The organism is Microbispora sp. ZYX-F-249 (assembly GCF_039649665.1).
In the GTDB taxonomy this organism is placed as follows: domain Bacteria; phylum Actinomycetota; class Actinomycetes; order Streptosporangiales; family Streptosporangiaceae; genus Microbispora; species Microbispora maris.
In genome coordinates, this window is record NZ_JBDJAW010000025.1 from 1 (window position 1) to 55,933 (window position 55,933).

Sequence of the window (55,933 nt, forward strand, 5' to 3'; positions counted from 1 at the left end):
AGGCCTTCGATAGTGCGTTCAAGTTGACCGATGTCGGGATCCCAGATGCGTATCGTTTGATCAGTACTGGCGGTTGCAAGCATGGTATGACCGTCAGAGGTAAATGCGCATACCGCCTCCACGCTATTGGTGTGCCCTTCCAAGACCAATCGCTCAACTCGTGGAGGGACTTGCGCCCATTCAGCGCGGTATGGCATCTCCAGGCTCATGCTGCGGAAATCGTCGCCTAGATTCTCCAACGCTTCGGTAATTGTCAGCATGGCGGCTCGGGTGGCAGGAGGGAGTGCCACGAGCTGTGGAGTTAGCCGGAGCAGACGTGCCTTGGCCAGTGCCTCCGGAGATACGGCCATGTCGACAAAGGGAAGCAGGCGCTTCAAGTCGGCGTGGAGGAGGAACTCGTTCTCGTTCAGTACGCTGTCGATGTTCCCGCTGCGGGCGGCGTGCACGGGCAAAGAACGCAGCAGATATGCTGACGCGTTTTGCCATCCGACCCTTCTCCCTACCTCCAAAAAGGCCTGCGTCAGTCGGCCCTCGTCCTGGGAACGCGCCACGGTCTTCTCGCGATCCTCGAGCAAGGTGTCATTCAACGCCTGGTGGAACAATCGGAAGAGTGCAGTCGGCTCCTGCGAATTTGCATCGATCAGGAAACGGGCGGCCTCGGAGCGCGCGAATTGCACCAGGGCAGCCGCAGGGACTTTCCTTCCGCCGAGGGCGGCAATGGCTGTGCTCCATAAGTCAGCGCTCAGGCCGGGCGCCTCTGCAAATGCCAATGCTGTAAGCACCGTTGCAGCAGGGACGCCAGCCACGGGTACTAGCCGCGCCACGTAGGCACGAAGCACGCTGCCGATCGTGGTTGAGAATGACAATGTCTCGGGAGTGGCGGCAACTGGGTCATGCAGACTATGATCACGGGCCACCAAGCCCGCGATCAGGAAATTATCACCGGCCGCCCGGGCGATTTGTTCGGCTACTGGGCGAGCCACCTTTGCATCGAGGTAAGGACTATCCGGTCGCTGTTGCAACACCTCAGTCGCATATGACGTGAGATCGTCCAGAGTCGAGACGTCGTTGAGGTCGACGATCTCACACTGGCCTGCGAATTCTGTGAGAAGCTCCCCGCCTTCGTCGCGCCGTCGAGTTCCGACCACTACTCGTGCACCGATATCTGCGCAGGTTTCCATCAGTGGCAATGCGACGCCGGACACTATTGCTCGCGCCTCTATGGGAGTTGTTGCTTCATCCAGCGCGTCGATAATGACGTTGAAGTTTGGTGCGTCTCGCTCCTCTAACACATGACGTATAGCTGGGGCGAGGTCAGTGATTTCCTGTGGAAGAGGTGCGGATGCGGTACGGGCAATCTCGCTGGCCACTTCCAAGGCCGTCTTACCTCTGGCGTGTACGGCGCAGGCTACCGACCCCAAAGGTGCAAATATACCCTTGTACTCCTGCGGTAGCTGGGCGCGAGCGCTGGGGTCGGCCGTCGTCACGATTTGGCCAAGCAATGCCGACTTGCCTACGCCGGGGTCGCCGGTGACTACGAGCACCCGGCGCTCAGCCGTGTTCTTACGCAGCCATTCAACAATTATTCTGAGTTCCCTTTCGCGGCCACGAAAATGATGGCCTGGTTCGCCGTTCTGCGTGACTCCGCGGGCTCGGGGACGCCAGTGACGGTCTGCTTCCGGATCTTTGCTGAGTTCCCATCCCCAAGCAGCTAGTGCTACATTGTCTGATTGCTCGACTGTCCAATTTGTGAGAGCGGTGATTTCTTCGTCGGGAAGCCAACGATCTATCTGATAGAGCGTAATGCCTCGGCCGTCGCCTCGATAGTCTGCTTGGCTCACCATGCCGATCACAGCTTGATAATCGGGAGACCACACTCCTGCGCCACTGAACCCGTCCTCAACGTGATGGCGCGACTCCGAGTCCAGACGAATATACCCATAAGCGGAAAGATCGCCGATGTTGCCCTGTGTAGAGTTGCCATGAGGATCGGATCCTGCGAATCCGTAGGCCCACCAGGGTATTCCGGGGCAATCCACTCCTCGCGGACGGCGAAGGGGCGCGGGAACGACTCCGGCGGGTATTTCCTCCTCAAGGTACAAAACCGCCACATCGGCGATCTCAAGCTGCATAGCTTCGGGGACCTTGATCGATGTCACCCTGCGTCGTTCGAGGAAGTCACCATCGGACAGGGGAAAAGAAACCCACAAGGCGTCGGCTGGCAACGCTACATGTGCGCAGGTGAGAATGCGGTGCCGGTCAAGGACCACCCCGGATCCTATGGGTGTGTAGTCGTCAGCGGTACGATGTAACGCGGCTATCCAAGCCCTGTTCGGCGGGCCTGTACTGATTCCCGTCATAACCGGGCACTAGCGCTCGCCTCTCCAGGGTGACTGGCCTTGGTGCCAGGCTCCCAAGTGAGAGTCACCTCAAAGTTACCTTCAGTAGCGGCCTTGGCCACGAGCCAGTTTGCAGTGCCAGAGACCTTGATCCCGAACTTGACCTCGATCGCCTTTGGTCCCATGTGTCGGACCTTGTCTAACACCGTCTGGGCCGCCCGGACGGCAGGTTCTACGGCAGCGCTTACCTGCCCTGCAGTTTGATCTGAGCCCGCAGGATGATAACCGGGAGGAGGCTCCGTCTCGAACTGGACGGTTGTCCCGTCATCTAGCTGGTATTTCACAATGCGCGGCAATGTCGGCCTCCCTCTGACTACCATGAGTGTATGGTGCGCAGAGTTGCCAAGCGCGCCTTTCGGGCGAAGCTACTGAAACCGCTAGGCCAGGTGGCCAGTCTCGTGGGCTCCAATCCCATGCTCTCCGCTCAACCAGCCCAAACGGCGTCTGACCGGCGGATTCGCTCCGTTCAGACGCCGTTGATCGTTCCGGTCATGTGCAGCCCTCGGTCGCTGTCCGCGGGATATATGCCACAACAGACAGGGAACTCCTGTGTACAACGGGCGTGGTTTTGTCGTCTAGGAAAATGACGGCCGCGATCGAGCCGGTGTCGACTACGATCACGCCTCGTGCCCGGAGCCCTCGGCGAGAATCTCTGTCCCGGACATCAAGCGGATGGAGACGCGAGGCCGGCTGACCCGAGAGACGCAGGCCGGCACGGCGGCCTGCGTCGTTCGTTACCTGCTCCACCTGTCCACCTAGGGCAGGCAGGAACTGCCGCACAACCTTGGCCAGTCTGGAGAACCGCGGGCCTTAGCGATCACCAACTGCGGGCCTCTCTACAGGCTCGTGCTGCCTGCGGGAACCACGAGCAACTGGTATCGGCGGGGCTAATTGAGCGAGTGGCGCACCCAGACGTTGGTTCGACGTACACCGTGTGGCCGTGGTGGGCGTTGCAGTGGACGGGCACCAGCACCCCCGGAAGCTCTACGACGTGTCTCCTGTTGGGACGCACGGGGGCGAGTAGTTCGCTGAAGCCGAGCCGGGCGGCTTGGGTGCGCAGGGCGTCGAGCGTGACGGCGGAAAGGCCCTTACCCTGCAGGTCGGGCCTGATCGTGATCTCCAGTGCCGAGACCATGTCGGGAGAGCTGCGGCATCGCCGTGCTGCGGCGGCGCGCCAGAGCACGCCTTCCCATAAAGGTCCGGCGGACCCGGATCGAGCCGTGCTTGCCCCGCCGTACCAGGCGCTGCAGGCTCTGCCCCTCGTGGTCGGTTAATCGCCGCGCTCGTACGGGCTCGGCCATGCGCTCCTCCTGCTGTCGGTACCGATCGCTGCAGAGCGGCTCATCCGGGGTCGGCGCGCGACCAGGGCGTTCCTGCCCGACCTTGTCCCGGACGCAACGCTTCGGGCCATCTTCGACCTGGCCGGTGCCGCGCCGTCGAACTCCAACGCCCAGCCTGGCGCGTCGAGGTGGTCAGCGGGGTCGCACGGGACAAGCTCGCCGAGGCGCTCGTGTCCGCCAACCGAGCCGGTCGGCGGACAGTCGACTTCCCTTGCAGCGAGGACATCTACACATCGGTGCACCAACGACGACGTGCGGCGTTCGGTGCCGCCATCTACGCCGCGCTCGGTATCGGCCGCGACGCCTACGATCTGCGTGCCGCCTACGACGCCAAGAGTCTCCGCTTCTACGACGCACCCCACGTCGCGCTCCTGTACGCGCCCGAATCCGGGGACCCGCGACTGACCGCCGATGTCGGCATGTACGCGCAGACCCGGCTGCTTGCCATGGCCGCTCACGGGGCGGCCAGCTGTCCGCAGGCGCTGCTGAGCTTCTATGCCGACACAGGGCGCGAGACGCTCGGCGTCACCGGCGGGAAGCTGTTGTTCGGCATCTCGTTCGGCTATGCGGACCCAGCGGCCGCGATCAATGCGGTCACCGTCGGCCGCGCGCCTCTACAGGAAACGACGCGCTACCATCGCTGACCGAATGCCCTCCGGCACCTGCTTGCGATCTTTCGCAGCGGTTCGCCAATCTGCCCTTGTCCTCCGCGCGAGCGGCAGAATGAACTCGGCCCCGGCGATTCGAGCTGCTCGCGGGGTATGCGCGAAGGTCGTGGTCGCATTGCCGCAGGTAGTGCGTGTTAGCTGGGAGCGGCGAAAAAGCGCGTTACGGCCTGTGGAGAAGGCGCGGATACCCGGGAGGGAAGTCCGGGACCTCCGTGGGCGCAGCCCGAGTCCGGCGTCCGCCGCCGATGAAAACCGGGTGACATTTCGCGTCGCTCGCCGCGATCCTAGGTGCGGGCGATGAGTTTTGTCGGTGGCGGCTGCCAGGCTTGCCATGACCACGAACTCCTGTGGGGCCCGGGCTGGGACACCAGCCATGACCAGGTCATTTCCTGACAACCCTGATCGAGGTGCCGTGTCCATCGCACAGCTTGATTCGCCTGCCGATTCCGCGACCCCCGTGTCAGGTCGCACACCGCCCGTGATCCGGTTGCTGGTGCTCGCCACGTTCGTGGTCATCCTCAACGAGACGATCATGATCAATGCGATCCCGCGGCTGATGAACGCGCTGCACATCACCGAGCAGACCGCGCAGTGGCTCTCGACCGCGTTCATGCTGACCATGGCCGCTGTCATCCCGATCACCGGATGGTTCCTGCAGCGGGTGTCCACCCGTAGCGCGTACGCCACCGCCATGGGGTTGTTCCTGTTCGGCACGGCGTTGGCCGCCGTCGCGCCGTCGTTCGAGGTGCTGCTGGGCGCGCGCGTCGTCCAGGCGTCCGGAACGGCCGTGATGATGCCCCTGCTGATGACGACGTTGATGCAGGTGGTGCCGGAGGCAGAGCGTGGCCGTGTGATGGGCAACGTCTCCCTGGCCATCTCGGTCGCGCCCGCGATGGGCCCGACGGTCTCGGGTGTGATCCTCCAGTTCGGGTCCTGGCGGCTGCTGTTCGCCGTGGTGCTTCCCATCGCCGCGCTGATCACCTGGCGAGGGCTGAAGCAGCTCAAGAACGTCGGAGAGACCCAGGCCGGTGCGATCGACTGGCTGAGCGTGGTGACGGCCGCCGCCGGGTTCGGCGGCCTCGTCTACGGGCTCAGCCGGTTCGAGGGCGGGGACAGCCGCGTGGCCGTCGCGATCGTGGGTGTGGGCCTGGTCGCCATCGCCGTCTTCGTCGTCCGCCAGCTGTCGCTGCAGAAGCGCGGCGCGCCGCTGATGGACCTGCGTACCCTGCGCCACCGCACCTACACGATCGCGCTGGTCCTGATGTCGGTGGCCTTCATGGCGATGCTCGGTTCGATGATCCTGCTGCCGCTGTATCTGCAGAACATCCGCGAGCTCAGCCCTCTGGAGACCGGGCTCCTCGTGATGCCGGGCGGCCTCGCGATGGGGCTGCTCGGGCCGACCGTCGGCCGACTGTTCGACCGCTTCGGTGGCCGGGTTCTGGTCGTTCCCGGCGCGATCGGAATCGCGCTCGCACTCGCCGGCCTCACCCAGGTCACCATGACCATGCCGTACTGGCAGCTCCTGGGGTTGCACGCGCTGCTGATGGTGAGTCTGGCCGCGACCTTCACCCCGGTGTTCACCCTCGGGCTCGGCGCGGTTCCCCCGCAGCTCTACTCCCACGGCAGCTCGATCTTGAGCACTCTGCAACAGGTCGCCGCGGCCTTCGGTACCGCGCTCGTGATCACCGTGATGAGCGCGCGGGCCGACGCCCTGAAAGCCGCGGGAGCATCAGAGGTGCTGGCCAACCTCGACGGCATGCGGCTGGCCTTCGTCATCGGCGCGGTGCTGTCCGTTGCCGTGGTCGTCAGCGCCTTGCTCCTGCCGGCCCGGGCGGACCGCGTCGTCGAGCTCGAGGCATCCGCCCATTGATGCGTGCCGGTGGAGCGGCAGGCTCTGTCGGCGCCGCCTCACGCTGTGGCTCCGCTTGACCTTGACACAGTGACAAGGTCTTCACTGTGGCCAAGGAGGTGGTCCCGATGGCCATGCCGAAAGAGGACACGAACACGACGCGGGCGCTCCGGGGGCTGGAGAACGGCAGCGCCTCGGTGCGGCTGCAGGCGGTGCTGGCGGCCGGGACGGCCCCGGACCCGCGGTTCGTCGACAAGCTCGTCGAACGGTGCGCGGTGGAGCCCGATTTCTACGTGCGCGACATGCTCACGTGGGCGCTCACCCGCCACGCGCCATCGCTGACGGTGCCCAAACTCATCGGCGAGCTCCGTTCGGAGCGTGCGCAGGCACGGAGCCAGGCGTTGCACACGCTGTCCAAGATCGGCGATCGGCGGGCGTGGCCGGCGATCACGCGGGCGCTGCTGACCGACGCCGACGACGAGGTGGCGCGGACCGCCTGGCGGGCAGCGGTCGTACTCGTGCCCGAGGGCGAGGAGTCCGAGTTGGCCGCAGCGCTGGCGACGCAGCTCGGGCGCGGCGAGCGTGAGACGCAGCTGAGCCTCAGCCGGGCGCTGATCGCGCTCGGCGCGGTGGTCACGCCGATCCTGCGCGCCGCGATGGCGGATCCCGACCCTGGCGTGCGCCGGCACGCGATCGCCACGGAACGGCTGTCGCGCAACCCGGACGCCGGATTCGAGTTCGCGATCGAGGAGGCGAAGCGCATCGTGGCCCTCGGTACGACCGGCCGGGAGGAGTGACAGGCGGTGTTGATCGGGGATGTGGCACGGCGGTCCGGGGTCAGCGCCCGCATGCTCAGGCACTATGAATCGCTCGGCCTGGTGCGGCCGACGGGTCGTAGCGGGGCCGGCTATCGGGAGTACTCCAGCGAGGACATCCGGCGGATCTTCCACATCGAGATCCTGCGGTCATTGGGACTGTCGCTGCGTGAGGTCGGGCGCGCGCTGGACGACCCCGGCTTCGCACCCGCGGGGCTCGTCGAGGACCTCATCCGCCAGACACGAGAACGCATCGCGCGTGAGACGGAGCTCCTCACACGGCTGGGCCGGATCGGCGCCGCCGAACCGGCCGACTGGGAGGACGTCCTCCGGATCGTCGCGCTCCTTCATGCCCTGGGGTCGGAGAACGCCGGGAAGCGCCAGCGCGCGGCCCTGTCCCCGGCCGCGGAGGTGCCGGTGGACGCTCTGGTAGAGGCGGCGTTGAGCGAGACGGATCCGCACGTCGCGGGAGCCCTTCGATGGGCTCTGGCGCGATCGGGCGACGACGCGTTGGCGCTGCTGGCGGAGGGCCTCGGCTCACCGGTGGCCGAGGTGCGCGAGCGGGCAGTCCAGTCCATCGCCGAGATTCCGGACGACGCGGCGACCGCACTGCTGCGGGAGGCCCTCACGAACTCCGACCTCGCGGTCCGCAGGCGTGCGGCTCTGGCGCTCGGGGCGCGTGGCGTGACCGACGCGGTCCCGACGCTCATCGACATGATCGTCGAAGGGGCGAACGACACCGATGCGGCCGATGCGCTGAGCGTGCTGGCGAGAGACGAGGCGCCGGCGGATCGGATCGCCGCCGGGCTCGTCGACCGCCTCGCCAACAACGCCGTGGGATCGTCCGCGCGGCTACGGCTGACGCAGGCGCTGGCGGACATCCCGGGGCTCACGGCGTCGCGCGCGCTCGCGGAGTTGTCACAGGACGACGACCGTGCCGTCGCGTTCACCGCGAGGTACATCCGCAAGCTCCGCGACGACGCGCGCTGACGGAAGACGACGCGCGCTGACGAGCCTCCCCCTGCGGACGTGCGATGACGAGCCTTTCCCCGCGATGACGAGCCTTCCCGTGCGGCGGAACACGGCGCACGGGGCCGCCCTGTGGGGTGGGGTGCGGCCCCGTGCGTGTCGGTCCGGGGCCGCCCTGCGACCCCGTGTCCGTGTCGGGAACGGAGCCGTCCTGGGACTCCGTTCCCGGGTCGGGCACGGGGCCGTCTTGCGGCCCCGTGCGTGCCGGGTACGGGTCAGGGGCGGCCCGGGCCGCCGTCGGTGCGACGCGGAGCGCCCGCGGCCAGGGCGAGGTCCTGCTGGATCACGTAGTACTGCGACTTGGGCTTCAGGTCCGCGTCATACAGCAGGGCGGCGCCCTCCTGCGGGTCGTCGAACCAGCCGGGGATCCAGGAGTAGGTGTCGCCGAAGCCCCACGGGGTGAACGAGATGCACTCGCGCACCGCGAGGCAGGCCTTCAGCGCCCGGGACCAGTAGCTCTCCTGGGCGTACACGGCCAGCGGGTTGGTCGGGGTGTTCACGTTCGGCGCGGCCTCGGTGAACGTGCGGACGTCCACCTCGGTCTCGGCCACCTTCAGGCCGAGGTCCGCGAAGCGCTGCAGGTTGGCCTGCAGGTCCGGGAAGCCGTACTGCGTGTCCAGGTGGCCCTGGAAGCCGACGCCGTCGATGGGCACACGCTGGGCCTTGAGGGTCTTGACGAAGTCGTACACCGCGTTGCTCTTCGGCCCGGTGAACTCGAGGTTGTAGTCGTTGTAGAACAGCAGGGCCTTGGGGTCGGCCTGGCGCGCCCAGCGGAAGGCGTCGGCGATGTAGCCCAGGCCGCCCCACGCCTTGTACCAGATGGTCTCGCGGGGCTTGCCGTCGTCGTCGAACGCCTCGTTGACGACGTCCCACTGCCAGATGTCGCCCTTGAAGTGCTTCACCTGGTCCTGAATGTGCTTCTTGAGCAGGGCCTTCAGCTCGTCGTTGGACAGCGTGGTGGTGTAGCCGTCGGAGGAGAGCCAGGTGGGCAGCTGGCTGTGCCACACCAGCGTGTGGCCGCGGACCAGCTGCTTGTTCTTCTTCGCGAAGTCGACCAGCCGGTCGGCCGCCGCCCAGTCGTACGTGCCGCGCTCGGGCTCCACGAGCTGCCACTTCATCACGTTCTCGGCGGTGACGCTGGAGAACTGCTCGGCCGTGATCCGGGTGTACTCGGCGTTGCTGCCGAGCTCGTCCATGTTCACGGCGGTGCCCACGCGCAGGCCGACCCGGTCGCCGAGGGCGCGCAGCGAGTCCGCCGGGTAGCGGGTGGGCTGGGCGTGGGCAGGGGCGGCGCCGGGTTCGGCCGAGGCCGAACCGGTGAGAGCCGCCCCGCCCAGCAGGACCGTGGCGCTCACGAGGCCGATGGACAGTGCGGAACGAAGCACACGAACTCCTCGGTGGAAATGGGGGGTTGATGGGTACTGCGGTCAGGTCAGCCCCGCCGGGCGGGCAGTGACAGGTGCCATCCCTCCGAACGGAGCGCGGGGATGACGGCGGCGACCGCGTCGACGGTCTGACTCCGGTCCCCGCCGCCGTCGTGCAGGAGGACCACCGCGCCCGGCGTGATGCCCTCTCGCAGGCGGCGGATCAGTTCTGCGGTGCCCGGCGGATCCCAGTCCCCGACGGCGAGACGCCAGCCCAGCGCCTGCATGCCGAGATCGGCCGCGACGGTCGGCGTCTGCCCCCAACTGCCGTACGGGGCCCGGAAGTACGGGATGTGCGCTCCCGGCACGGCCGCGCGGATGGCGGCGCTCGTCTCGAGCAGGTCGGCGCGGATCTTCTGCGCCGGCCAGGCCGCCATGTCGTCGTGGTGCATGCCGTGGTTGCAGAGCGTGTGCCCGTCGGCGACGATCCGCCGGACGACCTCCGGGTGCTGCCGGACGTGATCACCCCAGAGGCAGAAGACCGCCTTCACGTGGTGCTCACGCAGCACGCCGAGCAGGCGCAGCGTGTCGGGAGGGTTCGGGCCGTCGTCGAAGGTGAGGCCGACCGACATCCCGCCGCCGCGGGTGGAGTCGACGACCGTGGAAGTCGGGTTGTCCGCCAGGGCCGGATGCGTCATGCCCAGCACCAGACCTATCGCGGCCAGCGGGATCGCGAGAAGACGTGCCCGGCGTGGGCGCCGGCTCCGGTTGACCACGGTGACTCCATCTTCGAACGACGGGGACGCCCGAAAGTTTCGGTGGTGTTACGAAAGTAATGCAGACCATAGGAAGATGGGTGATGTACGTCAAGAGCCACAACCACCAGTCCATTCGCGGGAGCCGTGGTCTGCAGGGCGCCGGACGGGAGAGTCACGCCCCCTTCTGCCTCGACGTGCCCGGCAGATTCGCCGAAAAGTTTTCGGCTCCCGGGGTGCGGGGCTCGATGAACGTTTCGTCCGGCTGGAGCCGTCACCACCCCGCACGCGAACCCGGCACTGTGGTTTTCCGCACCCGTGAACGGCCACGCGCCTCATGGTGATCGTAAGCTGGCCGTTTCTAGGCTTCCGGACATGACGGAATGGCTGATCGACCTCATGGAGACCCTCGGCGCGCCGGGCGCCGCGATCGCGATCGCGCTGGAGAACCTCTTCCCGCCCCTCCCCAGCGAGGTGATCCTGCCGCTGGCCGGTTTCACCGCCTCCCGAGGAGAGATGAACCTGGTCGCCGTCCTGCTGTGGACCACGGCCGGGTCGGTGGCGGGGGCGCTGGCGCTGTACTGGGTGGGCGCGCTGCTCGGCCGTGAGCGCACGCTGGCCCTGGCCGCGCGGATCCCGCTGCTCAAGGTCTCCGACGTCACCAAGACCGAGGCCTGGTTTCTCAGGCACGGGCGCAGGACGGTGTTCTTCGGCCGGATGATCCCGATCTTCCGCAGCCTGATCTCCGTTCCCGCCGGGGTGGAGCGCATGCCGCTGGGCGTCTTCACGCTCCTGACCACGGCAGGCAGCCTGCTCTGGAACACGGTCTTCGTGCTGGCCGGCTGGACACTGGGGGAGAACTGGTCGCTGGTGGAGACCTACGTCGGCATGGGCACCAACGTGGTCGTCGCCGTGGTGGTGCTCGCCGTGCTGGTCTTCGTGGGCGTACGGCTGAGCGAGCGGCGCAAGGGGCGGCATGCGCTGGACGGTTAGGGGGCTCCGGCTCGTCGGGGCGGTGACCGCCGGTGCGGTCACCGCCCTGCTGGGGGTGGTCTTCGTCCTGGCGGCGGCGCCGTTCGCCGACCGGCCCGCCGTACGCGCCGCGGCCGCGCGGATGACCGGGCTGGAACTGCGGCGGCTGCGCCTGGACCTGCCGGGCCGCGACGCCGACGGCGAGCTTCGCTACCTGGCCGCCCGGGTGCCCGTCGGCCTCCTGGGCGGCCTGGTGGTGCTGCTCCTGGTGATCGGCGCTTCCGTCGCGGTCAGGCTGCTGTGGTCGTGGAGCCGGGGGGAGGCGCTGGACGGCATGCTGCCCACCCCGCCGCTGCTGGCCTACGCCTTCCTCTCCGGCGTCGTCCTGCTCTTCCTGAACCTGTCCGGCCTGGTGGGGGTGGACGTGCTGGAGCGGCGGCTGGCCGTACGGCTGCTCGTTCCCGACCCGACCGAGGCGCTCCGGCGGCGGATCGCCGAACTGACCGAGAGCCGCGCCGGGGTCGTGGCGGTGGTGGACGCCGAACGGCGGCGCATCGAGCGTGACCTCCACGACGGGGTGCAGCAGCGGCTGGTGGCGCTGTCCATGCTGGCGGGACGCGCCCGCCGCGGCCGCCCCGAGCTGCTGGAACAGCTGCACGAGCAGGCCCGGCAGGCGCTGGTGGAGCTGCGTGAGGTGGCCTGGCGGGTCTACCCGTCGGGACTGGACGCGCACGGGCTGGCGGAGGCGCTGGCCGGGGTGGCCGAGCGGGCCGCGGTCACGGTCAGGGTGACCTGCGAGCTGCCGGTGCGGCCACCGGTGCCGGTGGAGACGGCCGCCTACTTCGTGGCCAGCGAGGCCGTGACGAACGCCGCCAAGCACTCCCGGGCCACCCTGGTCGCCATCGAGGTACGCCAGGAGGGCACCATGGTCGTCGTGCGAGTGCGGGACGACGGCATCGGCGGAGCCGACGCCACCGGCGGCGGGCTGACCGGGCTGGCTCGGCGGGTGGCGGCGCTCGACGGACGGTTCACCGTGACCAGTCCGCCCGGCGGGCCGACCGTTGTCGAAGCGGAGCTGCCGTGCGCGTGATGCTGGCCGAGGATTCCGCCCTGCTGCGCGAGGGCCTGGTGCGGCTGCTGCAGGAGGAAGGTCACGACGTCCTGGCCGCGGTGGGCGACGCCGGCGCGCTTCTGGAGGCGGTGGCAGGCGAGCGTCCCGAAGCCGTCGTGGTCGACGTACGGATGCCGCCCACCCACACCGACGAGGGCCTGCGCGCCGCCCTGGAGATCCGGCGGCGCTGGCCGGAGGTCAAGGTGCTGGTGCTGTCGCAGTACGTCGAGAAGAAGTACGCCACCGAGCTGATGGGCGGCAGCATCGACGGCGTCGGCTACCTGCTCAAGGACCGGGTGGCCGAGGTCGGCGACTTCCTGGACGCGCTGGACCGGGTGGGCGCGGGCGGGACGGCCTTCGACCCGGAGGTGGTGCGTCAGCTGCTCGCGCGGACCAGCCACGCCGACCCGCTGGCGCGGCTCACCGCCCGCGAGCGCGAGGTGCTGGAGCTCATGGCCCAGGGCCTGACCAACGCCTCGATCGCCCAAGCCCTGCACGTGTCGCAGAGTGCGGTGGAAAAGCACGTCAACGCCCTGTTCGACAAGCTCGCGCTGTCGCACATCACCGGATACAGCCGCCGGGTCCTGGCGGTGCTGCGCTACCTCGGCTCCTGACCCGCTGTGGTTTTCCACAGGTGAAGCAGGCGGCGCACCGCATTCTGCCGCCGAACCGATCTCCATAGCGTTGATCACATGATGCAGACGATGACGAACGTGCTGGTGGCGGCGGTTGTCGCGGCGGGCGCACCGGCCGTGGACGTACGCCCCGACCTGGAGAAGATCGTGACCGGCGGCGGGGCGACGGCCGCCCTGGCGCGGATCTCCGGCGGCGGCCGCACCTGGTCGGGCGCCGTGGGGGTACGCGACGTCGAGCGCGGGGGACGGCCGTCGCCGAACGGCCACTTCCGGATCGGCAGCGTCACCAAGACCTTCGTCGCGACCGTGGTGCTCCAGCTCGTGGACGAGGGCGAGCTGCGGCTCGACGACCCCATCGACAGGCACCTGCCCGGCCTGGTGCCGGGCGGTGAGCGGATCACGGTGCGCGCGCTCCTCAACCACACCAGCCACCTGTACGACTACATGAGCGAGCCCGGATACTCGACCAACCGCTGGCGCGGCGACGCCCGGTTCCGCTCCTACCGGCCGCGCGAGCTGCTCAAGGTGGCCTTCGCCGAAAAACTCCCCGACGACGGGAAGTGGCACTACTCCAACACCAACTACGTGGTGCTCGGGCTGCTGGTGGAGAAGCTGACCGGCAAGCCGTACGGCGAGGAGGTGCGGCGCCGAATCCTGCGCCCGCTGGGGCTGCGCCACACCGTGGTGCCGGGCGACCGGGCGGGGCTGCCGTCGCCGCACGCCAAGGGGTACGAGCCGCTGCCCGGGCTGGTGGACGCGACGCGGATGAATCCCTCGCTCGACTGGGCCGCGGGGGAGATGATCTCGACCACGGCCGACCTGGAGCGGTTCATGTCGGCGCTGCTGGGCGGCAAGCTGATCAGCGAGGCGTCCCTGCGGGCGATGCGGACCACGGTGGAGACGGGGGCCGGGTTCGGCTACGGGCTCGGGTTGCAGGCCTACGCGCTGCCGTGCGGCACCGTGTGGGGACACAGCGGGGAGCTGATCGGGTACCTGACGTTCGCGTTCCGCTCCGACTCGGGCAGGTCGTTGACGTTGTCGATCAACCCCTCGACCCGCAACCCGTCCACCGCGGAGGTCATGGGGATCGCCGTCAAGGTCTTCTGCGCGCCGGCCGGCTAGGACTCCGGTGACTCGTTGAGATCACGTGACCTGAGGGCGGGCGTCGCACCCCACGCGTGCCGCTCCGCCGCCGGCCGGGCTCGGCGGCCGGTCTCCGGGGACTCGGCGGTACACCGCGGGCCCTGTGCGGTGACGACCCCACGCCGCCGATGACGACCGGGTCGATGCGATCAGACTCCGGGATCACCGTCGGCACGACGATGCGACTGCGGTCGCACGGAAGCGGGGACTCCAGGAGGACGCGCGAGCGGCCTGCGTGATCAACGATGGTCGCGTGATCGAGACCATCGCGGGGATCGGCATGTCACCCGTGGAGATCCTGCTTCTGCTGGGCGTCGCCGGCCTGCTGTCGTCGCGGTGGTGCCCGCCCCGGGCCCGCCGGCCGGTCGCGGTCGCCGCGGCGGCGGTCGTCGCCCTGTCCGGGAGCGTTCTGGCCGTGCGCGGGCTGCGCTGGCAGATGGCGCCCGCGCTCGGCGGCGTCCTGGTCGCGCTCGCGTTCGCCGTGCCAGCGCTCGCGGGACGCCCGACGCGGAGGGTGCCACGGTGGCTCGCCCTGCCGGGAGTCGTGGTCTGCCTCGGCCTGGTCTGTGCGAGCGCGGCCGCCGCCTGGGCGGTGCCCGTGCCGGTGTTCCCCGAGCCGTCCGGTCCGTACGCGGTGGGCACCGCGGTGACGCAGTGGACCGACACCTCGCGCCCGGAGCCCGCGACCGCCGAGCCCGGCGACCACCGCACCGTCGTGGTCCAGGTGTGGTACCCCGCACCCAGGGGCACGACCGGCCCCCGCGCTCGCTATCTCGGCCGTACGGAGCGGGAGGCGCGTACGGTCGCCCGCGGTCTGACCGGCTACATCGGCGTGCCCGCCTTCCTGCTCGACGACGCGGCACGTGCCCGCACCGCCGCCGTCTACGACGCGCCCGTGGCGGCCGGACGGTTCCCGATCGTGCTGTTCTCCCCCGGGCTGGGCGGCGTGCGCACCCAGAACACGGCCTGGGCGGAGGAACTGGCCGCCCGGGGTTACGTCGTCGCGGCCCTCGACCATCCGTACGACTCCGCCGCCGTCGTGCTCGACGATGGACGGACGATCCACACACGGGTAGTGGCCACCGGCGACGACGAGGAGGACAGAAGGCTCGCGATCGGCTGGACGGCGGTCAGGGCCGCCGATCTCAGTTTCGTCCTCACCCAGCTCGGCCGCGTGGACCGGGGCGAGATCCGCGGCCCGCTGACCGGGCGGCTCGACACCGCGCGGGCCGCGGCGGCCGGGCACTCGATCGGAGGAGGCGCGGCCTTGCAGGCCGCTCACCAGGACTCCCGTTTCGCGGCGGTGATCAACCTGGACGGATATCCGCACGACCCCGCGCCCCGGCCCTACCACCAGCCGGTGCTCGCGCTCACCCATCCCGTCGATCCGGCCGACAACCCGTCGTACATCCCCCGTCTCACGCGTGTCCTCTCGCTCAGCACCTCGGAGAGCTACCAGATCACCGTCCCCGGCACGGCACATCTCACGTTCGCCGACGCGCCGCTCTACCTGCCGCCGGTGCCGTTCGTCGTCGGTTCCCTGGGCCGCACCGGGGGGCTTTCCGTCACCACGGCGGCCACCGCCGCCTTCCTCGACGCCACCCTGCGTGACGAACCGGGCGACCTGGCCACGATCCTGCGCCCGTACGGCGAGCTCACCGTCCACCGGCCCGCGCCCGCCAGGGTGCCGAGGACGCGGTGACCGGTCGTACGGTCTCTCGTCGAGCAGGCGCGTCACCGTGCGGCGGTGGGCGGAGGAGTGCGGCGGCGCCGTGACCAGTGGCTCGGCGCTCCTCGCGCGGGCGTGACTAGACTCGGTGGGGTGACGATCGATCTGCACGGCCGGACGCGGCGGCTGGAGCTGACCGACCAGGACCTGCGGTCCTTCGAGGCGGTCGTGCTGGAGGCCACGCCGGACGGAATCGTCCTGGACCGCTCGGCCTTCTACCCGGGTGGCGGCGGACAGCCGCCGGACCAGGGCGTGCTGCTGTGGCAGGGCGTCGAGACCCGCATCGAAGGCGTGCGCAAGGGCGACGACCTCTACCTCGTCCCGGCGCCGGACGACCCGATCCCGCCCGCCGGCACGGTCGTACGGGCGGCGGTCGCCGACGAGCGGCGCACGGCTCTGATGCGCACGCACTCCGGGCTGCACGTGCTGTGCGGTGTCGTGTTCCGCGACTACGGGGCCCTGGTCACGGGCGGGAACATGGAGCCGATGACGGCGCGGATGGACTTCAACCTCCCCGAGGTGCCGCCCGGCTTCAAGGAGGCGGTCGAGGAGGCCTGCAACGCCGAGATCGCCGCCGACCGCCGGATCGACGTACGGGTGCTGCCCCGGGCGGAGGCCTTCGCGATCCCGGACATCATCCGCACCGCGACGAACCTCGTGCCGGAGCACATCCCCGAGGTGCGGATCGTGGACATCGCCGGGCTGGACACCCAGGCCGACGGAGGCACGCACGTCGCCTCGACCAGGCAGATCGGCAGGATCAAGGTCGCCAAGATCGAGAGCAAGGGGCGCGGCTTCCGCCGCCTCCGCATCGCGATCTCCGACTGACCGCCCGGACCGATCCGCCGCTCAGAAGTCGATCCGCACGACGGCTCGCCTGAGCGTCGGCCTGCTGACCTCGGTGAACCCCGCGTCCAGGAAGACGTCACGGCTGCCGACGTGCAGCTCGCCCCAGGTGATCTCGGCGCCCGGCCGGGTGATCATCGGGTACGCCTCCAGAGCCCGGGCGCCCCGGTCCCGGGCGAAGTCGATCGTGGCGCGGGCGAGCGCGTACGTCACCCCGCGCCGGCGGAAGCCCTTACGGGTGACGAAGCAGGTCACGGCCCAGACGCTGTCGTCGGTCTCGTCCTCCTGCCGTCCGGTCCACGGCACGCGGGTGCGGGTCAGCTGGGGATAGGCCGTCCGGGGCTCGACCGCGCACCCCCCCACCGGCTCGTCGCCGAGGTAGGCCACGAGACCGCTGGTCGAGCGGGCCGCGGGCGTTCCGCACCCGGTCTGCTCGCGCAGGCGCGCGGCGCGTTCCGCGGCGGAGACCGAGCCCCACTGGTAGGTGAAGATCTTGTAGCGCTGGCAGTGGCAGTCGATCGTGCCGAGGATCGCCCGCAGGTCGTCCCACGACGCCCGGTTGGCGGGGACGACGACGAGCCGGTCGACGGGGATCGGTTCCGTGCTGTCCTGCCTCATTCCGCCGGCTGGTCCTCTCCGACCAGGCCGTCGACGGACTCGCGGATGAGGTCGGCGTGCCCGAGGTGGCGGGCGTACTCCTCGATCGTGTCGATCAGCAGGCGGCGGAGGCTGGGCGACTCACCGCGTGAGCCGGTGTACGCCGCGAGCCGTCCGAGGCCGCCCTCGGCCAGTGCCTGCCGCACGCCGGCCCGGGAGCGGGCCACCGCGTCCTGCCACAACGCCGTCAACTGCTCGGGCGTGTCGCCGGCGGCCGTACGCCACTCCCAGTCGGGGTCGGCGCCGAAGTCCACCGTGTCCCACGGCGGCGACGGCGGCCGCCCGAACAGCTTCCGGGAGAACATGTCGTCCTCCACGAGCGCCAGGTGCTTGAGCAGCCCTCCCAGGGGCATGGACGACGCGGCGGCGGTCGCCCGCAGGCCCGCCGCGTCGAGCCCGCCGCACTTCCACGCGAACAGCCGGCGCTGGCGTTCCAGCGACCCGATGAGCGTGTCGATCTCGTCGCCCGCGACCGGCGGCTCACGGAGGATGTCTTCGGTCATGGCGGACAGGCTACGGTCGGTTCCGGACGATCCCCTTCCGGAATCCGACGGGTTGCCGAATGAAACGAGACGAGAGCCCCACCGCCCGGGCCCTCCTGCTCCTCGAACTGATCCAGAACAGTCCCGGCATCACCGCGGAACGGCTGGCCGGCCGGCTCGGTGTCTCCGAGCGGGCGGCCCGGCGTTATGTCGGCATCCTGCGCGAGGCCGGCATCCCGATCGAGTCCGAGCGAGGCCCGTACGGGGGATACCGCGTCGGCCGGGGGGTCCGGCTGCCTCCTCTGATGTTCACGCAGGCCGAGGCGCTCGGGCTGGTGATGGCCGTGCTGGACGGCCACCACGACGCGGCGGATCCGGCCGACCCCGTGGGCGTCGCGCTCGGCAAGATCCTGCGGGTGCTTCCCGAGGCGGTCGGGGAGCCGGCCGCGGCGGTGCGGAGCCTGAGCGCGAGACATTTCGAACCCGGGGTCAGGACGCCCGGCCCCGAGACGACCGCCGCCCTCGTCCGGGCCTGCGCCGCGCGGCACCGGCTGAGGCTCGGATATCGCATCCGCCCCGGAGAGGAGCGGCTCATGGAGGTCGACCCGTGGGCCGTCGTCGTACGGCGCGGCCGGTGGTATCTCCTGTGCTGGTCGCACACGAAGAACGCCCGCCGGGTGCTGCGGGTGGACAAGGTGGCGGACGTCGAGGTGCTCGACGTCCCGGCCGTCCCGCCGCCCGATCTCGATCCGGCGGAGATGCTGGAAGACCACCTGTCGGCGGGCTGGCGGCACGAGGTGGAGGTCGTCGTCGACGCACCCGCCGAGGCCGTGGCCGAGTGGATCCCGCGCAGCCTGGGCCGCCGCGAACCGATCGACGCGACCACCACGCGCCTGGTCGGCAGCACGGACGAGCCGGACTGGTACGTCCGGCAGCTCACCGCGATCCGGGCGCCTTTCCGCATCGTCGGGTCACGCGAACTGCGGGAGGCCGCCGAAGCTCTGGGACGGCGCCTCCTCCAGGCCGGCGCCTGAAACGCCGGGTCCTGAAACGCCGGGTCCTGAAACGCCGGGTCCTGGAAAGCGGGCCCTGGTGGCTACGCGGAGCATGTGGCCCAGAGCTCGGCCCAGCCCTCGTGCGTGAAGTCGTCGTTCTGGTACCAGACCGCCTGCGAGTGTTCGTCGGACTGGACCGACGTGATGCTGACGTTGGCGGGGCGCCGCCCGTCGGCACCGCTGAGGTGCGGGTGGCTCGGCGGGCAGGCCACCATGAGCAGAGCGTCGCCGCCCGGCGGGATCCTCGTGGTCTGCATGAACTCGAAGCCGGTCATGGGCTCGTGCTGCACGTTGGAGCAGAGCACTTCGATCTTCACCAGGATGGCGGACGCGTACTTGTCCGTCTTCGACTGGGAGTTGCCGAACGTCACCTTCACCTCGCGCCCGTTCACGGTGATGCCCTTGTAAACCAGCTCGCCCCCGTTCCAGGTGTCCTGGGCGACGGACGAGGTCCGGGTCGTCACCGGATACGGCTTCGTCGAGGGACAGGTCCTCGACACGTAGACCGTCATGCCCGGCTGGACGGAGGTCGAGTTCGTCATGACCACGGTCTCCTCGGCGAACGCCGGGGCGACGGGGACCGTGAGTGCGGCGGCGGCGGCGATCGCCGCGACCGCGCCCGTTCGGGTGAGCCTGCGCATGTGGTGTCTCTCCTCGTTCGTCAGGCGTGTCCTTGCGCCGACGACGCTAGAGAGACCGTCTTGATGTGGTCTCCACCGTGTCGTGTGGAGTGCTTGACGGGCACTTGCGACCGGTGTTTCAGCCCGGCATGACGATGGTGGACAGGAGGCGCCGGGTGCGGCCCGGTGCGGGCTGGTTGGCGAGTCTCGCCAGGAGCACTTGTCGCAGGTCCCGCAGGAACTCCTGGAACTCCTCGTCGCTGAGGTACATGGCCGCCTGCCGGAATCCCACGCCGTCGCGGCCGAGGTCGATCTCGTCCCGGTCGAGGTAACGGTCGAAGTCGGCCAGCAGGAGCGCGACGAACGTCAGGAACGCCTGGCGGTGCTCCTCCGCGCCCAGCCCGGCCGCCTCCTCGGCCCCGACGCTCGCGTTGGCCGCGCGCAGCCGGTAGGTCCGTTCGAAGGTGCCCCGGACCTTGCGCTCGGCCGCGACCTCCAGGACCTCGCCTTCGACCAGTGCCGCGACCTGCCGGTAGAGGGTCGCCGGCGGCACGTCGGGGAGCTCCGCGCGAAGGTCCGCCGTCGTCAGCGTCCGCTCGCCCAGGAGCGCCTGGACGATGCGCAGCCGGATGGGGTGCAGCAGCAACTCGGCCGTCGTCATGATCCTACGTTCTCACATTTGACATCATTCTCACAATCGAGAACAATCATACTCACCACAGCACGACCTGCGAGGAACGCCATGAGCACCGTGACCATCACCCCCGACGCCATCGAAGTCCGCCTCACCGCGGTCGAGAAGGCCGCCGCCCTGCGTACCGACCTGCGTGTCCCGCGGTCGGCGGTGCGGTCCGCCGAAATCGTGGACGACGCACTCGGCGCGGCCCGGGGCGTGCGCACCGGCCTCGGCGTGCCCGGGCACCGCAAGCTCGGCACCTGGCACAGCCGCGCGGGCAGGGAGTTCGTCGACGTGCGCAACGGTCAGCCGGCGGTGCGGATCCACCTCGACGGGCACGGCTACGCCTCGCTGCTGCTGGGCGTGGACGACCCCCGTGCCATGGTCGCCGCACTCACCGGCGCCTGAGACGGACCGGCACGATGCGCGACATCGACCTCACCTTCACCTCGGCCGGCGAGCGGCTCGCCGGCACGCTGACCCTGCCCGGCGGCGACGGGCCCTTCCCGGCGGCGCTGCTGATCCCCGGATCGGGGCCGGTGAACCGTGACTCCGACCATCGGCGGCTCCCTCTCGGGGTGACCCGTCAGCTGGCGGAGGCGCTGGCCGCCGCGGGGATCGCGTCACTCCGCTACGACAAACGCGGAGTGGGGGCCAGCACCGGTGACTTCCTGGCGTCCGGGTTCCGCGACAACATGGACGACGCCGCGGCCGCGCTGGCCGCGCTGCGCGGGCGCGCGGAGATCGATCCCGGCCGCGTGGCGGTGGCGGGGCACAGCGAGGGCGCGCTGATCGCCACCGACCTCGCCGCCCACGACCCCGCGGTGGCGGCGGTCGTGCTGCTGTCCGGCGCCGCCAAGATCGGCGCCGAGACGCTGCGCTGGCAGGCCGCGCGTCTCGCGCCGGTCTTGCCGGCGCTCGTCCGCGCGGTGCTGCGCCTCACCCGCACCGACCTGGTCACCAAGGTGACCAAGAACCACGAGCGCATCCGCCGTACGACGACCGACGTCGCCCGGATCGGCGGAGTCCGGGTGAACGCCCGCTGGACCCGCGAGTTCCTCGACTACGACCCGGCGGCCGACCTCGCCATGATCAAGGCGCCGGTGCTGGCCGTCACGGGAGACAAGGACCTCCAGGTCGACCCCGGGGACCTCACCCGCATGGCGGAGCTGGTGCCGGGGCCGATCGAGACCCACCTGATCCCCGACCTCAGCCACATCCTGCGCAGGCAGCCGGGCACGCCGTCGCTGCGCGCGTACAAGCGTGAGGCGCGCGAGCCGATCGACGCGCAGGTGCGAGAGCTCGTCGCCGGCTGGCTCGCGCGCACGCTCGCGGCGCCGGCGCGGGACGGAGCCTGACCGTTCGGCGCGTCCGTTTTGCGGGGAGGACGACATCAGGGCACTGGTGGGCGACTCGCGAGGAGACCGCCGTGGACACGTATCACAATGTGATCGACGGGGAGCGCCGTGACCCGGCCTCCGGTGAGTGGATGGACCTCGTCGACCCCTGCACCGAGCAGGTGTACGCCAGGGCGGCCCGGTCGGGCGGCCGGGACGCGGCGAGCGCGGTGGAGGCGGCCACCCGGGCCGCGCGGGCCTGGCGGCGGACCACCCCGGCCGAGCGTCAGCGGCTGCTCGTCGAGCTGGCCGATCTGATGGCGGACAACCGGGAGGCGCTGGGCGAGGCCGAGGTGCGGGCGACCGGCAAGCCGCGCGGCACCGCCCTGCGGGTCGACGTGGACGGCTCGATCGACGTCATCCGCTACTTCGCCGGGGCCGCGCGAGTGCTGGAGGGACTCGGCGCGGCCGAGTACGCCGAGGGGCACACCTCATTCGTACGGCGCGAGCCGATCGGCGTCGTCGCCCAGGTGACGCCGTGGAACTACCCGCTGATGATGGCGGCCTGGAAGATCGGCCCGGCTCTGGCGGCGGGCAACACCGTGGTGCTGAAGCCGTCCGACACCACGCCGGGCTCGGCCGTGCTGCTCGGCGAGCTGTGCGCGAGGGTGCTGCCGCCGGGCGTGGTCAACGTCGTGTGCGGCGACCGGGACACCGGCCGCGCGCTGGTGGCGCATCCCGGTGCGGAGATGGTGGCGATCACCGGCTCGACGCGGGCCGGGGCCGAGGTGATGGCGGCGGCCGCCGCCGACCTCAAGGACGTCCATCTGGAGCTGGGCGGCAAGGCTCCCGCGGTGGTGTTCGCCGACGCGGACCTGAAGGCGACCGCCCGCGGCGTCGCCGAGGCGGCGTTCTTCAACGCCGGGCAGGACTGCACGGCCGTCACCCGGGTGCTCGTCGAGGAACGGGCGCACGACGACTTCGTCGCGGCGCTCGCCGAGGCGGCGCGGACGCTGACCGTCGGCGACCCGGACGAGGAGGGCGTGTTCCTCGGCCCGTCCAACAACGCGGCCCAGGCCGAGCGGGTCGCGGGCTTCCTCGACCGGCTGCCCGCGCACGCCCACGTGGTCACCGGCGGCGCCCGCCTCGACCGCCCCGGCTACTTCTTCCCGCCGACCGTCGTCGCCGGCGTCCGGAAGGACGACGAGATCGTGCAGCAGGAGGTCTTCGGCCCGGTCGTCACCGTGCAGCCGTTCGCGGACGAGGGCGAGGCCGTGGCCCTGGCCAACGGGGTCGAGTACGCGCTCGCCTCGAGCGTGTGGACGAGGGACGTCGGCCGGGCGATGCGGCTGTCGGCCGAGCTCGACTTCGGCGCGGTGTGGGTCAACTGCCACCAGGTGATCATTCCGGAGATGCCGCACGGCGGCTTCAAGCACTCGGGCAGCGGCAAGGACCTGTCCCGGTACGGCCTGGACGCCTACACCCGCGTCAAGCACGTGATGATCAGCCATTCCTGACCGTCCCGCTCGCCGGCGGGCCGGCACATCGATGCATTGTGACGCGGATCACCCTGTTCTGCCGTGAACCTCGGCGTCCGGAACAGTACCCATCACGATGGACTCGACGGATCTGGAGCTGTTGCGGCAGGTCACCAGGGGTGACGAGCACGCCTTCGAGCAGTTGTACGCCCGCCACGCCCGGGCGCTCCTGGCGTACGCGGAAGGGCTCCTGGGCGAGCGCGGGCCGGCCGAGGAGACGCTCCAGGAGACGTTCATCGCGGTGTGGCGCGGGGCGGGCGCGTTCGAGGAGCGGTCACAGGTACGCACCTGGCTGTTCGGCATCTGCCGCCGCCAGGCGCTCAAGCGGATGCGCGGCCACCTGCCGGCGTCGCGGCCGCTCGACGACGCGCTCGACGTGGCGTCGCCGGAGCCGGGGCCGCAGGCGGTGGCGCTGGCGCGGGCGGACGCGGCCGCGGTCGCCGCGGCGCTGCGGACACTGGCCCCGCTCCACCGCGAGGTCCTCGACCTCGCGTTCGCCGCGGAGATGTCCCACGCGGAGATCGCCGAGGTGCTGGGGGTCCCTGCCGGGACGGTGAAGAGCCGCCTGTTCAACGCCCGGGCCGCGCTGGCCCGCGCCCTGCCCGTCGAGGTCGAGGAGGCCGGCCGATGAACCATCCCACCGAGCTGCTGCCCGACTACGCCGCCGGCGTCCTCGCGAACCCGGCGGCCGTGGAAGCCCATGTGCGGACGTGCGCCGAGTGCGCCGCCGAGGCCGAGTCGTGGGGGAAGGTCCGCTCGGCCGTCGCCGGACGGGCGGCCGCGGTGGCCGCACCCACGCCGTCGGTCTTCGCCGCGATCCGGGAGCGCATCGGTGCGGCCGGGCCGTCGGCGACGCCTCGGCCGCACCCCGTCCCCGAATACGCGGTCCCCCGGTACGCGGGCGAGGTGGGGCGGCGGCCGTGGCGAAGGGCGCTCGGCCTGCTGACCCGTCAGTGGACCCTGGTCAGGTGGCCGGTCTGGGTGGTGTCCGTGGCCGCGCTCGTGATCGGCGGCGTGGTCGCCGCCCGGGTCTCGCCGGCGGGGCTGGCGCCGCAGGTGCTCGCCGCCGTGATCCCGCTGGCCGCGGCGCTCGCGGTGGCGGGGGCGTGCGGATCGGACCGGGAGCCGGTCGGCGAGCTGGTCGCCGCGACTCCCACGTCGCCCAGGGTGGTGCTGCTCGCCCGGCTCACGCTGGTGCTCGGTGTGATCGGCGCGGGGAGCCTGCTCGTCACGCTCGCGCTCGCGCCGCTGGAGCCGGTCGCCGGTCTTCTCGGCCTCACGGCGGCGTGGTTCGGCCCGCTGGTGCCGTTGTCCGCGCTCAGCTTCACGCTGTCGGTGCTGTGGCGGCCGTCCGTCGGCGTGGGGGCGGCCACGGCGCTGTGGCTGCTCCGGCTCCTCGCCATGACGGGCGCGCTCGACCGGGCGGTGGCGGCGGCGGTCGAGCGGCTGTGCACCCCCGGTGCCGGCGTCCTCACGGGCGCGGCCGCGCTCGTCGCGGTGGCGGTGCTGCTGTCGCCGCGCCTGCCGCATCGGCGGGCGAGTTTCTGAGCGGAACAAAATTCCGGTGAACCGTCCCGGCCCGCGCGGTACCCACTCACGTGAAATCAACGTCCTTGTGGCGATACGAGGCCCGGCGCGCGGGATGGCCGGCCTGCCTGGCCGCTCCCGCGTCGCTGCTGGTGACCGTCGCCCTCGCGGTGGCGAGCGCCGGCTTCGGTGCGCCCCCGCCGTCCGTGCACGGAGTGCTCCTGTCGGGTGTCGAGGCGCTCGTCCCCCTGGCCGCGGCGATGGCGGCGGTCACGGTGGTCAGCGTGGACCGCTGCCGTGAGCTGCAGCTCGCGCTCCCGGCCGCCTATCCGGGCACGCTCGGCCGCAGGCTCGGCGTGGTCGCGGGAATCGGCGCGGCGCTGTCGGTGCTCTTCTCGACCGTGCTGCGGCTCGCCGGCGCGTGGACCGGGCCGCAGTCGTCCCTCGCGTCGGTCCTGGTCTGGGCGTCGCCGCTGCTGGGGCTCACCGGCCTGGCCCTGCTCGTCGCCGTCCTGGGCCGCAGCGTCGTGCTCGCGACCACGACGGTCGCCGTGGTGTGGCTGTGCCAGCAGCTCTTCGCCGCGGCACTGGCCGCCGGCGCCTGGTCGCGCCCGTTCTTCCTGTTCATGACCAGCCGGGCGGGGGTCGCCGACGGCTGGGGGACGAACCGCGCGGTGCTCGCCGCCTGCGGCGTCCTGTTCATCACGACCGCGCTCCTGCTGCTGCGCCGGCCGGAGCGTCTCCTGACGGAGGAAGAGGTATGAGGTCGCGCTTGTCCGCGGTGTGCCGGTACGAGTTCCGCATGCAGATCCGCAAGCAGTCCCTGTGGGTGAGCACGGCCGGCCTGGCCGTGCTGATCGCCGTCGCGCAGGGCGACCGGGGGCCGCGCCACCTGCCGATCGGCGCGGGCGCCGCCGAGGTCATGGCCTCGTGGGCGCTGCTGTTCTCCATGCTGCTGCCGATCGGGTTCGGCATGGTGCTGGCCGACCGGCTGGTCCGCGACCAGCGGATCGGCGCCGCGTCGCTGCTCGCCAGCCTGCCTGCCCGCACGGGCGCGCTGGTCGCAGGGAAGTACGCCGGGTCCGTCGCCGCGACCGCGGTCCCCGGCCTGCTGGTGCTCCTCGTCGCCGCCGCCGGAGAGTTCGCGCACCGGGGCGATCCCGCGCTGTTCGGCTGGGCGGCCGGGGCGTTCGCCGTGGTGCTGCTGCCGGGCCTGGCGTTCGTGGCCGCCTTCGCGCTCGTCTGCCCGCTGGTGATGTCGGCGCCGCTGTTCCGGGTGCTGTTCGCGGGCTACTGGTTCTGGGGCAACATGCTCGGCCCCAACTACCTGCCGTCCTTGACGGGGACGCTGCTGACGCCGATCGGCGACTATCCGGCGAGCTGGCTCATCGGCGGCAAGGCCCTCTACGCGGGCGACTCCGGCTGGCTCTCGTTCCTGCGGCCCGAGCCGGGCGGCGGCGCGGCGCTGCTCAGCGTCGTCCTGCTGATCGTGCTCGCGTCCCTGCCCCTCGCGTTCGCGGGCCCCCTCATGACCCGCCGTACGTCGTCCTGAAAGAGAAAGACAACCATGGACATCATGATCAACGGGCTGCGCAGGCGGTTCGGACGGGTCGAGGCGCTGCGCGGCGTCGATCTCGAGGTCCCCGGCGGGATGTTCGGCCTGCTGGGCACGAACGGCGCGGGCAAGACCACCCTGATGCGCATCCTGGCCGGGGTGCTGTCCCCGACCGGCGGGCGGGTGCTGGTCGGCGGCCACGACCTCACCACCCGGGCGGGGCGGCTGGCCGTGCAGCGGCGGCTGGGCTACCTGCCGCAGGACCTCGGCCTCTATCCCGACCTCACGACCCAGGAGTTCCTGGACTACATCGGGCTGCTCAAGGGTCTGGACGACGACACGGCCCGGCGCCGCCAGATCGGCGAGCTGCTCGACATGGTGGGGCTGGCCGACGTCGCCGGCCGACGGCTCAAGGGTTTCTCCGGCGGCATGCGGCGGCGCGTCGGCATCGCCCAGGCCCTGCTCGGCGACCCCGCGCTGGTCGTCGTGGACGAGCCGACGGCCGGGCTCGACCCGGAGGAGCGCATCCGCTTCCGTACGCTCCTCGCCCGGATCGCGGGGCACCGCACCGTGCTGCTGAGCACCCACATCGTGGAGGACGTGGCGCAGACCTGCCAGGAGGCCGCCGTCATGGCGGCGGGCCGGGTGGTGTTCACCGGCCCGGTGACCGGCATCGTCGACCGTGCCCGGGGCGCGACGTGGGAGGTCGTCACCCGTGGGGCGCCCCCGGCCGCCGGCGTGGTCGTGTCGGCGGTCGGCGGGCCCGACGGCACGCGCTACCGCGTGGTCAGCCAGGCCAGGCCGGACCCGGCGGCGGTCCCGGTCCGGCCGTCGCTGGAGGAGGGCTACGTCGCACTCATGCGCGAGGCCGTCCCGAGCTGAGCGCTCAGCCGCGCAGGCCCGCGAACAGGTCGTCCTCGTGGGCCGGCGCGTCCACCCGGCAGGTCTTCCGGATGAAGTACTCGCGCGAGAACGCCTGGTGCTGGGCCTCCGGCGGCATCCTCAGGAAGGGGATGTTCTCGCCCTGGCTCGCGTGCGCCTGCAGGGCCTTCAGCTTGTTCTCCACGTACGGCGCGACGTCCACGACGCTGGTGATGAGCTCCTCGGGCGTGCCGAAGTCGTCGGGAAGCTCGAAGTCGTCCGGCGCCATGCCGTTGGCCCGCATGAACTCGAACATCTGCCGGATGCCCTCGCGCGGCACCGCGGTGTAGTAGAGCTTGTCCGGGATGCCGGTCGTCTCGGCCGCCGCGACCGCGATGCGGTGGGCCTGGATGTGGTCGGGGTGCCCGTAGTTGCCGTTCTCGTCGTAGGTGACGATCACCTGCGGGCGGTAGCGCTCCATCAGCTCGGCGAGCCGGGCGGCGGCCGTCTCGACCGGGACGTTGGCGAACGCGCCGGAGTGACCGTTGCCCTCCCAGCCGACCATGCCGGAGTCGCGGTAGCCGAGCAGCTCCAGATGGAAGATGCCGAGGTGGGCGACCGACTCGCTCAGCTCGGCCAGCCGCCGCTCGGCGACGGCGGCGTCGTCGTGGCCGGGCTCGCCCGGCTTCACCCCGCCGGGGCCGTCCCCCTGCTCGCCGTTCGTGCAGGTCACCAGGACCGTACGGACGCCCTCGGCGGTGTATCTCGCGAGGATGCCGCCGGTGCCGATCACCTCGTCGTCGGGGTGGGCGTGCACCGCCATCAGGGTGAGCTCTCGGTCCATTCGATTCCCCCGGGTGTCGTTTACCGTCACCCCGACGACCCTATATCGCCCCTTGATCCCGCGAGGGGACGCCGCTGCCGACCGCCGGCGCGGGGGCCGGGGTCATGCGGGTGGACACCAGCCACCAGATGACCAGTTGCAGCAGGGCCAGCGCCAGGGCGAAGGGCGGCAGCGTCCAGGCGCCGACTCCCTGGGCGATCGCCCCGGCGAGCCAGGGGAACACCGCGCCGCCGACCACCGACACCCCGTTGATCAGTCCGATGGCGGTGGGCACCAGCCGGGCCACGGTGAGCCGCGGCGCCACGGCCATCGTGGTGGGGAAGACCGGCCCGAGCCAGAAGCCGAGCAGCACGAAGCTGACGCTGGCCATCGCGGCGCCCGGGACGAGCCAGGCCAGCGTCGTGCTGATCGTGACCCCGGCCAGGCAGACGAAGGTCATCCCGGTCGCGCTCAGGCCGAGTCTGGTGGCGATCGGGCTGATCAGGAAACGGCCCAGGGTGAGCCCGAGCCAGTAGCCGGAGACGGTGTAGCCGGCCAGCAGGTCGCTCTGCCCGTGCTCGTCGACCAGGAAGCTGAACCCCCAGTTGCCCACGCTGATCTCGAGGCCGACGTACACGGCGAGGAACACCGCGCCCAGCACGACGGCGGGCTGCCGCGAGGCGGTGGCCAGCAGGCCGGGACGCTCCGCCTGCTCCTCGGCCGACGCGGGAGGCGGGGCCTCGCGGGCGGGCAGGGTCAGGTAGAAGCCGACCAGCAGCGGCAGGCAGACCAGGGCCAGGACCAGCCACACGGCCGTCCAGGGCAGGAAGGCCAGGATCCCGGTGGCCAGCAGCGGCCCGAGCAGCGCGCCGACGCCGAAGAACGCGTGCAGGCGGTTGAGCAGCGTCGTCGCCCCGGGCAGGTCGGTGAGGTAGGCGTTCAGCACCGATTCGAAGATGCCCGTGCCGTACCCGGCCACGATCTGGGCCACCAGGAAGGCCAGGAACGGCGGGCGCACGGCGGTGAAGAGACCGGCCAGCGCGAACGTGCCGCCGCCGAGGATGAGCGAGGCCCGGATCCCGAGGCGGTGGATCAACGGGCCCGCGGTCGAGCCGGACAGCATGAACCCGGCGGAGAAGGCGAAGAACTGGGTGCCGATCGTGGCCTTGTCGAGGCCGTAGTCGTCCATCTGCGCCGGCAGCAGCACCCCGCCCACGCCGGAGCTGAGACCGACCAGGATGAAGGTGACATAGGAGAGCGCGACCGGCGCCCACAGATCGCGCCGCAGTGCGGACACCTGACCTCCCGCGTACGAGCAGCCTTCCGGCCACCCGGCATGCGGGATCGGCCGTATCCGTGATCAACGGTGATCCCGTTTTCGGCGTCATGCTACTTCGAGCGCCTAATGCTCCAATAGGGGTTTTCGGTGGCTATCGTGACGATGTGACGGATCACGCGATGGTCCAGGCGAACGGCATTCGCATCGCGTACCGGACGTACGGGCCGGGCGGCGGCGTGCCGCTGGTTCTGCTGCACGGGCTGGGCGAGGGCATGGCCGGCTGGGCGGACGTCGCGCCGGCCCTGGCCGCCCACCGGCACGTGTACGCCCTCGACCTGCGCGGCCACGGCGCCAGCGACCGGCCGGGCACCTACGGCCTGGAACTCATGCGCGACGACGTCCTCGCCTTCCTCGACTCGCTGTCGCTCGGCACGGTGGACGTGATCGGGCACTCGATGGGCGGTGTCGTGGCCTACCTGCTCGCCGCCGAGCGGCCGGGCCGGGTGCGGACGCTGATCCTGGAGGACGTCCCGCTCCCCGTGCCGCGTGAGCCGCCCCCGCTCGTACGCCCGGAGGGGCCCCTGCCGTTCGACTGGGCGATGGTGGCGGCGGTCAGGCCCGAGATCGACCGGCCCGACCCGGCGTGGCTGGAGCGGCTGGGCCGGATCACCGCGCGCACGCTTGTGATCGGCGGCGGGCCGGACAGCCACATCCCCCAGGACCGCATCGCCGAGCTGGCCCGCCGCGTCCCCGGCGCCGCGCACGTCACGATCCCGGCCGGGCACCTGGTGCACGAGAACGCCCCCGGCGCCTTCGTCCGCGAGGTGCTGGCCTTCCTCGGTTAGAGCGTGGCCGGGAGCCCGAAGACGGTGAACAGGCCGGGACTCCCGAACACGACGTTGCGTGCGACTCCGTCCACGCCGATCGTGAGGACCTGGAGTGGTCGACGGCAGGGTCAGGGCCACGGCGCTCAGCGCGTACGCCGTGGTGCTGTCGGCCGGTTCGGTCGCCGGGCTGGTGCTGGGCGGGGTGCTGGTGAGCGCCGACCTGGCCGGCGCCGGATGGCGGCCGGTGTTCCTCGTGAACGTCCCGGTGGGCGTCCTGCTGACGGTCGCGGTGCCCCGGCTGGTGCCCTCGGACGTGCGGCCGGACGCGCCGTCGAGCCGGTCGCCCGGGTGGCGCCGCCTCGACCTGCGGGGCCTCGCGCTCGTGCTGCCCGCCATGCTCCTGGTCGTCCTGCCGCTCGTGCTGGGCCGGGAGGCCGGCTGGCCGTGGTGGACGTACGCGTCGATCGCCGCGGGGATCGCGCTCGCCGTCGTGTTCGTCGTGGCGCAGCGCCGTACGGCGGCCCGGGGCGGCGACCCGCTGCTGAACCTGGACGTGCTGCGCGCGGCCGGCATGCCCTCGGGCCTGACGACGCTGGTCGCGGCGATGGTCGCCTCCGGCGGGTTCCTGTTCGCCTTCGCCCTGCACCTGCAGGGCGGCCTCGGGGAGAGCCCGCTGCGGGCCGGGCTCACGTTCCTGCCCATGGCGGTGGCGTTCGGGCTGGGCAGCTTCTACTGGCGCAGGCTGCCGGGGCGGGGCGCGGTCGCCCTGGCCCGCGCCGTGCGGCCCGCGTGACCGGGCGGCTGGGTTCATGCATCCGGCCGTGTTGCGTCTCCTGCGGACGGCCTTTGCCATGGCGACGCTACCGTGGGGGTACGCCCTGGGGGGTGATCCGCATGCCCGACGGCCGGCAGCTCGCGGACCGCGTGCTGAACGCGGTGAACGGTCATGACCTGGAACGACTGTCGGCGTGCTACGACGACGACGCCGTCCTGTCCACCCCGATGGGGGACTGCGTGGGGCGCGAGCAGATCGCCCGGCACTGGGAGAGCCTGTTCAAGGGCTTCACCGACATGGCCATGACGGTCTGGAACAGGGTGGAGTGCGCCGATCCGGGCTTCACCGAGTGGACGATGACGGGCACGCACACCGGGCCGTTCCCGCTGGCCGGCGGCGGTGTCGCGAGCGCGAGCGGCCGGCGGATCACGGTCCGCGGCTGTGGGGCGTGCCATGCGAAGGACGGTCTCGTCGTCGCCCACCGGGACTATTTCGACCTGCTGGAGCTGTACTCCCAGCTCGGGTTCTCGCTCGTTTGTGGGTAATCACCCCCCGCTTTCGGGTGATTTGTGGTGGTTTACGTAGCCTGAAAGCTGGGAGAGGGGAGGCGTCATGCCCGATCCAGCGGACGCGACCGTGTTCTTCGTGGGAAACGCCACCATGATCATCCGTTCTCACGGGTTCACCCTGCTGACGGATCCGAACTTCCTGCACCAGGGACAGCGAGCTCATCTCGGCTGGGGGCTGAGCACCCGCCGCCGCACCGAGCCCGCGATGAAGGTCACGGAGCTTCCGCCACTGGACCTGGTCGTGCTGTCGCACATGCACGGCGACCACTGGGACAGGATCGCCAGGAACGGGCTCGACAAGGACCTGCCGATCGTCACCACCCGCCACGCGGCGGCCCGGCTCCGCCGCCAGGGGTTCTACCACGCCGTCGGCCTGGAGCCGTGGGAGTACCACCACGAGCGCCACGGGGACGGCACGCTCACGGTGACGGCCACGCCCGCCCGGCACGCGCCGGGCTCGGCGAACTCGCTGATGCCGCCGGTGATGGGGAGCGTGCTCGACTTCGCCCACGCCGGCGAGGTGGACCTGCGCCTCCACATCAGCGGTGACACGATCATGGACGACTGCCTGTCGGAGATTCCGCGCCGCTTCCCGGACATCGACGTCGGCATCGTCCATCTCGGCGGCACGCGGATCCTCGGCCTCACGGTGACCATGGACGGCGCGCAGGGGGTGGAGTGGCTCAGGCTGATCCAGCCGGAGTCGGCCCTGCCCGTCCACTACGACGACTACGCGGCGTTCGCCTCCCCGCTGAGGGACTTCCAGCAGCACGTCCGGGGCGCCGGGCTGTCGCACCTGGTCCACTACCTCATGCGCGGCGAGACCTACCGCCTTCCGGTGCGGCAGTCCGGCGTACGCCCGCACCGGCACGTCCCCGGGATGGGCTGACACGACTAGTCAAAAAGAAACCGTCCTATTGACACCCTGTGCGGCAAGGGTGTTGCATCTTAATTCAAGCTTCAAAGCTTGCGTGAAGCGCTGGACACCGGCGCGCGCACCCGGAGAGACGGGCGGCGCGGGCCGGAGATCCTGCTGGCATCCCCCCACCAACCGGAGATCTCCATGCGCAAACCCCGGCTCCTCATCATGGCCGCGGCCATGGTCGTCGGCCTGGCCGGCGGCCTGGTCGCCGCCCCGGGCGCCGACCGGGCCGAGGCCGCCATCGGCCCGGTCACTTGGTCGGACGAGTTCAACGCCGCGGCGGGAACGCCGATCGACGGCGCCAAGTGGAAGTTCGACGTGGGCGGCAGCGGCTGGGGCAACAACGAGTTGCAGTACTACACGAACTCCACCCGCAACGTGTACCACGACGGGCAGGGACACCTGGCCATCACCGCCCGGCGGGAGAACCCGTCCAACTTCCAGTGCCACTACGGCACCTGCCAGTACACCTCGGGCCGCATCCTGACCGCCGACAAGTTCAGTCAGGCGTACGGCCGTTTCGAGGCGAGCATCAAGATTCCCAAGGGGCAGGGCATCTGGCCGGCGTTCTGGATGCTCGGCGGCGGCAACTGGCCGAACACCGGCGAGATCGACATCATGGAGAACGTCGGCAAGGCGCCGAACACCGTCTACGGCACCGTGCACGGCCCCGGCTACTCCGGGGGCGGCGGCGTGGGCGGCAACCGGACGATCGGCGCACCGCTCGGCGACGCCTTCCACACCTACCGGGTCGACTGGTCGCCGAACCTCATCGTCTGGTACCTGGACGGCTCGGAGTACTTCCGCGTCACGCCGGCCGACATCCGCGGCAACCAGTGGGTGTTCGACCACCCGTTCTTCATGATCCTGAACGTCGCGGTCGGCGGCAACTGGCCGGGCAACCCCGACTCCACCACGTCGTTCCCGCAGACCATGCTGGTCGACTGGGTCCGCGTCTCCGGCTGGACCAGCGACGGGGGAGGCGGAACCGGGACCGGCGGCGCGCTGAAGTCCAGCCTGAACGGCCGTTGCGTCGACATCCCGGGCGCCAATCCCGTGGACGGCGCCCGGCTGCAGATGTACGACTGCAACGGCACCGCCGCCCAGCAGTGGACGATCGACAGCGACGGCACGGTCCGCGCGATGGGCAAGTGCATGGACGCCGCGGCGGCCGGCACCGCCAACGGCACGCCGATCCAGCTCTACACGTGCAACGGCACCGGCGCGCAGCGCTTCACGCTCAGCCCGGCCGGCGACCTCGTCAACATCCCCGCGAACCGATGCGTGGACATCGTGGACGTCAACCCGGCCAGCGGCGCACGCCTCCAACTGTGGGACTGCACCGGCGGGGCCAACCAGAAGTGGACCCGCGGCTGACGACCGTGTGACCGGTGTGAGGGGTTGCGGCCTCTCACGCCGGTCACGGCCGTTTCCGGCGTACGGCCAGGGCGATCACCAGGTACGGCGCCGCCGCGACGGCGAACAGCGGTCCGGGGCCGGTCCACACCGACCCGGCCGCGTAACCGCCGTAGACCGTCAGGGCGACGATCTCGGTGCCGACCCCGGCCATCGATGTGACCGTGGCCCGCGCGCCGTCCGAGATCCCCTCCTGCAGCCTCGCCTCCAGCGCCGCCGTCGCCCACTGGAACAGGCCGAAGGCCACGGCTACCAGCGTGAGCGCCTCCGGCCGGCCCGCGGAGGCTGCGACGGCGCCGGCCGCCATGCAGCAGGCGGCCGTCACCAGGGCCGGCGCGAGGGCGCCCCGCCCCCGCCCGGCGAACCACCCGCCGACCATGCCGCCCGCGCTCACCAGCAGGACGAGCAGGGGAACCCGCCCGATGGACACCCCGGTCGCCTCCGCGAGCAGGGGGACGTACTCGTCCATCGCCCCCGCGACCGACGTCGCCGACAGGACCACGATCGCGCGGCGGACCGCGGGGCCCTCGCGCACCTGGGCCAGGCCGTCCCGCAGGACGGCGACGTATCCGCCGGCGACGCCCGGCCGGTCGCGGTCCCCGCGCGACTCGGGGAACGACAGCCCCACGGCGGCTCCGAGCAGTGTCACGAGCACGCTGGCCAGGCCCGCCGCGCGCATGCCGCCCACGGCGAGCACGGGCCCCGCCAGCGCGGTCGCGGCCATCACCGCCGTCGTGCCGAGGGCGGCCGCCCGCCCGGCGAGCGCCGGGAAGCGGGCGGTCGCGCCCCACCGGCCGAGTTCCTCGTACACCAGGGCCTGGAGCGTGCCCGAACGCAGGGAGCCGCCGGCGCCCCACAGCACGAAGCCCAGCGCGAACGACCAGTAGGAGGGGGCGAACGTCCACAGGGCGTACCCCGTGCCCGTCAGGAGGGGTGCGACGGCGAGCAGCGACCTCCGCGAGACGAGGTCGGCCCACACGCCGGACGGGACCTCCAGCACGAAGCCGGTGACGGACCAGATCACGAACAGCGAGGAGATCTGGGCGGGGGAGAGCCCGTTCTCGGCGAACAGCAGGGCGTACACCGGATAGAGGACGACGAAGTCCTCCAGGAACGCGTACGCGTACAGGCGGGCCGCGAGGGCACCTTCAGGTGAGCGTCAATGTCGCCGGTTCACCCTTTGCACCCTACGCGCCCGCCGATCTTCGCGCACCGGGCTTTTCGTGGGCTTGGGGCTCAGGGCACCCGGGGCTCAGGGGGTCCGGGGCTCAGGGGGCCCGGGGCTCACATGCTCACGTTGCTCATGGGCTCACGGCGAGGAGCAGGAAGGCGGCGAGCAGCGTGAGGTGCACGCCCGCCTGCAGGACGGTGGCCCGGCCGGGCACCACGGTCAGCGTCGCCACGACGATCGTCAGCCCGAGCAGCACGATGTGCGTCGCGTCGAGTCCGAGCAGCAGCGGCCCTTCCACCCACAGGGACGCCGCCGCGATCGTCGGGATGGTGAGCCCGATGCTGGCCATCGCCGAGCCGAAGGCGAGGTTCAGGCTGACCTGGACCCGCGCGCGCCGGGCCGCGCGTACGGCGGCGAGCGTCTCCGGCAGCAGCACCAGCAGCGCGATCACGACGCCCACCACCGCCTGCGGCAGGCTCGCGGCGCGTACGGCCGACTCGATGGCGGGCGACTCCACCTTCGCCAGACCGACCACCGCGACGAGCGCGGTCAGCAGCAACGCCAGGCTGGCCGTGGCCGCGCGCGTGGTCGGCGGGCCGGCGTGCCCGTCCGCGGCATGGCCGCCGGGCTCCACCGGCAGGAAGTACTCGCGGTGCCGTACGGCCTGGGTGAGCACGAACAGGCCGTACACCGCGAGCGAGGCGACCGCGGCGAACGCGAGCTGGGGCGCGGAGAAGGCGGGCCCGGGCTTGCTGGTGGTGAAGGCCGGCAGGACGAGGCTCAGCGTCGACAGGGTGGCGACGGTGGCGAGCGCGCCTCCCGTTCCCTCCGCGTTGAACACCGCCACCCGCCGCCGCAGCGCCGCGACCAGCAGCGACAGGCCGGCGATCCCGTTGCACGTGATCATCACGGCGGCGAACACCGTGTCGCGGGCGAGCGACGCCGCGGCCGGCCCGCCCGACACGGTGAGGCTGAGGATCAGCGCCACCTCGATCACCGTGACCGCCACGGCGAGCACGAGCGAGCCGAACGGCTCGCCCACGCGATGGGCGATGACTTCCGCGTGGTGGACGGCCGCGAGCACCGAACTCGCGAGGAAGAGCGCGGCGATCACCACGACGACGGGTGGGATGCTCCGTCCCCACGCCAGCGCGAGCACCGCCACGGCGAGGATCGGAACGGTCACGGTCCAGGTGGCGGCCAGTCGGCGGTAGCGCAGGCTCACATGGTTCTTCCTGCCCAAATGGGACGAAAGGTATAAAGGACCCTAGAGCTGCTTGAGCAGCCAGCGCGGGCCGGTGACCAGGGCGCCGAGGGCCGTCACCCGCTCGCGCAGTCCCCGGTCGGCGGTGACGACGAGGGCGGTCTCCCACGAGCGCACGCCACGCACGGCGTCCACGATCGCGTCGTCCCCGCTGCCACGGGCCACCACGACGGTCAGGTCCCCGGTCACCGGCCCCGGGTCGGCGGCGCCGGCCGCCGCTCCTTCGAGCACCGCGACCATGCGCGGGAACCACCGGGACAGTGCGGGAACGCCTTCCGGCATCTCGCCGAGGCCCTGCCCGGAGAGCGGGATCAGCTCGTTGAGCAGGCGGTTCGCGGCACCGGCACGGTCGTTCCACCATCCGTGCTCGGCGCGCGCGCCGATGATGTTCGCCATGTCGAGGACGACGACCACCGGGCTCAGCGCGGGCCTGATCCTCGGCCACGAGTCGGCGAAGCCCGGATGCAACTCTTTCGACGGGACCTCGTCGGCCGCCACCCAGCGCATGTCGGCGCTCTCGCCGTTGGCGGGCGCGGCGTCGAGCAGCCCCCCGGCCTCCGCGATCACCGTCTGGAACGACCAGCCGCCGTGGTCGTCGACGTAGAGCCCGCGCACCCGGATCAGATCGGCGTCCAGCGCCGCCTCCTCCTGTGCCTCGCGCAGGGCGCCGGTGATGGGGTCCTCATGGCTGTCGCACGCGCCTCCCGGCAGCCCCCACGTCCCGCCGTGATGGCTCCACCAGGCCCGCTTCTGCATCAGCACGTACGGCATGCCGTCGAGGGTGTGGTGCACGGTGAGCAGGCCGGCGGCGCCGTACAGCCCCCAGTGCTGGTGCCCCAGCTCGCACAGGGCCCAGCCGTCGCCGTCCTTCGCCGCCATGCACCCCATCTTGCCGTAGCGGGCTGAGCGAGGTCCGCCGCCCCGTTGCTCTGATGGTCGCCGGGTGGACCGGTGGTACGTGACGGGGTCGTAGGCCGATCGTTATTAACCGGTAAGCGATCCTTCCGAGAGCCGAGTCCGAAGCCCGTTAGCGTGTGAGCCCTCACTCGTGATTCCCCCTTATCCGGAGAATCAGGAGATGTCATATCTGGAGAGACGCCCGCTTCCTGCGGCCGGAGGAGCGGGCGTTGTCCTCCCTCTGTCGTTTCGATGTCGGCCCACCGGCCGTCCCGCTCGGCTCCTCTGGGGTGCCAGGCGGTGGATTTCCTCACGATCTCTCCACAGGCGCCGCACAAGTGCCTGGTTGACTGCTGTCGTGATTCGGGAACCGGTGGGCCGGCATCGTGAACGCGTCCCGGTCAGGGCGATCACGTCGAGAGAGAACATCGCCGCATGTCTCGTGCCGGTGGCCGGCGTGGCACTGGTCGCACTCGGGATTCTGGATTGGCTCGCGGCGATGTCGCTCATCCGGGGAGTTCAGTGCGGCCTGTACGAGCAGGGGGGCGTACTCGACTGTGGCGGATCATCCACGTTGGATGAAGCTGTCCTTCTCGGACCGCTGCTCGCGCTGCCGATGTTCGTCGCGGAGACCTGGCTGATCGCCCGGGGGATTCGGCGGATCGCTGCCGGGCGGGAACACAACCGGGCCTGACCCCGCCGATCGAGTCCGCGGTTCCTGGTTGCCCGCCCTTTTCGTAGACAGCACGACGGTCTGTCCGCGGAGAGCACGACGGCGTCGTATAGAGCACGACGGGAGAAGCCCGCGCGACTTCAGGTCGTGCAGGCTGCAATCGATCGACTGACGCCGGCGGAGCCCGCGGCCCGCGGCGCTCATCATGGCCGTGCTCGTCGGTGAGCGGCCGATTCGCGAACGGCGGGCCGCATCGGCCGGACGCCCCGCGATCGGGTGCTCGGGAAAGGGAACGCAGATGCCACTGGAGGAAGCAGCCGGGCGAATGCCGGGCGCGGGATCGCGTGCCAGGAGACTGCGGCGGGCCGTCTTCGGCGCGTTCGTCGCCCTGGTCGCCGTGTTCGGCATGACCGCCGGTGCGGGCGCGAGCGCGACGGCCAAGGAGCCCGCGGAGGGCCCGGCGCGCTTCGCCCCCGGGTTCAGGCACGGCAAGGTCGTCGTGGAAGGCGGCGCCGTCCACTACGTGATCGGCGGATCCGGACCGGCCGTCGTGCTCCTGCACGGCTGGCCGCAGACGTGGCTGATGTGGCGCCCGCTGATGCCCGAGCTCGCCCGCGACCACACCGTGATCGCCGTGGACCTGCCGGGGCTGGGCGACTCGGCCGTGCCGGCCGGGGGCTATGACAAGGTCACCACCGCGCGGCGGGTGCGCGAGGCCGTGCGCCGGCTGGGATTCGACCGGGTGGCGATCGTCGGTCACGATCTCGGCGTCCTGGTCGCCTACCCCTGGGCCCGCGACTTCCCCGGCGAGGTGACCCGGCTCGCCATGATCGAGACGCCGCTGTCCGGCTTTGGTCTCGAGGAGCTCTACGGGGTGAGCTGGCACTTCCGGTTCAACATGTCCCCCGCGCCGATCCCCGAGCGGATCATGGACAACGACGACGTCAGCACGTACCTCGGCATGATCTTCGACTTCAGCTACCGCAAGGATGCGGTGGATCGCGAGTCGTACTACCGGGCCTACGCGGATCCGGCCAGGCGGAGCGCGGGGTACGAGTACTACCGGGCGTTCGCCGCGGACGCGGAGAACAACAAGGCCAACGCGGCGAAGCGGCTGCCCATGCCGGTGCTGGGGATCGGCGGCCAGTACTCCTTCGGGCCGGGGGTCGCGGACTCGTTCCGCCAGGTCGCCGACGACGTGCGCACGGTGGTGGCACCCGACTCCGGGCACTTCGTCCCCGAGGAGAACCCGCGCTTCATGGCCGACTGCGCGAGCCTCTTCCTGGGCGCCCGGACCGGCACGCCCCCGCGTCCCGAGCTCGCCTCCTGCGCCCCGTGAACCCGGGCATGTGATCGACTGTCTCTCCTTCTCACGCCGTCGCCGGTGCGGGTGGTGGTGGCTGCTACCCGATCACCGTCGTCTACGGGCTCGGCTCGCCTCCTGCCGGTACATCGGTACCGGCAGGGGGTCGCCGCCGTCAGGGGTGTGCGGTGTGGCGACGGCAGGCCGGCCGGGCGGTGACCTCTCCGGCAGCGGACCGATGAACGCCGGGTTCACCGGTGATCGCCTTCTTGATTTCCGGATTCTCGCCTGAACGTTTCAGCCGGTCCCGGAGTCCCGTTCCTGTCTTCGGCGATTTCTGCGCAAGTGAGGGCTGCCCTGGGCGGAAAGCCGCCGCGGCGCGCGTTGACCGGCGATCGACGGGATCGTAGCTTGATGCGCGGTGTTCCTGTGGGTGAATTCAGTTCAGGTGCACGAAAAACCCTTGTGGGGTCGGGAGTCATTCCTCGGTCAGGGGCCCTGCGCGACCTGCAAGGAGTTCGGTTTTGAGAAGCAGAACCACAACGGGTGCCGGGGTGATCAGCGCCCTCGCCGGAGTCGTCGCCTTGGCCGGCGTGGCCACCGTCGGAACGGCGCAGGCCGCCACCGGGTGCGCCGTGACCTACACGACCAACGACTGGCCGGGTGGGTTCACCGCCGCCATCACCATCCAGAACCTGGGCAGCGCGATCGACGGCTGGACCCTCGGGTTCGCCTTCCCCGACAGCGGTCAGAAGGTGGGCACGGGCTGGTCGGCCACCTACAGTCAGAGCGGGCAGAACGTCACGGCCACGAACGTGGACTACAACGGCGCCATCGCGACCGGCGCGTCGTTGTCCATCGGGTTCAACGGCAGTTGGTCGGGGTCCAACCCCAAGCCCACCTCGTTCACCTTGAACGGCGTCACCTGCACCGGCTCTGCCACCACCTCATCACCGACCCCGTCGCCCACCCCGACACGCTCGCCCTCGCCCTCAGCCACCCCCACGCGCTCACCCTCCCCCTCCCCCTCACCCTCAGCCTCGCCCTCGACGACGCCGTCGAGTGGTGCGGTGTACGTGTCGCCGAACGGCAGGGACGGTGCCGCGGGGACCCAGTCCGACCCGACGACCCTCACTTCGGCGCTCACACGCGTCGCCCCCGGCGGGACGATCTACCTGCGCGGCGGGCGGTACGCCTTCACGCAGACGATCACCATCGCACCGGGCAACAACGGCACGTCGAACGCCCGCAAGACCCTGTCCGCCTACCCCGGTGAGACCCCGGTGCTGAACTTCTCGGCCCAGAGCGAGTCCTCGTCGAACCGCGGACTCGTCGTGAACGGCTCGTACTGGCATGTGTACGGCATCGTCGTCGAGCGGGCCGGCGACAACGGGATCTACGTCGGCGGCAGCAACAACGTCATCGAACGCACGGTGACCCGGTTCAATCGCGACACCGGGCTGCAGCTCGGGCGGATCGCCTCCGACACCCCCCGCGACCAGTGGCCGTCCAACAACCTCATCCTCAGCGCGGAGTCGCACGACAACGCCGACTCCGACGGTGAGGACGCCGACGGCTTCGCCGCGAAGCTCACCACCGGCACCGGCAACGTCTTCCGCTACGCCGTGTCCCACAACAACATCGACGACGGCTGGGACCTCTACACCAAGACGGACACCGGAGCCATCGGGCCGGTGACCATCGAGGACTCCCTGTCCTACAACAACGGCACCCTCACCGACGGCAGCCAGGCCGGCGCCGGCGACCGCAACGGCTACAAGCTCGGCGGCGACAAGATCTCCGTCAGCCACATCGTCCGGCGAAGCATCGCCTACCGCAACGGCCACCACGGGTTCACCTACAACAGCAACCCGGGCACGATGTCGATCTCGAACAACGTCGGCATCGACAACGCCGAGCGCAACTTCTCCTTCGACGCCGGCACCTCGGTGTTCCGCAACAACACCTCGTGCCGCAGCGGCAGCGGGTCCAACGACAAGACCGTCGGTGACGTCGACAGCTCCAACCAGTTCTGGTCCGGCTCGAACGGGTCCCGGTGCTCCTCCTACACCGGAGCCATGGGCTGGTCCTTCGCCTCGGACGGCCGCCTCGTCGTGACCTTCGGCGGCAGGCCGGTCACGCCGTAACCGGTCGTCTCGTCAACGGCATGGACTCCCCGGCGGACTACGGCTCAGCCCTGCCTGCCTCTGCCAGGGTCACCGGCGGGGCCCGCCCACCGCGCCGTACGCGATGGGCGGGGCCCGCAGGGCGGCTTGCGCCGCGCCGGTCTCAGCGGCCGTTGACGGAGAAGTGCTGGTAGTCCTTGGCACCCGACCACGAGCCGCCCCAGCCCCAGCCGATCCGCTCGAAGGCCCGCACCACGCGGTCTCCGCTGTTGATCACGCCGGGCTTCTTGAGCGGCCGGTCCACGAACGCGTCCGCGTTGCGGTGGGCGTTGGAGCCGTTCGCGTAGACGTACGGGTTCTCCCGGGGGTTGAGGTCCACGGCGAGGCCGTACGCGTGGTTGGACCAGCTGCCGGAGCCGGTGGCGTTGCGGCAGTTGAAGGCCGAGGTGTTGTCGGCGTCGATGGAGTCGTAGTCGCTGCCCTTGTAGACGTCGACGGGCTCCATCCGGCGGATGGGGTAGCGCATCTCGTAGAGCTTGCCGAAGACGGAGGCGATGTCCTCGGCCACCTTCTTGTTGACCACCAGCGTGCCGGTGTGCGCCTGGTCGTCGAAGCCCCAATAGGTCATGGTGATCTTGCGTAGCCCACTCGGCGGAACCGGGCAGCCCGGACGCCACGAGTGCCGGAGCTCGTCACGGGACACCGTCTCAATCTTCGCGGAGAAGGGCGGCGGCCCGCTCGGGCTCGGTGTGGGCCCGGTCTCGGGCGTGGGCGATACCGGCACGGCCGTGGGCGTGACGGACGCGGACGGAGCGGGCGCGGCCGAGGAGGCGGTGGGCATGGGCGAGTCCGACGCCGGGGCCGCCGGGGCGGGCGCGGACACCCGGGTCCGGGCGGTGGCGGACGCTCCCGCGTCGCCGACCCCGCCACAGCCGGTCATCCCGACGAGAGCCGCCATCACTACCACTGACCTGCGGTTCCACAAGGAGGTCATAGGCGCAGGCTACCCGTGAACGAGACATGTGCCGGCGGTCGCGCGACACTCCTGTGGACAACGGGATTCCTGTGGATAAAACCTCGGCGGTTGACGACTCGCCGTATAGAACGGAATCGACATATGGAAGGGGCGCAAGCCGTACGAAATGACGATCGGAATCGTCATGTGCCGCCGCTAGGGTGGCGTCGTGCTTGAGGAACTGCGTTTCGGCGGGGTGACCGTGCCGACCCACGCGTTTTTCGTGGGCCTCGGCGTGGTCCTCGCGAGCGTGGTGTTCGTCCTGGAAGCACGGCGCCGGGGAGCCCTGCGGGAGGAGTCCCTCGTCGCCGTCACCGGCGCGCTGGTCGGCGGGGCGATAGGCATGCGGCTGTCCGGGTGGGCCGAGCATCTCGACTTCGCGCTCAACCCCGGCCTCGTCGAGGCGTGGATGTTCGGCGCCCGGAGCATCCTCGGCGGCCTGACCGGCGCATATGTCGGAGTGCTGGTCGCGAAACGGCTGATCGGCTATCGGGAGCGCACCGGCGACCTGTTCGCGCCCGCGGTCGCGCTCGGCATGGCCGTCGGCCGCGTCGGCTGCTTCCTCACGGAGGCCCCGGGCCGTCCCACGAGCCTTCCTTGGGGCGTCCACGCACCCGCCACCGTGCCGGAATGCCCCGGTTGCGTGACCGGACAGGCGATGCACCCGTCCTACCTGTACGAGACCGTCTTCCAGCTCGCCGCCTTCGGCGCGCTGCTGTGGGCCCGGAGCCGGGTTGACCGGCCGGGCGAGCTGTTCACCCTTTATCTGGGCGCGTACGCCGCCTTCCGGTTCCTCGTCGAGTTCACCAGGGCGAACGAGACGGTCTGGCTCGACCTGACCCGCCCGCAGTGGTTCCTCGTCCCGGGCCTCGCGCTTCTCGCCGTCCGCCTCGGGATCGGATATCGCAAGGGCTTCTACGATCGGCTGCTCCCCCGCCGGGGCGAGCGGCGACCGCTGTCACTGGGCGCCCGGCTGTCGCCTGCGGGCGAGGAGGAGAGATGAGCACACCCCCCGAGCCCTCCGAGCGGCCGGACGACCCGCAGCAGGGCGTTCCCGCCGGGACGCCGGACGATCAGCCGCACGGCGATCCCTCCGGGCTGCCGGACGACCCGCGGCACGGCGATCCGCGGCAGGGCGAACCGTCCGGGCGTCCGCCGGTACCGCCGCCCTCCGGCACGCCGCACGGTCCGGCCGGCCCGCCACCGCCCCAGGGCCCGGCCGGCCCGCCACCGCCCCAGGGCCCGGCCGGCCCGCCGCCGTCGTACGGCCCGGCCGGCCCACCGCCTCAAGGTCCCGGCGGTCCGCCGCATCAGGGCCCGGGTGGCCTGCCGCATCAGGGCCCGGGCGTCCCGCCGCCGTGGGGTGCGCCGCCGCCCTATGGCCCCGCCGGGCCGTACGGACCGCCTGCGCCGCAGAGCTCGACCGCCGTGGTCGTCGCGATGACGATCGTGGGGATCGTGGCCTACGTGGTCATCAATTTCGTGCTCTTCCTCGCGACCCTCGCGGCGGCGGACGGAGTCGCGAGCGACAACAAGAACATCGCGCTCATCGGCGGATCCGTGATCCTCGCCGCGATCGCGTTCGGCGGCGGAACGCTGCTGCTGCTCCTGCGCAGGCCCTGGTCGCGGGGGCTCGGGATGGGCCTGATGATCGGCTGGGCGCTCATGACGATCTTCACCGCCGGCTTCTGCACCGGCGTCAACCCCTCGCTGTACACGGACGGAGCCCTGTGAGCACGGGAATGCCCCTGCGGGGCGACCGCATCCTCCGTTACGTCAACGCGTTCTGCCCCCGCTGCCACGACGAGCGGCCGGACCGCCCGCTGGCGGAGGTGCCCCGCCTGTCCGGCTGGCTCGCGGCCCGCGACGGGCGGGTCTACCTGGAGCGCGGCTGCCGGAGCCACGGCATGGTCAGGACCCTCTACGACGAGGACCCGGAGATCCTCGCCTACCTGGAGGAGTGGACCGCCCCCACCAAGGCGCATCTGCCCGACGTCGCCGGGAACTTCGACCCGGTCCCGGAGGCGTACCTGCGGGGGCTGCCGGAGATGCAGACCCAGCACACCTGCATCCTCCTGGAGGACGTGGCGGAGGCGTGCAACCTTCGCTGCCCGACCTGCTTCACCGAGTCCTCGCCCGACCTGCGGGGGATCGTGCCGGTCCGGGAGGTGCTCGCCAACGTGGACCAGCGGCTGGCCCGCGAGAACGGCCGTCTCGACGTGCTCATGCTCAGCGGCGGCGAGCCGACCCTCCACCCCGACCTGCCCGAGCTGCTGGCCGAGCTGACGGCCCGGCCCGTCACCCGCATCCTGATCAACACCAACGGGCTCCTGGTGGCCCGCGACGACGCCCTGCTCGACCTGCTCACCGAGCACCGAGAGCGCGTCGAGATCTACCTGCAGTACGACGGCGTGTCGGCCGCGGCGTCCCGCCACCACCGGGGCGGCGACCTGCGGCGGCAGAAGGCGGAGGCGCTGCGGCGCCTGTCGGAGCGGGAGATCTTCACCACGCTCGTCATGACGGCCGCCCTCGGGGTGAACGACGGCGAGATCGGTGACGTGGTCCGCCTCGCCCTCGACACGCCGTACGTCGGCGGCGTCTCCATCCAGCCGCAGTTCGGCTCGGGGCGGTCCGGCGTGATCGACCCGATGGACCGGCTCACCCACACCGGTGTGCTCAAGCGCCTCGGCCCGCAGACCGGCGGCCTGGTCAGCTGGCGCGACCTGACCGCCCTGCCCTGCTCGCATCCGCACTGCTGCTCGGTCGGCTACATGATCAAAGATGACGCCGACCGGTGGCGCTCGCTGACGGCGTTGATCGGGCACGACCGCCTCAAGGAGAACCTCGGGCTCGTCTCCAACCGCATCGCCGACTCGGAGATCCCCCGCCAGCTCCGCATGGCCGTGCAGGAGTCGCTGCTCGGCCTGCTGTCGGAGCAGTCGTCGCTGTCGCATCCCGAGATGGGCAAGGTCTGGCGCGACATCTGCGAGAACTGCGACCTCGGGCTGACCACCCTGCTGACGCTCGCGTCCTCGGCCCTCCCCGGGCGCAGGAAGCGGCTGCGCCGGCTGCTGGGCGAACGGATCGTGCGCATCACGATCAAGCCCTTCATGGACATGTCCACGATGCTGGAGGAGCGGCTGGTCCAGTGCTGTGTCCACGTCGGCACCCGCTCCGACCAGGACCAGTGCGCGCCGTTCTGCGCGGTCCAGGCCTGGCCGGCGCTCGCGCGCCAGCGTCTGTCCGCCGTCGCCGCGGCCGACCCCGGCGTACGGCTCCCGCTGCTGGAGATCACATGAGCCCCCCGCACGGGGAGCCCGGCGACGGGGAGACGGGCCCGACGGGGGTCGTGTACGAGCAGGCTCTGGCGGCGCAGGCGTCCGGGGGCGGGCAGGCCAACCCGTACGATCCGCTGAAGCTGTGCGTCTACGCGACTGTGGCCCTGCTGGCCTGGCTGTTCGGAGCCTGGGCCGTGCTCGGCTTCGCGGCCCTGGGGTTCGCGGGTTACTGGCGGGCCCGCCGCGCCGGGCTCACCAGGAGCAAGTGCTACCTCAGGGACACCCGGCTCGTCCTCGCCTACCTGGGACTGATCGCCCTGGTCGCCGCGGCGGCCCTCGTGCTCCCGCACGTGTCCCGCTAGGGTGCTGCGGCTTCAGTCACGCTTGGGCCAGATCGGGCCCCGGTCGGTCCAGATGACGCCCTTGTTGCGGCACAGGCAGAAGGGGTGGCCGACCGGGTCGGTGTAGACCCGCCAGCCGTAGCCTTCGGGGCCGATGAAGTCCTGCTGCAGCGTCGCGCCGAGGTCGAGGACGCGGCGCTGCTCGGACTCGATGTCGTCCACCTCGAAGTCGAGGTGGAACTGCTTGGGGTGCTCGCTGTCGGGCCACTGCGGAGCGCGGTAGTCGTCCACCCGGATGAAAGCCAGCTCGACCTCGCCGAACGTGATGCCGGCCCAGTTGTCGTCGCTGCCTTCCTTGATCGGGCGGCCCGTCACCGCGGAGTAGAAGGCCGCCAGCTTCATCGTGTCCGGGCAGTCGATGATGAAATCGGTGAGTCGCAGCATTCCGCGATCGTGTCACACGATCAAGGGGAGCCCGGCAAGGCCTGGTCCTCGCGAGACCCGCTCCGTCACGGAATTTGTCGGTGGGCTTCGCCATGATCTGCGTACCTACTCACCGAGGGAGCATCATGGCTGTCGCCCGGGAAGCGGACTGGTCCGGCATCGGCTGGGACGCCTGGAAGAGCCTGCGGGTGATCCGCGCCCGGCTCGACGCGGGTGCCGATCCCAATTCGAGCGGCCCCTACTATGAGCCGCCCTTGCACAGAGCCGCCGAATGCGGCTCTCCCGAAGTGGTGAGGGAGCTCGCCGCCCGCGTCGACGATGTGGACGCCGAGTACGAGGGCCGTACGGCGCTGTGGACGGCCGTCTTCGCCAACCGCCGGGACAACGCCCGGATCCTGGCCGAGGCCGGTGCCGATCCGTGGCGGCCGATGATGAACGGCTGGTCGCCCGGACGGCTGAGCCTGGCCACGCCGACCCCCGCCCTGTTCGGTGATCCCGTGGGCCGGCCCGGGCTGTCCGAGGCCGAACTGGAGGCGGTGGCGGAGGCGAGGCGTCTCATCGATGCGTTGGGCGACTTCTACTACGACGGGGTGGCCGTGGCCTGCGTGGCCGGCGTCACCGCGGCCGAGGCGGCACGCCGTCTGGAAGCCGCCTCTGTCGACGCCGCCGAAGTCGACGCGCTTCTCGAGGACGACATCTTCGAGGACTTCGACGAGAACCTCGCCATCATCGGGGTCACGGACGTGCCCGGCGGCTGCGTCGTCAGCCAGCCGTGGGGATACATGCCGTACGCGACCGGTGTCACGGAGCGCCTGTCGGCGGGGACGGTCTGCTATGCGATGTACGCCAATCCCAAAAGTGGCAACCAGGGGAGTGTGACCCGGGACGGCGCAATCGTGGAATGGGACACCCATCCCGGTGGCGGCGACCCCTCGTCCGACGCCTCGGCCGAGGAGATCCTCCGCAGCTACCTGTTCCATGGACGAGCGTTGGCGTACTGCTGCGCGGGCGCGGGCCTGCGGCTGGACGATGCCGCTGCCATCGAATCGCCCAGCGCGTGGGTGAGACTCCCCGAACGGGACCACTGGCGCTGACCGCCCACCCCGCGACGAGGCAGGCGCACGACCGTGCGAAGGACCGGTCTCGTGGCGCCTCGCCGGGGCAACGGACGGCGAGGGTGGTGGAGCCGCTGAACGACGGTGTTTGACGGAGCTTTCGGGGAAAGCTCGCGCAGGTGTTCGATGACGCGCTACAGTCATGCCCATCGGATCGAACACGGGTTCGGTCGAGTCCTGCCAGGTAAGGGGTGTGTGATGACTGTGCCCACGGTGTCCGCCGCCCCGGTTCCGGCAGCCGCCGTTCCCGTGACCGACGATCCGGTCGTGCCCTCCCCGGCTCCGCCCGTTGTCGTCCCGGTCGTCCCGGCCCAGGCTCCGCCCGCCGCCGCGCGGTGCGTGCCGCGGCCGCGCCGGGCGACACGCCGTAGCACTCTCTACGGAAATCTACGACGGCCGCTATATCCCGTCATAAAGTCCGAGAGCGTGGACCCCGTGCGCAATCCCTACGCCCCCGGCGCCGGCCAGCGCCCCCCGGAACTCGCCGGACGCGACCGCGAACTGCAGCAGTTCGAGATCGTGCTGGAGCGGGTGGCCCGGGGCCGCCCCGAGCGGAGCATGGTCCTCACCGGCCTGCGCGGCGTGGGCAAGACCGTCCTGCTCAACACGTTCAAGTCCATGGCCATGCAGCGGCTGTGGGGCACCGGCAAGATCGAGGCCAGGCCCGACCAGTCGATCCGCCGCCCGGTGGCGGCCGCGCTGCACATGGCCATCAGGGAGCTCGCCCCCCGCCACCGCGCCCCGGAGCGCATCGAGGAGTTCCTCGGCGTGCTCAAGGCGTTCGCGATGCGCGATCCCGCCGCGGCGAAGGGCACCTCGCACTGGTCGCCCGGCATCGACGTGCCCGCCGCGCGTGGCCGGGCCGACTCGGGTGACCTGGAGATCGACCTGACCGAGCTGTTCGTCGACGCCGCCGGCGTCGCGACGGACCTCGGCGTCGGCATCGCGCTGTTCATCGACGAGATGCAGGACGTGCAGGCGCCGGACGTCTCGGCCCTGTGCGCGGCCTGCCACGAGCTGTCGCAGAACGGCGGCCCGCTGATCGTCGTCGGCGCCGGCCTGCCCCACCTGCCGAGCGTGCTGTCGGCGAGCAAGAGCTACTCCGAACGGCTGTTCCGGTACGCGCGCATCGACCGGCTGGACCGCGACGCCGCCGACCTGGCGCTCATCGCCCCTGCCGCCCGTGAGGACGTCGAGTTCACGCCCGACGCGCTCGACGCGTTGTACGAGGCGGCCGACGGCTACCCCTACTTCGTCCAGGCGTACGGGAAGGTCGCCTGGGATCTCGCTCCGCGCAGCCCGATCACGGCCGAGGACATCAAGGTGTCCGCCCCGGAGGCCGAGGAGGAGCTGGCGGTGGGCTTCTTCGGCAGCCGCTACGAGCGGGCCACGCCCGCCGAGCGGGACTACATGCACGCCATGGCCCAGCTCGGCGACGACCCGGTGCCGACCGCCGAGGTGGCCGAGACGCTGGGCCGCAAGCCGTCGAGTCTGTCACCGGCCCGCGACAGCCTGATCAAGAAGGGCCTGATCTACAGCGCGGAGCGCGGCGTGATCGGGTTCACCGTTCCGCATTTCGGGAGGTTCCTCCGTGCGCAGCCGCTCTGAGCGGCGCGCCCATCGACCTCTCTACGGCTTTCTAGAGGGGAAGCTAGAGAGCCGTAGAGAGCTGAAGTGAAAGACCTCGATGCGGGAATCTACGCATGTATAGCGTCAGGCCGATACAGGCGTAGATTCCCGCAGAGAGGCATCCCTGCGCGCGTCGGCCGAGGTCACGTGGCCGTCGGCGCCGACCACGGCGGCGCGTACGGCGGGACGCCGGCCGCTGAGCTGCACGGCGAAAACGACCTCCGTGTCGCCCTGGGCGGGGAAGACGAAGAAGCGCCAGCACAGTTCACGCCACATGTCGGACGGCTCGTCCGCCAGCAGCGACCCGGCGTGGGCCCGCCACTCCTCGCTGGCCCGCAGGCGCGACAGCGCACGTCCGGGCGGCATCGGCCGCTGCTCACACGGCGCACGGTGACGCAGGCGCGAGACGATCTCGTTGATCTCGGGTGAGAGGGCGAGCAGCAGGACGACGCCTCCGCCCGTCCAGGCGGCCGTCTCGCCGGTGAGGGCGGGCAGCCCCGTGGCGTTCTGGACCGCGACGAGGGCCGCCATGGCGGTCAGCGCCGCCGCCCGGCCCGTCGACCGCAGCCCGACCGGGGCGGCGCTCACCTCGCCGAAGCAGCCGCACCCCGCGTCCGGCCGCCGCCTGCGCAGGTCCCACAGGACGTACGTCGCCACGGCGAAGAACGCGGCAGGCAGCCACCGGGCGGCCGGGTGATCCACGACCAGCAGGCCGGTCGCCAGCGCGAGCTCGACCAGGGCGCAAACGTACAGCGCGGGCCTGGCGAAGCGCTCGGGCATGAGCACCGCCGGGCCGAGCCGGGCCAGCACGCCGGGCGACGCCTCGCGCCCGGCCGTGGCCAGTTTGGTGACGCCGCCCAGCGCCAGTGTCACCACGAGGATGGGCAGTGCGGCAGCCGCGATGGTCGAAAGCACCGGTCACCCCAATCCGACGCGGGCATTGAAGCAGCCCTTGGTCAAGTCTCCCCCAAGCGCGACATAGGAGGACGCGGCCAGTTCCACGACCCGGCCGCGGGGGGACGTGCCGCATTCCAGGCACCGGTCGCAGAACCGCCCCGTGAGGCACCCGCACGCGACGATCGGCAGCACGTCCGTCCGGCCGTCGCACACGTTGCGTACGCGCAGCAGCGAGCCCATCGCGAGGTACGGCAGGCCGGCGCAGGAGAGACCGGCGTCGTCGCAGCCGCTGTCCTCGCGTTCGAGCATGGGGTAGGCGACACCCTTGGCGACGCCCTCCTCCGCGACGTCCGGGAGATCCGCCCACACCGCCGTGCCCGAGATGCCCGCCTGGCCTCCTCCGTACGCCGGCGGAGACGGGGGCGTGGCCGTGGCCCGGTACGGCGGCTGCGAGGTCGCCGGGAGGTGCGCGAACGTCCCGCCCTGGTCGGACAGCCCGATGGCGTCGAACAGGTAACCCGGCTCCAGCTTGGGGTGCCGCACCCGGATCCGTCCGGAGGAACGGTAGGGAACCACGATGGAGCGTTCCCGGCGGTGTGGACCGCAGTCGAGCTCGACGGTGAGATCACGGCGGCCGTGGACCTCCCGGATCACGCCGGTGATCCGGGTGATGTCGGCCCAGATGCGCTCGGCCACCGTGCCGCCGCGCAGCGCCCGGACGACGACCCTCGCCCCGGCGGGCAGATCGGCGGGCGCCACCGCGCCCCCGCGCCAGGCGGTCGCCCACGGCGCGATGACCAGGCGCCGTTGCTCGCCGCCGGCGGTCTCCAGGATGATCAGGTGCGGGCTCACGTCGAGCAGGTCGCCGCTGACCACGTCGAACGGCGTCGTCTCCTCCGGTGACCGCGGCGCGGGCCCGGGGTCGCGGCCGAGCACCGCCGCCGCCAGCTTCCGCCGTCGCTCTCCGGCCCGGTACGACATCGCCCCTTCCACGTCCTCCAGCCTCACATGCCGGACGGGGATGGAGAGGTGGTTTTCCGGGCGATGGTGGCGTCCGGGTTCAATATTCCTCCTCCCGGTGCAAGGCGTTGCCACCCGCATCGGGCAAACCACTGCCCGGCGGGACGTGTGGCACGGGCGAGCGGGCCGCCACCGGCTTGCCCGGTCTTTGCTCACGCGGGTGCGAAACCTGGATTTCGGTTCAGCCGGATCCGGGAGCGCGGCTGCGATTCTGGCACGAGATGCCTCTCTGGCCGGGTTGGTGATCCCTGATCGTGAACCATGAGGAGTTCCGCACGTACGTCCAGTGTCGCGGGGCGGCCCTGCTCCGTGTGGCGAACCAGTTGACCGGGAACCCCAGCGACGCCGAGGACCTCCTGCAGACCGCCCTCGCCCGTACGTACCTCGCGTGGGACCGCATCCGCGACCGGTCGTCGCTCGACGGCTACGTGCGGCGGGCGATGGTGAACATCAACATCTCCTGGTGGCGGCGGCGCAAGCTGGAGGAATACCCCTCCGACGAGTTGCCCGACGTACCGGTGCAGCAGGACGCGCGGCACCGGTACGACGAGCTGGAGCAGGCGCTCGACCGCCTCCCCGCGCGGCAGCGTACGGCGATCGTGCTGCGCTACTACGAGGACATGACCGAGCCCGAGATCGCCAGGACCCTCGGCATCAGCGTGGGCACGGTCAAGAGCTCGGTCTCGCGGGGCATGGCCAAGCTGCGCGGCGACCTGGTCGTGCCCGACGCGAGCAAGAGCGTGAACTGACGCGTTGCGTCACCTCTCGCAGACCACACCGTCCCCGTCGCGGTCGATGTACCAGTCGTACTCGGGGTCGGTCCCGCGGTAGTACGGGCCGAGTCCGGCGGCGTTCGCCTCTTCGCAGGTGCCGTACCTGGGGTCGGTCGCGCCGCCGGCGTTCGGCGAGGGGCTGGGCGAGGGACTCGGCGAGGAATTGGACGCGGGGCTCGGGGAGGGCCGCACCGCGGCGACCGATCCGGCCGTGCTTCCCGGCGGAATGGGCTCGAGGGAGTACGTCGTGCCGGGCGGGGCCGGTGACGCGTCCACGGGCTCGATCGGCGCCGGAGTCGCCGCGCCGGCTCCCGGCGGGGCCTGGAGGCTGCCGCGCTTGTCGTAGGTGTCGGCGGCCCAGCAGCCCGACCACAGCCCGACCTTGTCGACCTGCGCGCGCACCTGCTCCCAGTACTGCCACTCGGTGTAGCTGTGCTCGGGGAAGGAGTTCACGGTCTGGGCCAGGCCGTTCCTGACCATGTCACCGTTGACGTAGACGCCCTTGGCCGACCACACGTAGATCATGATGCGGTCCTGCTCGGGCACCTGCTCGGCGGCCCGGACGTACGCCGGCTTGCCGGGCGGCAGCAGGGCCTTCAGCCGGGCGGTGGCCTCCGGGGACCAGCAGACGCCCTTGTCGGGGGCCTCCGCCTCCAGCAGACCGATCCGTACGGTTCTGCCGCTCGTGGTGACGACATCCGCGGTGTCGCCGTCCACGATCTTCTTCACCGTCACCTGGACGGCGTCCTTCGGTACGGTCTTCGGCCGTGTCGTCGTGGTCTTCGCGGTCTTCGTCGTCGTGGGCTTCGCCGCCCCGGGGGTGATCGTCCTCGTGACGGTGACCACCGGCTGCGGGACGCTCGAGCTCGTCGCGGCGGGTGTCTGCGTGGGCGTCGGACTCGGGCTCGGGCTCGGGCTCGGGCTCGGGCTCGGGGATGCCGGGGCCGCGGCGTAGGCGGGGGTGGAAGCGGCGACGGGAACCGCGAGGGCCGCGGCGGCGAGGACGGCGAGTGCGTGTGAGGGGAAACGCACGGGCGCTCCATGGGCTCGGGTACGGGGGACTGCGTCGGCTGTCGTGGAGCCGTTTCCTGAATTACGGAGTCCACCAGAAATCGATCGTTTACGCCAGTCCGTCCGGTCAGTTCCCCCGAATCCCGATTCCGACGGGCTCAGCCCGCCTTGGTCCGCGCGGCCCTGCTCGTCTCCCGTACGCCGGCGGTCGCGCAGGGCCGTACGACGTCGCGGATCACCCGCAGCGCCTCCAGGAAGTCGGCGAGCTGGTTTTCGGTCAGCAGCCCGGTGAACCAGGTCTCGATGTCCTCGACGTGCTGGGGGAGCACGGTGCGCAGCCGCTCCGCTCCGGCGGTGCTCAGCACGGCGTACGAGGCACGGCGGTCACTGGCGCAGGCATGCCGTTCGACGAGCCCGTCACGTTCCAGGCGGTCGACCACGCGGGTGATTCCGCTGGTGGACAGCGACGTCTGAGCCGCGAGGTCGCTCATCCGCAGCCGTCGCTGCGGCGAACGGGCCAGCCGGATCAAGGTCTCGAAGTCGACTTCGGAAAGTCCTGCGGCGGCCAGTGTCGGGCTGGTCTTGCTCGACAGCCCGGTGAATACCTCCGCGAACAGGCCCATCGCCGTGAGCCGGGGGTCGTCGAATGGGTCCATGGTCCAAGTCTACGGCACGATAGTTGACGTGAGGAATATTTTTCCGGTAGACATTTGCTGAGTGAGACATCCGCACAGCAACAATCAGGGGAGCAGTCATGAGCATCCGTGAGTGGCAGGGTCTGAAGGTCCCGACGGCCGGCGAGTTCGCGCTGGACAAGGCCCACACGCGCGTCGGCTTCGTCGTCAAGCACATGATGGTCAGCAAGGTCCGCGGTCACTTCGCCGACTACGAGGGCAAGATCGTCATTGCCGAGAACCCGCTGGAGTCGAGCGTCGACGTCGTCATCAAGGCGGGCACGATCGAGACCGGTGCGGCCGACCGTGACGGCCACCTGCGGAGCGACGACTTCCTCGCCGCCGACAAGTTCCCCGAGCTCACCTTCCGCGGCAAGCGGGTCGCCGGCCTGTCGGGCAACGAGTTCACGCTCGTCGGCGACCTCACGATCCGTGACGTGACCAAGGAGGTCGAGCTCAAGGTCGAGTTCAACGGCGCCGCCATCAACCCGTGGGGCCAGGAGATCTTCGGGTTCGGCGCGGAGACCGAGGTCGACCGCGAGGAGTTCGGCCTGACCTGGAACCAGGCCCTGGAGGCCGGGGGCGTCCTCGTCGGCAAGAAGGTCAAGATTGAGATTGAGGGCGAGGCCATCCGCCAGGCGTAGCCTGTGTGGGGCTGTGGCGCGATATCCACACCCTGTGCACAGTCCTTGTCCACACCCTGTGGACAAGGACTGTGCATCGGTCCAATCGCCCCGCCTCATCGGTCCACAGGACTGATCCAACACGGCACCGGCAATCCGCTTTGCCGCCTTGGGCGATCGCCGGTACGCTGTGCTGAGCAACGCGCTACCAGGAGGCTTCGCCTAGTCAGGTCTATGGCGCCGCACTGCTAATGCGGTTTGGGTCTTAAGCCCATCCGGGGTTCAAATCCCCGAGCCTCCGCAGTTCAAAGCCCCTCTCGCTGGCTTCAGCGAGAGGGGCTTTTTGATCTCCACAGGGCCTCTAGTTGCAGTTCTAGTTGCAGTTGTTCTCAGGCTTCGGGTTGCGGGCGCTTTCAGTCCTCGCCCCACAGGGCCGCCCCCATGCGCTCGCTGGCGTCCTTCACCTGCGGACTGGCGACGTGGGTGTAACGCTCCGTGGTCGTTACTCGCGCATGGCCGAGGATCTCTTGCACGACCCGGATGTGGACGCCCTGCTCGACGAGGAGCGTCCCGGCGGTGTGCCGGGCGTCGTGGAGGCGGGCTTCCCTGACCCCGGCCTGGCGGAGGAGCGCCTTCCACATCTTGTAGTCCTCGCTGCGCTCCAACGGCCGGCCCCGCCTCGTCGGGAAGAGAAGGTCGTGATCCTCCCAGAGCTCACCGGCCTCCGCCCTTTCGGCGTCCTGGCGCTTCTTGTGCTCACGCAGGATCGGCAGCAGCTCGGGCGGACACTGGAGGGTCAGCCGACTCCGGCCCTTACGTTGCCGAAAGACGATGCCGCCGCCCGTACGCTTCGGGCACCGGTCCGCGTGGCCGGTGCAGTCCTTCGCGCATGTGCGTGTCGGACAGACGTGGCCGCGCTTCCTGCAGTCCTGTGGACAGCCGGGGTCGTGGTTGTGGACCTTGCACCGCGGCTTGCACGGCCAGCGGTGCCACTCCTTGCCGCACGCGTGCGGGTCGTCGCAGCCGTGCTTCCACGGTGACCGCTGCGCCTGGTACCAGGCTTTGATCACGCCGGTTTCGAGGTCGACGAAGGACCACCGGAGGCCGAGCGCTTCGCCCTGGCGGATGCCGAGGGCCAGAGCCACCGACCAGCGGGCCGCGTTTCGGCGCGACTTGGCCGCCTCCAGGATCTTGCGCGCCTCGTTCCGCGTCAGCGGCTCAAGGTCGGGGTCGGCCGCAACGGGTGCATCCACGAGCGTGGCGACGTTCCTCGTCACCTTGTTCCGGCGTACGGCGATCTTCAGGGCGCGCGACAGGATGCGATGCACCTTGAGGACCGTGCTGGACGAGCGGCCCTGTTCCAGCATCGCCGCGTACGCCTTGTCGAGGTGCTCAGGGGCGAGCCGGTCGAGCCGGTGGCGGCCGAGGAGCGGAATGATCCAGTGGCGAGTCTTGGATCGGTAGTCGTCGAGGGTCCGAGGCGCCATCTTGCCCGACGCCACGAGCCGGTCACAGATGACGTCGAGGTATTCGGTCATCCACTCGGCGACAGTCGGGACCTTGCCCGGCTTGGCGACGTGCCCGGTCTCGCGCTTGCCCTCCAGCTCGCGGACCTTGCGCGTGACCTCTGCCTCCGTCTTCCCCATCCGGTGACGGCGATCAGGGGACCCGTCCGGCTTGATGCCGATGGTGACCCAGCCGTGCCAGTAGCCGTCCTGGCCGAGGTAGATGGACGAGCGCCCGTTCGGTTTGCGGTCGGCCATCACGCCGCCTCGCTTAGACGCCGGGCGAACTCCTGAAGGGCGTCAGCCGGGACGAGGCGGTACCCGTCGTACTTGACCGAGCGAAGCTCACCGCTTTTGATCAGCCGGAAGACCGCCGTACGGCTCATGCCGAGGACGACCGCCGCGTCTTTGGGCCGGTAGAAGAGTCTGTCCATCACGCTGCCCTCCCTTCAGTTGCCGAAAAATCTTGTCCGTTTGCCTCGGCCTGGAGCCGGTCGAGGTGATTGCGCCAGCGCTGGCGTTCGTGGACCGAGCGCAGGAGTCGTACGCCGATCGGGGCCAGGTCCGGGTCACCGGGCTTGACGGGTCGCCAGATGTAGC

At 70.8% G+C, this 55,933-nt stretch carries 58 protein-coding genes, 1 tRNA gene and 1 pseudogene (1 of these 60 cut by a window edge); 38 read left to right on the forward strand and 22 right to left on the reverse strand.

What is annotated here, in order from left to right; all coding sequences use genetic code 11:
- On the reverse strand, positions 1–2,270 hold a 2,270-nt coding region (locus AAH991_RS26175; RefSeq protein WP_346228560.1), incomplete at its 3' end, for an AAA family ATPase.
- Positions 2,271–2,356: 86 nt separating this feature from the next.
- Positions 2,357–2,719, reverse strand: a complete 363-nt coding sequence (locus AAH991_RS40510) for a CU044_2847 family protein (RefSeq protein ID WP_428834030.1) — start codon at positions 2,717–2,719, stop codon at positions 2,357–2,359.
- A 1,053-nt stretch (positions 2,720–3,772) separates the two neighbouring features.
- On the opposite strand from AAH991_RS40510, the pseudogene AAH991_RS26180 reads away from it, so the two are divergent.
- The 4 genes and pseudogenes from AAH991_RS26180 (at position 3,773) to AAH991_RS26195 (ending at position 8,061) form a co-directional block, all read left to right on the forward strand.
- Positions 3,773–4,383 (forward strand): annotated as a pseudogene (locus tag AAH991_RS26180) (nitroreductase family protein).
- A 502-nt stretch (positions 4,384–4,885) separates the two neighbouring features.
- On the forward strand, positions 4,886–6,277 hold the full coding sequence (locus AAH991_RS26185; RefSeq protein WP_346228561.1) for an MDR family MFS transporter: 1,392 nt from the start codon (positions 4,886–4,888) through the stop codon (positions 6,275–6,277).
- A gap of 107 nt (positions 6,278–6,384) precedes the next feature.
- Complete coding sequence (locus AAH991_RS26190; protein WP_428834031.1) at positions 6,385–7,053, forward strand: HEAT repeat domain-containing protein; 669 nt, start codon at positions 6,385–6,387, stop codon at positions 7,051–7,053.
- Positions 7,054–7,059: 6 nt separating this feature from the next.
- Complete coding sequence (locus AAH991_RS26195; RefSeq protein WP_346228562.1) at positions 7,060–8,061, forward strand: MerR family transcriptional regulator; 1,002 nt, start codon at positions 7,060–7,062, stop codon at positions 8,059–8,061.
- A gap of 254 nt (positions 8,062–8,315) precedes the next feature.
- On the opposite strand, the gene AAH991_RS26200 is transcribed toward AAH991_RS26195, so the two are convergent.
- Positions 8,316–9,485 (reverse strand): endo-1,4-beta-xylanase, encoded by a 1,170-nt coding sequence (locus AAH991_RS26200; RefSeq protein WP_346228563.1) that lies wholly within the window; start codon positions 9,483–9,485, stop codon positions 8,316–8,318.
- A 47-nt stretch (positions 9,486–9,532) separates the two neighbouring features.
- The gene (locus AAH991_RS26205) at positions 9,533–10,240 is read right to left on the reverse strand and encodes a polysaccharide deacetylase family protein (protein WP_346228564.1); all 708 of its coding nucleotides are present in this window, start codon (positions 10,238–10,240) and stop codon (positions 9,533–9,535) included.
- A 354-nt stretch (positions 10,241–10,594) separates the two neighbouring features.
- Here AAH991_RS26205 and AAH991_RS26210 point away from each other — a divergent pair, with 354 nt between their 5' ends.
- The 6 genes from AAH991_RS26210 (at position 10,595) to AAH991_RS26235 (ending at position 16,637) form a co-directional block, all read left to right on the forward strand.
- Positions 10,595–11,212 carry a DedA family protein gene (locus tag AAH991_RS26210; RefSeq protein ID WP_346228565.1) on the forward strand — a complete coding sequence of 206 codons (618 nt, stop codon included), beginning with the start codon at positions 10,595–10,597 and terminating at the stop codon, positions 11,210–11,212.
- Entirely contained in the window at positions 11,196–12,281 is a 1,086-nt protein-coding gene (locus AAH991_RS26215; protein ID WP_346228566.1) for a sensor histidine kinase, read from the forward strand. Before AAH991_RS26210 ends, AAH991_RS26215 begins: the two co-directional genes overlap by 17 nt.
- Positions 12,272–12,916 (forward strand): response regulator, encoded by a 645-nt coding sequence (locus AAH991_RS26220; RefSeq protein ID WP_346228567.1) that lies wholly within the window; start codon positions 12,272–12,274, stop codon positions 12,914–12,916. The genes AAH991_RS26215 and AAH991_RS26220 overlap by 10 nt, the downstream gene beginning before the upstream one ends.
- Before the next feature lie 78 nt (positions 12,917–12,994).
- Positions 12,995–14,059, forward strand: coding sequence for a serine hydrolase domain-containing protein (locus AAH991_RS26225; RefSeq protein WP_346228568.1), 1,065 nt, complete (start codon positions 12,995–12,997; stop codon positions 14,057–14,059).
- A 274-nt stretch (positions 14,060–14,333) separates the two neighbouring features.
- Positions 14,334–15,782 (forward strand): alpha/beta hydrolase family protein, encoded by a 1,449-nt coding sequence (locus AAH991_RS26230; RefSeq protein ID WP_346228569.1) that lies wholly within the window; start codon positions 14,334–14,336, stop codon positions 15,780–15,782.
- A gap of 120 nt (positions 15,783–15,902) precedes the next feature.
- Positions 15,903–16,637 carry an alanyl-tRNA editing protein gene (locus tag AAH991_RS26235; protein WP_346228570.1) on the forward strand — a complete coding sequence of 245 codons (735 nt, stop codon included), beginning with the start codon at positions 15,903–15,905 and terminating at the stop codon, positions 16,635–16,637.
- Positions 16,638–16,658: 21 nt separating this feature from the next.
- Here the strand turns inward: AAH991_RS26235 and AAH991_RS26240 are convergent, their stop codons facing one another.
- Together AAH991_RS26240 and AAH991_RS26245 are read right to left on the reverse strand one after the other, a co-directional pair.
- The gene (locus tag AAH991_RS26240) at positions 16,659–17,273 is read right to left on the reverse strand and encodes a GNAT family N-acetyltransferase (RefSeq protein ID WP_346228571.1); all 615 of its coding nucleotides are present in this window, start codon (positions 17,271–17,273) and stop codon (positions 16,659–16,661) included.
- The gene (locus AAH991_RS26245) at positions 17,270–17,815 is read right to left on the reverse strand and encodes a DinB family protein (protein ID WP_346228572.1); all 546 of its coding nucleotides are present in this window, start codon (positions 17,813–17,815) and stop codon (positions 17,270–17,272) included. The genes AAH991_RS26240 and AAH991_RS26245 overlap by 4 nt, the downstream gene beginning before the upstream one ends.
- 59 nt (positions 17,816–17,874) lie before the next feature.
- On the opposite strand from AAH991_RS26245, the gene AAH991_RS26250 reads away from it, so the two are divergent.
- Positions 17,875–18,828 carry a helix-turn-helix transcriptional regulator gene (locus AAH991_RS26250; RefSeq protein WP_346228573.1) on the forward strand — a complete coding sequence of 318 codons (954 nt, stop codon included), beginning with the start codon at positions 17,875–17,877 and terminating at the stop codon, positions 18,826–18,828.
- Between the two features lie 62 nt (positions 18,829–18,890).
- On the opposite strand, the gene AAH991_RS26255 is transcribed toward AAH991_RS26250, so the two are convergent.
- Both AAH991_RS26255 and AAH991_RS26260 read right to left on the reverse strand, forming a co-directional pair.
- Positions 18,891–19,490: a hypothetical protein gene (locus tag AAH991_RS26255; RefSeq protein ID WP_346228574.1), complete on the reverse strand. Its 600-nt coding sequence runs from the start codon at positions 19,488–19,490 to the stop codon at positions 18,891–18,893.
- 118 nt (positions 19,491–19,608) lie between these two features.
- Positions 19,609–20,130 (reverse strand): helix-turn-helix domain-containing protein, encoded by a 522-nt coding sequence (locus AAH991_RS26260; protein WP_346228575.1) that lies wholly within the window; start codon positions 20,128–20,130, stop codon positions 19,609–19,611.
- Positions 20,131–20,211: 81 nt separating this feature from the next.
- Between AAH991_RS26260 and AAH991_RS26265 the strand changes: the two genes are divergently transcribed.
- The 8 genes from AAH991_RS26265 (at position 20,212) to AAH991_RS26300 (ending at position 26,984) form a co-directional block, all read left to right on the forward strand.
- On the forward strand, positions 20,212–20,553 hold the full coding sequence (locus tag AAH991_RS26265) for a hypothetical protein (RefSeq protein WP_346228576.1): 342 nt from the start codon (positions 20,212–20,214) through the stop codon (positions 20,551–20,553).
- 14 nt (positions 20,554–20,567) lie between these two features.
- The gene (locus AAH991_RS26270) at positions 20,568–21,503 is read left to right on the forward strand and encodes an alpha/beta hydrolase family protein (RefSeq protein ID WP_346228577.1); all 936 of its coding nucleotides are present in this window, start codon (positions 20,568–20,570) and stop codon (positions 21,501–21,503) included.
- A 71-nt stretch (positions 21,504–21,574) separates the two neighbouring features.
- The gene (locus AAH991_RS26275; protein WP_346228578.1) at positions 21,575–22,999 is read left to right on the forward strand and encodes an aminobutyraldehyde dehydrogenase; all 1,425 of its coding nucleotides are present in this window, start codon (positions 21,575–21,577) and stop codon (positions 22,997–22,999) included.
- Between the two features lie 97 nt (positions 23,000–23,096).
- Positions 23,097–23,651, forward strand: a complete 555-nt coding sequence (locus tag AAH991_RS26280; protein WP_346228579.1) for an RNA polymerase sigma factor — start codon at positions 23,097–23,099, stop codon at positions 23,649–23,651.
- Positions 23,648–24,568 carry a zf-HC2 domain-containing protein gene (locus AAH991_RS26285; protein WP_346228580.1) on the forward strand — a complete coding sequence of 307 codons (921 nt, stop codon included), beginning with the start codon at positions 23,648–23,650 and terminating at the stop codon, positions 24,566–24,568. Before AAH991_RS26280 ends, AAH991_RS26285 begins: the two co-directional genes overlap by 4 nt.
- 65 nt (positions 24,569–24,633) lie before the next feature.
- Positions 24,634–25,311 carry a hypothetical protein gene (locus tag AAH991_RS26290; RefSeq protein WP_346228581.1) on the forward strand — a complete coding sequence of 226 codons (678 nt, stop codon included), beginning with the start codon at positions 24,634–24,636 and terminating at the stop codon, positions 25,309–25,311.
- Positions 25,308–26,099, forward strand: a complete 792-nt coding sequence (locus tag AAH991_RS26295; protein WP_346228582.1) for an ABC transporter permease — start codon at positions 25,308–25,310, stop codon at positions 26,097–26,099. Before AAH991_RS26290 ends, AAH991_RS26295 begins: the two co-directional genes overlap by 4 nt.
- Positions 26,100–26,114: 15 nt before the next feature.
- Positions 26,115–26,984, forward strand: coding sequence for an ATP-binding cassette domain-containing protein (locus AAH991_RS26300; RefSeq protein ID WP_346228583.1), 870 nt, complete (start codon positions 26,115–26,117; stop codon positions 26,982–26,984).
- A gap of 4 nt (positions 26,985–26,988) precedes the next feature.
- On the opposite strand, the gene AAH991_RS26305 is transcribed toward AAH991_RS26300, so the two are convergent.
- Positions 26,989–27,807 (reverse strand): PIG-L family deacetylase, encoded by an 819-nt coding sequence (locus tag AAH991_RS26305; RefSeq protein ID WP_346228584.1) that lies wholly within the window; start codon positions 27,805–27,807, stop codon positions 26,989–26,991.
- A 40-nt stretch (positions 27,808–27,847) separates the two neighbouring features.
- On the reverse strand, positions 27,848–29,083 hold the full coding sequence (locus AAH991_RS26310) for an MFS transporter (protein WP_346228585.1): 1,236 nt from the start codon (positions 29,081–29,083) through the stop codon (positions 27,848–27,850).
- Positions 29,084–29,229: 146 nt separating this feature from the next.
- Between AAH991_RS26310 and AAH991_RS26315 the strand changes: the two genes are divergently transcribed.
- The 5 genes from AAH991_RS26315 (at position 29,230) to AAH991_RS26335 (ending at position 33,535) form a co-directional block, all read left to right on the forward strand.
- Positions 29,230–29,910: an alpha/beta fold hydrolase gene (locus AAH991_RS26315; protein ID WP_346228586.1), complete on the forward strand. Its 681-nt coding sequence runs from the start codon at positions 29,230–29,232 to the stop codon at positions 29,908–29,910.
- Positions 29,911–30,004: 94 nt separating this feature from the next.
- Entirely contained in the window at positions 30,005–30,685 is a 681-nt protein-coding gene (locus AAH991_RS26320) for an MFS transporter (protein WP_346228587.1), read from the forward strand.
- A 101-nt stretch (positions 30,686–30,786) separates the two neighbouring features.
- Positions 30,787–31,212 (forward strand): nuclear transport factor 2 family protein, encoded by a 426-nt coding sequence (locus AAH991_RS26325; RefSeq protein WP_346228588.1) that lies wholly within the window; start codon positions 30,787–30,789, stop codon positions 31,210–31,212.
- A gap of 67 nt (positions 31,213–31,279) precedes the next feature.
- Positions 31,280–32,125 (forward strand): MBL fold metallo-hydrolase, encoded by an 846-nt coding sequence (locus AAH991_RS26330; RefSeq protein WP_346228589.1) that lies wholly within the window; start codon positions 31,280–31,282, stop codon positions 32,123–32,125.
- Between the two features lie 78 nt (positions 32,126–32,203).
- Positions 32,204–33,535, forward strand: coding sequence for a family 16 glycosylhydrolase (locus AAH991_RS26335; RefSeq protein WP_346228590.1), 1,332 nt, complete (start codon positions 32,204–32,206; stop codon positions 33,533–33,535).
- A 43-nt stretch (positions 33,536–33,578) separates the two neighbouring features.
- Here AAH991_RS26335 and AAH991_RS26340 read toward each other — a convergent pair whose 3' ends face one another.
- The 3 genes from AAH991_RS26340 to AAH991_RS26350 form a co-directional block, all read right to left on the reverse strand.
- Positions 33,579–34,703, reverse strand: a complete 1,125-nt coding sequence (locus tag AAH991_RS26340; RefSeq protein WP_346228679.1) for an MFS transporter — start codon at positions 34,701–34,703, stop codon at positions 33,579–33,581.
- Between the two features lie 172 nt (positions 34,704–34,875).
- A complete protein-coding gene (locus tag AAH991_RS26345) occupies positions 34,876–35,970 on the reverse strand; it encodes a calcium:cation antiporter (protein WP_346228591.1) in 1,095 nt (364 codons plus the stop codon).
- Positions 35,971–36,012: 42 nt separating this feature from the next.
- Complete coding sequence (locus AAH991_RS26350) at positions 36,013–36,888, reverse strand: NUDIX domain-containing protein (RefSeq protein WP_346228592.1); 876 nt, start codon at positions 36,886–36,888, stop codon at positions 36,013–36,015.
- A 364-nt stretch (positions 36,889–37,252) separates the two neighbouring features.
- Here AAH991_RS26350 and AAH991_RS26355 point away from each other — a divergent pair, with 364 nt between their 5' ends.
- The 3 genes from AAH991_RS26355 (at position 37,253) to AAH991_RS26365 (ending at position 41,029) form a co-directional block, all read left to right on the forward strand.
- Entirely contained in the window at positions 37,253–37,600 is a 348-nt protein-coding gene (locus AAH991_RS26355; RefSeq protein WP_346228593.1) for a hypothetical protein, read from the forward strand.
- 277 nt (positions 37,601–37,877) lie between these two features.
- Entirely contained in the window at positions 37,878–38,918 is a 1,041-nt protein-coding gene (locus AAH991_RS26360; RefSeq protein ID WP_346228594.1) for an alpha/beta fold hydrolase, read from the forward strand.
- A gap of 488 nt (positions 38,919–39,406) precedes the next feature.
- Positions 39,407–41,029, forward strand: coding sequence for a cellulose-binding domain-containing protein (locus tag AAH991_RS26365; protein ID WP_346228595.1), 1,623 nt, complete (start codon positions 39,407–39,409; stop codon positions 41,027–41,029).
- Between the two features lie 142 nt (positions 41,030–41,171).
- On the opposite strand, the gene AAH991_RS26370 is transcribed toward AAH991_RS26365, so the two are convergent.
- Complete coding sequence (locus AAH991_RS26370) at positions 41,172–41,636, reverse strand: M15 family metallopeptidase (RefSeq protein ID WP_346228596.1); 465 nt, start codon at positions 41,634–41,636, stop codon at positions 41,172–41,174.
- 7 nt (positions 41,637–41,643) lie between these two features.
- Between AAH991_RS26370 and AAH991_RS26375 the strand changes: the two genes are divergently transcribed.
- The 5 genes from AAH991_RS26375 to AAH991_RS26395 all read left to right on the forward strand — a co-directional run bounded on the left by AAH991_RS26375 (position 41,644) and on the right by AAH991_RS26395 (position 45,663).
- Entirely contained in the window at positions 41,644–42,021 is a 378-nt protein-coding gene (locus tag AAH991_RS26375; protein WP_346228597.1) for a hypothetical protein, read from the forward strand.
- A 171-nt stretch (positions 42,022–42,192) separates the two neighbouring features.
- Positions 42,193–43,026, forward strand: a complete 834-nt coding sequence (locus tag AAH991_RS26380; protein ID WP_346228598.1) for a prolipoprotein diacylglyceryl transferase — start codon at positions 42,193–42,195, stop codon at positions 43,024–43,026.
- Entirely contained in the window at positions 43,023–43,757 is a 735-nt protein-coding gene (locus AAH991_RS26385) for a hypothetical protein (protein WP_346228599.1), read from the forward strand. Before AAH991_RS26380 ends, AAH991_RS26385 begins: the two co-directional genes overlap by 4 nt.
- Complete coding sequence (locus AAH991_RS26390) at positions 43,754–45,322, forward strand: radical SAM protein (protein WP_346228600.1); 1,569 nt, start codon at positions 43,754–43,756, stop codon at positions 45,320–45,322. Before AAH991_RS26385 ends, AAH991_RS26390 begins: the two co-directional genes overlap by 4 nt.
- The gene (locus AAH991_RS26395; protein WP_346228601.1) at positions 45,319–45,663 is read left to right on the forward strand and encodes a hypothetical protein; all 345 of its coding nucleotides are present in this window, start codon (positions 45,319–45,321) and stop codon (positions 45,661–45,663) included. Before AAH991_RS26390 ends, AAH991_RS26395 begins: the two co-directional genes overlap by 4 nt.
- A gap of 12 nt (positions 45,664–45,675) precedes the next feature.
- Here the strand turns inward: AAH991_RS26395 and AAH991_RS26400 are convergent, their stop codons facing one another.
- Complete coding sequence (locus AAH991_RS26400) at positions 45,676–46,086, reverse strand: VOC family protein (RefSeq protein ID WP_346228602.1); 411 nt, start codon at positions 46,084–46,086, stop codon at positions 45,676–45,678.
- Positions 46,087–46,211: 125 nt separating this feature from the next.
- Between AAH991_RS26400 and AAH991_RS26405 the strand changes: the two genes are divergently transcribed.
- Positions 46,212–47,180, forward strand: coding sequence for an ankyrin repeat domain-containing protein (locus tag AAH991_RS26405; RefSeq protein ID WP_346228603.1), 969 nt, complete (start codon positions 46,212–46,214; stop codon positions 47,178–47,180).
- A gap of 447 nt (positions 47,181–47,627) precedes the next feature.
- Positions 47,628–48,809, forward strand: coding sequence for an ATP-binding protein (locus AAH991_RS26410; RefSeq protein WP_142567879.1), 1,182 nt, complete (start codon positions 47,628–47,630; stop codon positions 48,807–48,809).
- 105 nt (positions 48,810–48,914) lie between these two features.
- On the opposite strand, the gene AAH991_RS26415 is transcribed toward AAH991_RS26410, so the two are convergent.
- Both AAH991_RS26415 and AAH991_RS26420 read right to left on the reverse strand, forming a co-directional pair.
- On the reverse strand, positions 48,915–49,745 hold the full coding sequence (locus AAH991_RS26415) for a MauE/DoxX family redox-associated membrane protein (RefSeq protein WP_346228604.1): 831 nt from the start codon (positions 49,743–49,745) through the stop codon (positions 48,915–48,917).
- Between the two features lie 3 nt (positions 49,746–49,748).
- Complete coding sequence (locus AAH991_RS26420) at positions 49,749–50,720, reverse strand: hypothetical protein (RefSeq protein ID WP_346228605.1); 972 nt, start codon at positions 50,718–50,720, stop codon at positions 49,749–49,751.
- Between the two features lie 275 nt (positions 50,721–50,995).
- On the opposite strand from AAH991_RS26420, the gene AAH991_RS26425 reads away from it, so the two are divergent.
- Positions 50,996–51,496 (forward strand): SigE family RNA polymerase sigma factor, encoded by a 501-nt coding sequence (locus tag AAH991_RS26425; RefSeq protein WP_169984110.1) that lies wholly within the window; start codon positions 50,996–50,998, stop codon positions 51,494–51,496.
- A gap of 9 nt (positions 51,497–51,505) precedes the next feature.
- Here AAH991_RS26425 and AAH991_RS26430 read toward each other — a convergent pair whose 3' ends face one another.
- Entirely contained in the window at positions 51,506–52,237 is a 732-nt protein-coding gene (locus tag AAH991_RS26430) for a thermonuclease family protein (protein ID WP_346228606.1), read from the reverse strand.
- Between AAH991_RS26430 and AAH991_RS26435 the strand changes: the two genes are divergently transcribed.
- Positions 52,206–52,475: a hypothetical protein gene (locus AAH991_RS26435; protein ID WP_346228607.1), complete on the forward strand. Its 270-nt coding sequence runs from the start codon at positions 52,206–52,208 to the stop codon at positions 52,473–52,475. The genes AAH991_RS26430 and AAH991_RS26435 overlap by 32 nt on opposite strands.
- A 214-nt stretch (positions 52,476–52,689) precedes the next feature.
- Here the strand turns inward: AAH991_RS26435 and AAH991_RS26440 are convergent, their stop codons facing one another.
- On the reverse strand, positions 52,690–53,187 hold the full coding sequence (locus AAH991_RS26440) for a MarR family winged helix-turn-helix transcriptional regulator (RefSeq protein WP_346228608.1): 498 nt from the start codon (positions 53,185–53,187) through the stop codon (positions 52,690–52,692).
- 98 nt (positions 53,188–53,285) lie between these two features.
- Between AAH991_RS26440 and AAH991_RS26445 the strand changes: the two genes are divergently transcribed.
- Together AAH991_RS26445 and AAH991_RS26450 are read left to right on the forward strand one after the other, a co-directional pair.
- The gene (locus tag AAH991_RS26445) at positions 53,286–53,849 is read left to right on the forward strand and encodes a YceI family protein (protein WP_346228609.1); all 564 of its coding nucleotides are present in this window, start codon (positions 53,286–53,288) and stop codon (positions 53,847–53,849) included.
- Between the two features lie 190 nt (positions 53,850–54,039).
- Positions 54,040–54,129: transfer RNA gene (locus AAH991_RS26450), tRNA-Ser, on the forward strand.
- A 112-nt stretch (positions 54,130–54,241) separates the two neighbouring features.
- Here the strand turns inward: AAH991_RS26450 and AAH991_RS26455 are convergent.
- The 3 genes in view from AAH991_RS26455 to AAH991_RS26465 are tightly spaced (each overlapping or abutting the next) and all read right to left on the reverse strand, a layout consistent with a single transcriptional unit that may run on beyond the window.
- Entirely contained in the window at positions 54,242–55,591 is a 1,350-nt protein-coding gene (locus AAH991_RS26455; RefSeq protein WP_346228610.1) for a tyrosine-type recombinase/integrase, read from the reverse strand.
- Positions 55,591–55,767: a helix-turn-helix domain-containing protein gene (locus tag AAH991_RS26460; protein WP_346228680.1), complete on the reverse strand. Its 177-nt coding sequence runs from the start codon at positions 55,765–55,767 to the stop codon at positions 55,591–55,593. Before AAH991_RS26460 ends, AAH991_RS26455 begins: the two co-directional genes overlap by 1 nt.
- Positions 55,767–55,933, reverse strand: the 3' portion of a protein-coding gene (locus AAH991_RS26465; RefSeq protein WP_346228681.1) for a replication initiator. The gene runs 1,456 nt beyond the window's last position; only the last 167 of its 1,623 coding nucleotides appear in the window; the start codon falls outside the window, past its right edge; the stop codon is at positions 55,767–55,769. Before AAH991_RS26465 ends, AAH991_RS26460 begins: the two co-directional genes overlap by 1 nt.

Excerpts from the sequence above, each read along its gene's own strand:
- AAH991_RS26385 (WP_346228599.1), top strand. The coding sequence starts at position 43,023 with ATGAGCACACCCCCCGAGCCCTCCGAGCGGCCGGACGACCCGCAGCAG.
- AAH991_RS26270 (WP_346228577.1), top strand. The coding sequence starts at position 20,568 with ATGCGCGACATCGACCTCACCTTCACCTCGGCCGGCGAGCGGCTCGCC.
- AAH991_RS26305 (WP_346228584.1), bottom strand. The coding sequence starts at position 27,807 with ATGGACCGAGAGCTCACCCTGATGGCGGTGCACGCCCACCCCGACGAC.
- AAH991_RS26190 (WP_428834031.1), top strand. The coding sequence starts at position 6,385 with ATGGCCATGCCGAAAGAGGACACGAACACGACGCGGGCGCTCCGGGGG.
- AAH991_RS26325 (WP_346228588.1), top strand. The coding sequence starts at position 30,787 with ATGCCCGACGGCCGGCAGCTCGCGGACCGCGTGCTGAACGCGGTGAAC.
- AAH991_RS26460 (WP_346228680.1), bottom strand. The coding sequence starts at position 55,767 with ATGGACAGACTCTTCTACCGGCCCAAAGACGCGGCGGTCGTCCTCGGC.
- AAH991_RS26285 (WP_346228580.1), top strand. The coding sequence starts at position 23,648 with ATGAACCATCCCACCGAGCTGCTGCCCGACTACGCCGCCGGCGTCCTC.
- AAH991_RS26240 (WP_346228571.1), bottom strand. The coding sequence starts at position 17,273 with ATGAGGCAGGACAGCACGGAACCGATCCCCGTCGACCGGCTCGTCGTC.
- AAH991_RS26250 (WP_346228573.1), top strand. The coding sequence starts at position 17,875 with ATGAAACGAGACGAGAGCCCCACCGCCCGGGCCCTCCTGCTCCTCGAA.
- AAH991_RS26395 (WP_346228601.1), top strand. The coding sequence starts at position 45,319 with ATGAGCCCCCCGCACGGGGAGCCCGGCGACGGGGAGACGGGCCCGACG.
- AAH991_RS26440 (WP_346228608.1), bottom strand. The coding sequence starts at position 53,187 with ATGGACCCATTCGACGACCCCCGGCTCACGGCGATGGGCCTGTTCGCG.
- AAH991_RS26360 (WP_346228594.1), top strand. The coding sequence starts at position 37,878 with ATGCCACTGGAGGAAGCAGCCGGGCGAATGCCGGGCGCGGGATCGCGT.
- AAH991_RS26215 (WP_346228566.1), top strand. The coding sequence starts at position 11,196 with ATGCGCTGGACGGTTAGGGGGCTCCGGCTCGTCGGGGCGGTGACCGCC.
- AAH991_RS26370 (WP_346228596.1), bottom strand. The coding sequence starts at position 41,636 with ATGACCTATTGGGGCTTCGACGACCAGGCGCACACCGGCACGCTGGTG.
- AAH991_RS26295 (WP_346228582.1), top strand. The coding sequence starts at position 25,308 with ATGAGGTCGCGCTTGTCCGCGGTGTGCCGGTACGAGTTCCGCATGCAG.
- AAH991_RS26260 (WP_346228575.1), bottom strand. The coding sequence starts at position 20,130 with ATGACGACGGCCGAGTTGCTGCTGCACCCCATCCGGCTGCGCATCGTC.
- AAH991_RS26280 (WP_346228579.1), top strand. The coding sequence starts at position 23,097 with ATGGACTCGACGGATCTGGAGCTGTTGCGGCAGGTCACCAGGGGTGAC.
- AAH991_RS26245 (WP_346228572.1), bottom strand. The coding sequence starts at position 17,815 with ATGACCGAAGACATCCTCCGTGAGCCGCCGGTCGCGGGCGACGAGATC.
- AAH991_RS26330 (WP_346228589.1), top strand. The coding sequence starts at position 31,280 with ATGCCCGATCCAGCGGACGCGACCGTGTTCTTCGTGGGAAACGCCACC.
- AAH991_RS26445 (WP_346228609.1), top strand. The coding sequence starts at position 53,286 with ATGAGCATCCGTGAGTGGCAGGGTCTGAAGGTCCCGACGGCCGGCGAG.
- AAH991_RS26265 (WP_346228576.1), top strand. The coding sequence starts at position 20,212 with ATGAGCACCGTGACCATCACCCCCGACGCCATCGAAGTCCGCCTCACC.
- AAH991_RS26455 (WP_346228610.1), bottom strand. The coding sequence starts at position 55,591 with ATGGCCGACCGCAAACCGAACGGGCGCTCGTCCATCTACCTCGGCCAG.
- AAH991_RS26405 (WP_346228603.1), top strand. The coding sequence starts at position 46,212 with ATGGCTGTCGCCCGGGAAGCGGACTGGTCCGGCATCGGCTGGGACGCC.
- AAH991_RS26210 (WP_346228565.1), top strand. The coding sequence starts at position 10,595 with ATGACGGAATGGCTGATCGACCTCATGGAGACCCTCGGCGCGCCGGGC.
- AAH991_RS26225 (WP_346228568.1), top strand. The coding sequence starts at position 12,995 with ATGATGCAGACGATGACGAACGTGCTGGTGGCGGCGGTTGTCGCGGCG.
- AAH991_RS26300 (WP_346228583.1), top strand. The coding sequence starts at position 26,115 with ATGGACATCATGATCAACGGGCTGCGCAGGCGGTTCGGACGGGTCGAG.
- AAH991_RS26255 (WP_346228574.1), bottom strand. The coding sequence starts at position 19,490 with ATGCGCAGGCTCACCCGAACGGGCGCGGTCGCGGCGATCGCCGCCGCC.
- AAH991_RS26350 (WP_346228592.1), bottom strand. The coding sequence starts at position 36,888 with ATGGCGGCGAAGGACGGCGACGGCTGGGCCCTGTGCGAGCTGGGGCAC.
- AAH991_RS26400 (WP_346228602.1), bottom strand. The coding sequence starts at position 46,086 with ATGCTGCGACTCACCGATTTCATCATCGACTGCCCGGACACGATGAAG.
- AAH991_RS40510 (WP_428834030.1), bottom strand. The coding sequence starts at position 2,719 with ATGGTAGTCAGAGGGAGGCCGACATTGCCGCGCATTGTGAAATACCAG.